This is a genomic window from Salinicola sp. LHM (assembly GCF_034479735.1).
GTDB classification, from domain to species: Bacteria; Pseudomonadota; Gammaproteobacteria; order Pseudomonadales; family Halomonadaceae; genus Salinicola; species Salinicola salarius.
This window is the reverse complement of the sequence record NZ_CP140261.1, coordinates 2,467,889-2,525,559: the sequence shown is the minus strand read 5'-3', so window position 1 is coordinate 2,525,559 and position 57,671 is coordinate 2,467,889. Positions and strand designations below refer to the sequence as shown.

General features: G+C 59.9%; 41 protein-coding genes, 4 tRNA genes and 1 pseudogene (2 of these 46 running past the window's edge). 34 read left to right on the top strand and 12 right to left on the bottom strand.

Annotation, left to right across the window (positions count from 1 at the left end; translation table 11 throughout):
* The 4 genes from R5R73_RS11605 to betI form a co-directional block, all read right to left on the bottom strand.
* Positions 1–1,065, bottom strand: partial view of an efflux RND transporter periplasmic adaptor subunit gene (locus R5R73_RS11605; RefSeq protein WP_276232670.1) — the 5' portion only. Its footprint begins 192 nt before the window's first position; the window shows 1,065 of its 1,257 coding nt (coding positions 1–1,065); the start codon lies at positions 1,063–1,065; its stop codon lies beyond the left edge, outside the window.
* Between the two features lie 382 nt (positions 1,066–1,447).
* The gene (gene betA, locus R5R73_RS11600) at positions 1,448–3,148 is read right to left on the bottom strand and encodes a choline dehydrogenase (RefSeq protein ID WP_322527585.1); all 1,701 of its coding nucleotides are present in this window, start codon (positions 3,146–3,148) and stop codon (positions 1,448–1,450) included.
* Positions 3,149–3,444: 296 nt separating this feature from the next.
* Entirely contained in the window at positions 3,445–4,914 is a 1,470-nt protein-coding gene (betB, locus tag R5R73_RS11595) for a betaine-aldehyde dehydrogenase (RefSeq protein WP_071232207.1), read from the bottom strand.
* 53 nt (positions 4,915–4,967) lie between these two features.
* On the bottom strand, positions 4,968–5,588 hold the full coding sequence (gene betI / locus R5R73_RS11590) for a transcriptional regulator BetI (protein WP_110634608.1): 621 nt from the start codon (positions 5,586–5,588) through the stop codon (positions 4,968–4,970).
* A 281-nt stretch (positions 5,589–5,869) separates the two neighbouring features.
* Here betI and R5R73_RS11585 point away from each other — a divergent pair, with 281 nt between their 5' ends.
* Entirely contained in the window at positions 5,870–6,826 is a 957-nt protein-coding gene (locus tag R5R73_RS11585; protein WP_322527584.1) for a choline ABC transporter substrate-binding protein, read from the top strand.
* A gap of 140 nt (positions 6,827–6,966) precedes the next feature.
* Positions 6,967–7,043 (top strand) — tRNA-Met (locus R5R73_RS11580).
* A gap of 117 nt (positions 7,044–7,160) precedes the next feature.
* On the opposite strand, the gene argE is transcribed toward R5R73_RS11580, so the two are convergent.
* The 3 genes from argE to R5R73_RS11565 are packed head-to-tail and all read right to left on the bottom strand — an operon-like array spanning position 7,161 to position 10,512.
* Positions 7,161–8,324 (bottom strand): acetylornithine deacetylase, encoded by a 1,164-nt coding sequence (gene argE, locus R5R73_RS11575; RefSeq protein WP_416221239.1) that lies wholly within the window; start codon positions 8,322–8,324, stop codon positions 7,161–7,163.
* A complete protein-coding gene (locus R5R73_RS11570; protein ID WP_322527583.1) occupies positions 8,324–9,106 on the bottom strand; it encodes a FadR/GntR family transcriptional regulator in 783 nt (260 codons plus the stop codon). The genes argE and R5R73_RS11570 overlap by 1 nt, the downstream gene beginning before the upstream one ends.
* Complete coding sequence (locus R5R73_RS11565; protein ID WP_322527582.1) at positions 9,103–10,512, bottom strand: YfcC family protein; 1,410 nt, start codon at positions 10,510–10,512, stop codon at positions 9,103–9,105. Before R5R73_RS11565 ends, R5R73_RS11570 begins: the two co-directional genes overlap by 4 nt.
* Positions 10,513–10,847: 335 nt before the next feature.
* Between R5R73_RS11565 and R5R73_RS11560 the strand changes: the two genes are divergently transcribed.
* The 3 genes from R5R73_RS11560 to R5R73_RS11550 all read left to right on the top strand — a co-directional run bounded on the left by R5R73_RS11560 (position 10,848) and on the right by R5R73_RS11550 (position 11,142).
* Positions 10,848–10,923, top strand: a tRNA-Asn gene (locus tag R5R73_RS11560).
* A 33-nt stretch (positions 10,924–10,956) separates the two neighbouring features.
* Positions 10,957–11,032: transfer RNA gene (locus R5R73_RS11555), tRNA-Asn, on the top strand.
* 34 nt (positions 11,033–11,066) lie between these two features.
* Positions 11,067–11,142: transfer RNA gene (locus R5R73_RS11550), tRNA-Asn, on the top strand.
* A 344-nt stretch (positions 11,143–11,486) separates the two neighbouring features.
* Here the strand turns inward: R5R73_RS11550 and R5R73_RS11545 are convergent.
* Positions 11,487–12,404 (bottom strand): LysR family transcriptional regulator, encoded by a 918-nt coding sequence (locus tag R5R73_RS11545; protein ID WP_110633621.1) that lies wholly within the window; start codon positions 12,402–12,404, stop codon positions 11,487–11,489.
* Between the two features lie 169 nt (positions 12,405–12,573).
* Here R5R73_RS11545 and R5R73_RS11540 point away from each other — a divergent pair, with 169 nt between their 5' ends.
* From R5R73_RS11540 to cysQ, 13 genes are all read left to right on the top strand, one after another.
* Positions 12,574–13,446, top strand: a complete 873-nt coding sequence (locus tag R5R73_RS11540) for an isocitrate lyase/PEP mutase family protein (protein WP_110633624.1) — start codon at positions 12,574–12,576, stop codon at positions 13,444–13,446.
* 580 nt (positions 13,447–14,026) lie between these two features.
* Positions 14,027–15,376 carry a 2-hydroxycarboxylate transporter family protein gene (locus tag R5R73_RS11535; protein WP_110633627.1) on the top strand — a complete coding sequence of 450 codons (1,350 nt, stop codon included), beginning with the start codon at positions 14,027–14,029 and terminating at the stop codon, positions 15,374–15,376.
* A gap of 621 nt (positions 15,377–15,997) precedes the next feature.
* Positions 15,998–17,482, top strand: coding sequence for an arylsulfotransferase family protein (locus tag R5R73_RS11530; RefSeq protein ID WP_322527581.1), 1,485 nt, complete (start codon positions 15,998–16,000; stop codon positions 17,480–17,482).
* A gap of 179 nt (positions 17,483–17,661) precedes the next feature.
* Positions 17,662–18,747 (top strand): biotin synthase BioB, encoded by a 1,086-nt coding sequence (gene bioB, locus R5R73_RS11525; protein WP_322529592.1) that lies wholly within the window; start codon positions 17,662–17,664, stop codon positions 18,745–18,747.
* Positions 18,744–20,057 carry an 8-amino-7-oxononanoate synthase gene (gene bioF, locus R5R73_RS11520; protein ID WP_416221190.1) on the top strand — a complete coding sequence of 438 codons (1,314 nt, stop codon included), beginning with the start codon at positions 18,744–18,746 and terminating at the stop codon, positions 20,055–20,057. The genes bioB and bioF overlap by 4 nt, the downstream gene beginning before the upstream one ends.
* Positions 20,054–20,812 (top strand): alpha/beta fold hydrolase, encoded by a 759-nt coding sequence (locus R5R73_RS11515; protein ID WP_322527580.1) that lies wholly within the window; start codon positions 20,054–20,056, stop codon positions 20,810–20,812. The genes bioF and R5R73_RS11515 overlap by 4 nt, the downstream gene beginning before the upstream one ends.
* The gene (locus R5R73_RS11510) at positions 20,809–21,675 is read left to right on the top strand and encodes a methyltransferase domain-containing protein (RefSeq protein ID WP_322527579.1); all 867 of its coding nucleotides are present in this window, start codon (positions 20,809–20,811) and stop codon (positions 21,673–21,675) included. The genes R5R73_RS11515 and R5R73_RS11510 overlap by 4 nt, the downstream gene beginning before the upstream one ends.
* A complete protein-coding gene (bioD, locus tag R5R73_RS11505; protein WP_322527578.1) occupies positions 21,672–22,361 on the top strand; it encodes a dethiobiotin synthase in 690 nt (229 codons plus the stop codon). The genes R5R73_RS11510 and bioD overlap by 4 nt, the downstream gene beginning before the upstream one ends.
* 43 nt (positions 22,362–22,404) lie before the next feature.
* Positions 22,405–23,754, top strand: coding sequence for an adenosylmethionine--8-amino-7-oxononanoate transaminase (locus R5R73_RS11500; protein ID WP_322527577.1), 1,350 nt, complete (start codon positions 22,405–22,407; stop codon positions 23,752–23,754).
* Between the two features lie 448 nt (positions 23,755–24,202).
* Positions 24,203–25,801: an isocitrate lyase gene (locus R5R73_RS11495; protein WP_322527576.1), complete on the top strand. Its 1,599-nt coding sequence runs from the start codon at positions 24,203–24,205 to the stop codon at positions 25,799–25,801.
* A gap of 329 nt (positions 25,802–26,130) precedes the next feature.
* The gene (locus tag R5R73_RS11490) at positions 26,131–27,348 is read left to right on the top strand and encodes a phosphotransferase (RefSeq protein ID WP_322527575.1); all 1,218 of its coding nucleotides are present in this window, start codon (positions 26,131–26,133) and stop codon (positions 27,346–27,348) included.
* 264 nt (positions 27,349–27,612) lie between these two features.
* Positions 27,613–29,376, top strand: a complete 1,764-nt coding sequence (locus R5R73_RS11485; RefSeq protein WP_322527574.1) for an SLC13 family permease — start codon at positions 27,613–27,615, stop codon at positions 29,374–29,376.
* Between the two features lie 33 nt (positions 29,377–29,409).
* Positions 29,410–30,252, top strand: a complete 843-nt coding sequence (cysQ, locus tag R5R73_RS11480) for a 3'(2'),5'-bisphosphate nucleotidase CysQ (RefSeq protein WP_322527573.1) — start codon at positions 29,410–29,412, stop codon at positions 30,250–30,252.
* A gap of 119 nt (positions 30,253–30,371) precedes the next feature.
* On the opposite strand, the gene R5R73_RS11475 is transcribed toward cysQ, so the two are convergent.
* Positions 30,372–31,231, bottom strand: a protein-coding gene (locus R5R73_RS11475) for an IS5 family transposase (RefSeq protein ID WP_322527572.1) whose coding sequence is annotated in 2 segments (ribosomal slippage) — positions 30,372–30,862 and positions 30,862–31,231 — 861 coding nt in all. Because the reading frame shifts where the segments join, the coding sequence is not laid out codon by codon here.
* 73 nt (positions 31,232–31,304) lie between these two features.
* Here R5R73_RS11475 and cysD point away from each other — a divergent pair.
* The 11 genes and pseudogenes from cysD to galE all read left to right on the top strand — a co-directional run bounded on the left by cysD (position 31,305) and on the right by galE (position 43,638).
* A complete protein-coding gene (gene cysD / locus R5R73_RS11470) occupies positions 31,305–32,222 on the top strand; it encodes a sulfate adenylyltransferase subunit CysD (RefSeq protein WP_322527571.1) in 918 nt (305 codons plus the stop codon).
* Between the two features lie 268 nt (positions 32,223–32,490).
* Positions 32,491–32,853, top strand: a complete 363-nt coding sequence (locus R5R73_RS11465) for a four helix bundle protein (protein ID WP_071232021.1) — start codon at positions 32,491–32,493, stop codon at positions 32,851–32,853.
* Positions 32,854–32,929: 76 nt separating this feature from the next.
* Complete coding sequence (gene cysN, locus R5R73_RS11460) at positions 32,930–34,840, top strand: sulfate adenylyltransferase subunit CysN (protein ID WP_322527570.1); 1,911 nt, start codon at positions 32,930–32,932, stop codon at positions 34,838–34,840.
* Positions 34,841–35,216: 376 nt separating this feature from the next.
* Positions 35,217–35,651 (top strand): DVU3141 family protein, encoded by a 435-nt coding sequence (locus tag R5R73_RS19290; RefSeq protein ID WP_416221189.1) that lies wholly within the window; start codon positions 35,217–35,219, stop codon positions 35,649–35,651.
* 139 nt (positions 35,652–35,790) lie between these two features.
* Positions 35,791–37,545, top strand: a complete 1,755-nt coding sequence (locus R5R73_RS11455) for a polysaccharide biosynthesis/export family protein (RefSeq protein WP_322527569.1) — start codon at positions 35,791–35,793, stop codon at positions 37,543–37,545.
* 160 nt (positions 37,546–37,705) lie between these two features.
* Positions 37,706–38,443 carry an ABC transporter permease gene (locus R5R73_RS11450; RefSeq protein WP_322527568.1) on the top strand — a complete coding sequence of 246 codons (738 nt, stop codon included), beginning with the start codon at positions 37,706–37,708 and terminating at the stop codon, positions 38,441–38,443.
* 35 nt (positions 38,444–38,478) lie between these two features.
* Positions 38,479–38,760 (top strand): annotated as a pseudogene (locus tag R5R73_RS11445) (ATP-binding cassette domain-containing protein); the annotation flags it as partial.
* A gap of 97 nt (positions 38,761–38,857) precedes the next feature.
* Positions 38,858–39,847: an IS481 family transposase gene (locus R5R73_RS11440; RefSeq protein ID WP_322527567.1), complete on the top strand. Its 990-nt coding sequence runs from the start codon at positions 38,858–38,860 to the stop codon at positions 39,845–39,847.
* Between the two features lie 95 nt (positions 39,848–39,942).
* Positions 39,943–41,475 carry a hypothetical protein gene (locus tag R5R73_RS11435; RefSeq protein ID WP_322527566.1) on the top strand — a complete coding sequence of 511 codons (1,533 nt, stop codon included), beginning with the start codon at positions 39,943–39,945 and terminating at the stop codon, positions 41,473–41,475.
* Between the two features lie 13 nt (positions 41,476–41,488).
* Entirely contained in the window at positions 41,489–42,769 is a 1,281-nt protein-coding gene (locus R5R73_RS11430) for a hypothetical protein (RefSeq protein ID WP_322527565.1), read from the top strand.
* A 14-nt stretch (positions 42,770–42,783) separates the two neighbouring features.
* Positions 42,784–43,638, top strand: coding sequence for a UDP-glucose 4-epimerase GalE (galE, locus tag R5R73_RS11425; protein ID WP_322527564.1), 855 nt, complete (start codon positions 42,784–42,786; stop codon positions 43,636–43,638).
* Here galE and R5R73_RS11420 read toward each other — a convergent pair.
* Positions 43,583–44,442, bottom strand: a protein-coding gene (locus tag R5R73_RS11420) for an IS5 family transposase (RefSeq protein WP_322527563.1) whose coding sequence is annotated in 2 segments (ribosomal slippage) — positions 43,583–44,073 and positions 44,073–44,442 — 861 coding nt in all. Because the reading frame shifts where the segments join, the coding sequence is not laid out codon by codon here. The two genes, galE and R5R73_RS11420, sit on opposite strands and share 56 nt — an antisense overlap.
* 363 nt (positions 44,443–44,805) lie before the next feature.
* Here R5R73_RS11420 and R5R73_RS11415 point away from each other — a divergent pair.
* The 5 genes from R5R73_RS11415 to R5R73_RS11395 all read left to right on the top strand — a co-directional run bounded on the left by R5R73_RS11415 (position 44,806) and on the right by R5R73_RS11395 (position 50,697).
* Positions 44,806–45,792, top strand: a complete 987-nt coding sequence (locus R5R73_RS11415) for a KpsF/GutQ family sugar-phosphate isomerase (protein ID WP_322527562.1) — start codon at positions 44,806–44,808, stop codon at positions 45,790–45,792.
* A 72-nt stretch (positions 45,793–45,864) separates the two neighbouring features.
* Entirely contained in the window at positions 45,865–46,689 is an 825-nt protein-coding gene (kdsA, locus tag R5R73_RS11410) for a 3-deoxy-8-phosphooctulonate synthase (RefSeq protein WP_322529590.1), read from the top strand.
* Between the two features lie 14 nt (positions 46,690–46,703).
* Positions 46,704–47,978 carry a 3-deoxy-manno-octulosonate cytidylyltransferase gene (gene kdsB / locus R5R73_RS11405; RefSeq protein WP_322527561.1) on the top strand — a complete coding sequence of 425 codons (1,275 nt, stop codon included), beginning with the start codon at positions 46,704–46,706 and terminating at the stop codon, positions 47,976–47,978.
* 52 nt (positions 47,979–48,030) lie between these two features.
* Positions 48,031–49,047: a phytanoyl-CoA dioxygenase family protein gene (locus tag R5R73_RS11400; RefSeq protein ID WP_322527560.1), complete on the top strand. Its 1,017-nt coding sequence runs from the start codon at positions 48,031–48,033 to the stop codon at positions 49,045–49,047.
* A 255-nt stretch (positions 49,048–49,302) separates the two neighbouring features.
* Entirely contained in the window at positions 49,303–50,697 is a 1,395-nt protein-coding gene (locus tag R5R73_RS11395; protein WP_322527559.1) for a glycosyltransferase family 2 protein, read from the top strand.
* Positions 50,698–50,826: 129 nt separating this feature from the next.
* On the opposite strand, the gene R5R73_RS11390 is transcribed toward R5R73_RS11395, so the two are convergent.
* Positions 50,827–52,149 (bottom strand): aminotransferase class I/II-fold pyridoxal phosphate-dependent enzyme, encoded by a 1,323-nt coding sequence (locus tag R5R73_RS11390; protein WP_322527558.1) that lies wholly within the window; start codon positions 52,147–52,149, stop codon positions 50,827–50,829.
* Positions 52,146–57,671, bottom strand: the 3' portion of a protein-coding gene (locus R5R73_RS11385) for an SDR family NAD(P)-dependent oxidoreductase (protein ID WP_322527557.1). 2,196 nt of this gene lie beyond the right edge of the window; 5,526 of the gene's 7,722 nt are visible here — the last part of the coding sequence; the start codon falls outside the window, past its right edge — the gene reads right to left on this strand; its stop codon occupies positions 52,146–52,148. Before R5R73_RS11385 ends, R5R73_RS11390 begins: the two co-directional genes overlap by 4 nt.

The window sequence follows — 57,671 nt, the reverse complement described above, 5'->3', positions numbered from 1 at the left end:
GTTCTGGGTCGCGACCAGCGTGACCTCGCGGCGGGTGACGGTGTCGTCATCCTTGACCACGTAGACGTAGTTGCCGTCCTGGCCGGTCTGTACCGCCGGTTCCGGCACGATGACCTGATCGCGCAGGATCTGCGAAACCAGGCTGACATCGACGTAGGCGTTGGGATAGAGACCGCCGACCGGATTGTCGAAGGTGGCGCGCAGCCGAATCGTGCCGGTGGCGCTGTTGATGTTGCTGTCGATGCTGCTCAACTGGCCCGAGTAGGTTTCGCCATCGGTGCCGGTCACGCTCACCGCTGGATGATCGCCGGCGGCCAGGCGCCCACGGACCGTGTCGACATAGCGGCTGGGCAGCGAGAAGATCACCGAGATCGGGTCGAGCTGGGTGATGGTGACGATGGGCTCGTCGTCGCCAAGCTGGATGATGTTGCCGGGGTCGACGTTGCGAATCCCCACCACGCCGGTAATCGGCGCGACGATGTCGGTATAGTCGAGCTGGACCTGGGCGCTCTGGACGCTGGCCTGATCGCTGGCGACGGTGCCCTCGTACTGACGCACCAGTTGACGCTGCTGTTCCAGTTCCTGCTGCGAAACATAGTTGGAATCGATCAGCTTTTCGTAGCGAGCCAGGTCTTCGCGGGCGGAGGCTAGCTGGGCCTGATCCTGGGCGAGCTGGCCCTTGGCCTGATCCAGTTGCGCCTGATAATCGCGCGGGTCGACCTGCGCAAGCTGCTGCCCTTTCTGGACCGTCTCGCCTTCCTCGAAATTCACCGACAGCAGCTCGCCTTCGACGCGGGGGCGCACGGCGACGCTCTGAAGCGGGCGTACCGTGCCCAGCGCGGTCAGCTCGATCGGCAGATCGCCTTGGCTGGCGGCCACGGCGGAAATGGCAGTCGTCATCGCGCCGCGCCCACCGGCTTGCCCGGCGTTGCCATCGGGTGCTTGCGAGTCTTCGCCTCGGCCGAACATGTAATAGGCAACGGCGGCCACGATGATCACCAGTAACAGCAGCCACAGCCAGCGTAGCGGTCGACGATTCTGAGGCGACGAAGAGGAAGAGGGCATAACGGGCAACGGTCCTTGTACTGGCTTTATGACGAACTCACGACAGAGGCGGGGCTAGCGTAAAGACGAACCCAGTGTAACGGAACACTGTTCGAACAATGCGCAATTAGCGCGCAAATCATCTCCGCGGGCAAAATCATCTTCACGGACGAAATCATCTTCGCGAATAAAATCATCTTCGCGACCAAGAATGTGAACGTTGCATCAGCCGTTTTCGAAGCGCAACCGCCCCGAATGGCGCCGAGACGATGCCCGGCCCAGGCAGTGCGGGGCAGGCAGAAAGCGCGGGAAGGGCATCTCAGTGCGGCAATGGCGGTCAGGCAGGTGCACGCCACGGAGCGAGCGGACGTCGATCAGGGGCGCGTCGGCGCCCCGTGATTCGTCAGGCGCTTTTGGCCGGGGTCTGGCGGGCCGGGACGCCGTTGGCCACGTAGTAGGGAGCGTCGGAGCGTGGCAGCGGCTCGCGACCCCGCACCCGGTCGGCGAGCTTCTCGGCGATCATGATGGTGGTGGCATTGAGGTTGCCGGTCACGATCTGGGGCATGATCGAGGCGTCAATGACGCGCAGGCTTTCGATGCCGTGGACACGGCCTTCATGGTCGACCACCGCATCGTCGCCGGTGCCCATGCGGCAGGTGCCACAGGGGTGGTAGGCGGTCTCGGCGTGCTCGCGCACGAAAGCGTCGAGCTGCTCGTCGGACTGCACGTCCGGTCCTGGCGAAATCTCCCGGCCGCGATAGGCATCCATCGCCGGCTGGGCGATGATCTCCCGGGTCAGGCGGATCGCGGCGCGAAACTCTTCCCAGTCGCGCTGGGTAGACATGTAGTTGAACAGGATGCTGGGTGCGCTGCGCGGATTTCTGTCCCGCAGTTGGACGCGACCGCGGCTTTCGGAGCGCATCGAGCCGACGTGGGCCTGGAAACCGTGCGCCTGGACCGCGCTCTTGCCGTTGTAGCTGATCGCGATCGGCAGGAAATGGTACTGAAGATTGGGCCACTCCTCGCTGTCGTCGGTGCGGATGAAGCCGCCGGCCTCGAACTGGTTGCTGGCGCCGACACCCTTGCCCAGAAACATCCATTCCGCGCCGATCTTCGGCTGGTTGTACCACTTGAGCGCCGGATAGAGCGATACCGGCTCCTTGCACTCGTACTGGATGTACATCTCCAGGTGATCCTGCAGATTCTCGCCGACGCCCTTGAGCGGGTGCACGACCGGAATGCCCAGCTTCTCCAGCAGCGCCGGATTGCCCACGCCCGAGCGCTGCAGAATCTGCGGCGAGGCGATCGCGCCGCCGCACAGCAGCACTTCGCGACGCGCCAGCGCCTGGCGGGGCTGGCTGTTGTTGAGATGGTCGTGCAGGTAGTTGACGCCGATGGCGCGCTGATCCTCGAACAGGATTCGATCGGTCGTGGCGTGGGTGACGATAGTCAGGTTCTCGCGCCGCTTGGCGATATCCAGGTAGCCGCGGGCGGTCGAAGAGCGCCGGCCGTTGGGCGTCGTCGACCGATCCATGGGGCCGAAGCCTTCCTGCTGATAGCCGTTGAGGTCGTCGGTACGCGGATAGCCCGCCTGCACGCCAGCCTCGATGAACGCCTGATACAGCGGATTGTTGCCGGCCTTGGGCGTCGCCACGCTCAGAGGGCCGTCGCCGCCGTGGTAGTCGTTGGGGCCGATATCGCGGGTTTCCGCCTTGCGGTAGTAGGGCAGGCAGTCGCGATAGGTCCAGTCCTCAAGCCCGGGTTGCTTGGCCCAGTTGTCCAGATCCAGCGCGTTGCCGCGGATATAGCACATGCCATTGATCAACGAGGAGCCGCCCAGCCCCTTGCCGCGCCCGCACTCCATGCGACGGTTGTCCATGTGCGGTTCCGGGTCGGTCTCGAACGCCCAGTTGTAACGCTTGCCCTGCAGCGGGTACGCCAGCGCTGCCGGCATCTGGGTGCGGAAGTCGGCGCGATAATCCGGCCCGCCGGCTTCCAGCAGCAGCACGCTGACCGCCGGATCCTCGGTCAGGCGGGTGGCGAGCACGTTACCCGCCGAACCGGCACCGATGATGATGTAATCGAATTCCTGAGCCTGTTGCATACACACGCTCCTTCTAGAAAATTAAGCTACGAGCTACGAGCTACGAGCTACGAGCTACGAGCTACGAGCTACGAGCTACGAGCTACGAGCTACGAGCTACGAGCTACGAGCTACGAGCTACGAGCTACGAGCTACGAGCTTCGACTAGCGCCGGCTTTGGGGCGCTGTACAAAGCAGCTTCGAGCGAAGGGCTTGCGAACCTCAGACGTTAGCCGATGATTTCCTTTGCGGCCCGCGCCGGTTTTCCGTTTTTGACCTTCAGCTCGCAGCTCATGGCCCGTGGCTCGTCGCTGATGTCAAAACACCGAGGCGAACGGCCCCATCTCGATCTGCACGGATTTGGTCTGGGTATAGTGCGCCAATGTCTCGATGCCGTTCTCTCGGCCGATGCCGGACTGCTTGTAGCCGCCCACCGGCATTTCGGCGGGGGAGTCGCCCCAGGTGTTGATCCAGCAGATGCCGGCTTCGATCCGGTGGATGACCCGGTGAGCACGGTTGAGCCCTTCGGTGAACAGGCCGGCGGCCAGGCCGTATTCGGTATCGTTGGCGCGGCGGATCACCTCTTCCTCGTCGTCGAAGGACAGGATCGCCATGATCGGCCCGAAGATCTCCTCGCGGACGATGCGCATCTCGTCCTGGCAGTCGGTATACACGGTCGGGGCGACCCAGGCGCCGCCGGCGAAATCGCCATCGGTCATGCGGTTACCGCCTACCAGCAAGCGGGCGCCGTCCTGCCTGGCGGTCTCCAGGTAGCCGGAGACCTTTTCCAGATGCTCGAAGCTGACCAGCGGGCCGAAGTTGGTTTCCGGATTCAGCGGGTCGCCGGCCTTGATGCGATTGACGCGCTCGACGATCTTGGCTTCGAACGCTTCCTTGACCGAGCTGTGCACGAACACGCGGGTGCCGTTGGTGCAGACCTGGCCGCTGGAGTAGAAGTTGGCCATCATGGCGCCGTCGGCGGCACGATCGAGATCGGCATCGTCGAAGACGATCAGCGGCGACTTGCCGCCGAGTTCCATGGTGACTTGCTTCAGCGTGGAACTGGCCGCGGCGGACATGACCTTCTTGCCGGTGCCCACTTCGCCGGTGAAGGTGATCTTGGCCAGGCCCGGATGCTCGGTGAGCATGGCGCCGACGCTACCGTCGCCGTGAACGACGTTGAACACGCCGTCCGGCAGGCCGGCTTCGGTAAAGATTTCCGCCAGTTTCATCGCGGTCAACGGCGTGACTTCGCTCGGCTTGAACACCACCGCGTTGCCTGCGGCCAGGGCCGGGGCGGCTTTCCAGCAGGCGATCTGGATCGGGTAGTTCCACGCGCCGATGGCGCCGATGACACCCAGCGGCTCGCGGCGGGTATAGACGAACGAGTCCTCGCGCAGCGGGATCTGCGTTCCCTCGATGGTCGGCGCCAGCCCGGCGAAGTACTCCAGTGCGTCCGCCCCGGTCACGATGTCGACGCTGGCCGTCTCGCTGATCGGCTTGCCGGTGTTCAGCGTTTCGAGCTCGGCGAGTTCGTCGTTGCGTTCACGCAGCAGGGCGACCGCCTTGTGCAGGATTCGCGCCCGCTCCATCCCGGTCATCGCCGCCCACTGGCGTTGGGCACGCTGGGCGCTGTCGATCGCCTTGTCGACATCGGCCGCCGTTGCCTGCTGGACGCTGGCAATGATCTCGCCATTCGCCGGATTGACGGCGTCGAAGGTTTCGTTGCCACTGGCCGGCGTGTGGCGACCGTCGATGTAAAGTGTCTGCGTTTCGAGTCGTGCCATGATGACTCTCCCTTCGGATGGCGAATGAAATAGCGTTGCTGAGGGGCGCCGCTTCAAGCGTAGTCGTTGGCGCGCGTCCGGGTGTTCCTCGCGGCGTCGAGCTGCACTCGAACGTAGTCGTAGGCCAGTCGGCGGGCGCGCTCCACGTTGAGCCCTTCCGGAGCCAGGGCGCCACGCAGCCACAGGCCGTCGATCAGCGCCGCCAGGCCTCGGGCGGCATCTCTCGCTTCCTGTTTGGGCAGCACGCGCCGGAACTGACAGCTCAGGTTGGAATAGAGCCGGCGATCGTTGACGCGCTGCAGCCGCTGAAGCGGGCGGTGGTGCATGCTGCTGGCCCAGAATGCCAGCCAGGTCTTCATGACCGATTGGCTGGTCTGGCTGCGATCGAAGTTGCCATCGATGATGGCGCGCAGGTGGGCTTCCGGCGGCGCATTGCCCAGCGCCGTGCGGCGCTCCAGTACCGCCGTGCCCAGGTCGTTGAGAACGTGACGCATGGTCGCTTCCAGCAATCCGTCCTTGCCGGCGAAGTAGTGGCTGATGATGCCGGTAGAGACGCCCGCGCGCTTGGCGATGCGCGCGATCGTGGCGTCGGCCAGCCCTACCTCGTCGATCGCTTCCAGCGTTGCCTGAATCAATTGTCGGCGACGAATGGGCTGCATACCCAGTTTCGGCACGGCGCTCCTCCTGAATCGGGGCTGAGGGGATGAAAGTCTGCGAGTCGCCCGCTTCAGGCGGCGTCCGAAGACGGTTCGAGCATGGCGCTGAACAACCTGGCGCCCATCCATTCCGCTTTCATTAACTTCGCTTTTATCCCCAGCGAGCCACCATTATGGGAATTTTTTATTGAACGGTCAATCAATAAAAACTACTGTATTGTGCTATCGAATGAATAATTCGGCATTCGATAAGCAGTGATTATTGACGATAACCTACAAGACGATCAGGGAGTTGAAGCATGAAATACTCGACCATTCTCTGGACCCTGGCCGGCGCCAGCCTGGCGGCAATACCGGCGGCTCAGGCTCAGGCACAGGCGCAGGAACCCGAAAGCTGCCAGAGCGTCCGTTTCGCCGAGGTGGGCTGGACCGACATTCAGGCCACCACCGCGCTGGCCAGCGTCGTGCTCGAAGGGCTCGGCTACGAAGCGACTTCCGATACCGTCTCCGTGCCGGTGGCCTACGCGGGCATGAAGAACGGCGACTTCGACGTCTTCCTGGGCAACTGGATGCCGTCGATGAAATCGATCAGCGACCCCTATATCGAGAAAGGTCAGGTCGATCGCCCCCGCCCGAATCTCGAAGGGGCCAAGTACACCCTGGCCGTGCCGCAATACATCATCGACGCTGGCGTGACTTCGGTCGCCGACCTGGACGAGCATGCGGACCAGTTCGGCCACAAACTGTTCGGCATCGAGGCGGGCAACGACGGCAACATGATCATCCAGCAGATGATCGATGACGATGCCTTCGGTCTGGGCGACTGGGAGCTGGTCGACTCCAGCGAAGCCGGCATGCTGGCCGAGGTGAAAGCGCGTACCCAGAGCAAGGACTGGATGGTGTTCCTGGGTTGGGCGCCGCATCCGATGAATACCAACTTCGATATCGGCTATCTGTCCGGCGCGGACGATTACTTCGGCCCGGATTACGGCGGGGCAACCGTCTACACCAATACCCGTGCCGGCTACATCGACGAGTGCGGCAACGTCGGCCAGTTCCTCCAGAATCTGAGCTTCACGCTGGATATGGAGAACAAGGTGATGGGCAGCATCATGGACGACGGCGAAGATGAGAAAGACGCCGCTCGCGCCTGGCTCAAGGCCCATCCCGAAACGCTGGACGGATGGCTCGAAGGCGTGAAGACGGCCGACGGCGAACCGGGCTTGCCGGCAGTCAAGCAGGCGCTGGATATCTGACGACGCCGGCGGCGCGAAAGGAGAGGTGACGCAGAAATTCGCCTCGATTTTCACTGCGGGCTTGTCCTTCGGCGAGCTCGCAGGTATAGTCCGCCCCCGTTGTCGCTCGGCAACGTCTGCAGTATGCAAGTAACATCGTTGGCTACGTAGCTCAGCTGGTTAGAGCACATCACTCATAATGATGGGGTCCCCTGTTCGAATCAGGGCGTAGCCACCACCTGCCTTCCCTGAATTCTTCTCGCTTTGCTGGCTTGCGCCAAGACCGTCTTGTCGACTGCATGTCGAGAAGCGCCATTCCGATTTTCCGTTCTGCGCTTCTCTGTCTCGAGCTGCCTCAGGCTTCCATTAGCTGGCCGAGTCGACGCATGAACTCGGCACCTTGCTCGAGCTGATTTTCGCTGATGAATTCATCCGGCTGATGGGCTTGGGCGATGCTTCCCGGTCCGCAGATGATGGCCTCGAGTCCTGCCCGCTGAAACTGACCGGCTTCGGTGGCATAAGCGACCGCTTCCGCTTCGCGTTCTCCCAGAAGCTGCGCACACAGCGCAATGGCCGTTCGGTTGTCGCTGCCGGCGAGCCCCGGCACGGTATGGGTCAGGGGCGTGGTTTCGATGGCAAAGCGGGGGTCGCGGGCCTTGAGCTCGCTTTCCAACTGCCGGCTGTAAGCCATGAAGCGCTCAAAGACTGCCTCGAAGCCCTCTTCGGGAAGGTGCCGGATTTCCCACTCGAAAGCACACTCGCGGGCCATGATGTTGATTGCGGTGCCGCCATGGATGCGTCCCACATGAAGGCTTGAATGGGCCACATTGAAGGCCGAGTTGGTTCGACCTTCGCGTACGAGTTCCGTCATGATTTCCTCGATCCGTGTCACCAGTCGTGCGGCAACATGGATCGCCGAAATACCCTGGTCCACCTGGCTCGAGTGAGACTCGACGCCATGCACGACCGTTTTCAGCGAGGTAATCCCTTTCTGCTGGGTCACCGGCTGCATCAATGTCGGCTCGCCGACCACCACGACCGCCGGGCGGGGAAGCTCGCCAGCCAGGCGCTCGATCATGCGTGGGGCGCCCAGGCAGCCGATCTCCTCGTCATAGGAGAATGCCAGCCAGATCGGTTTCTTGAGCTTCTGTTCGACCCAGTGCGGCACCTGTGCCAGTGCGCAGGCGATGAAGCCCTTCATGTCGCAGCTGCCGCGTCCATAGAGCTTGCCGTCATGGGCGGTCAGCGTGAATGGATCAGTGGTCCAGGGCTGGCCGTCGACCGGCACTACATCGGTATGGCCGGAGAGCGCCACCCCACCTTCGACCGCCGGCCCGATCCTGGCGATCAGGTTCGATTTGCTGCCGTCATCGTTCTCGACACGCCAGCTCTCGACGCCGTATTCGGCGAGATGCGCTTCGATGAATTCGATCAGTGCAAGATTGGAGTGTCGCGATACGGTATCGAAGCCGACCAGTTTGGCGAGCATATCGGCGGCGTTATGGGGCGTCATGGACATCATGAATTCTCGTTGTCATTTGTCTCGTTGTCATGGGTTCCGCTGTCGTTGTCGCCGGGCGAGCGGTTACGTCCGGCCAGCGCCGTCAGTTCGGCCATGTAGCGTTCGGCGGCCTCCATGTGGTCGAACATCAAGCGGCCGGCCCGCTCGGCATCGCATTCACGGAAGGCTTCGATCAGTTCCAGATGATAGTCATGACCGTGATAATTGATATCGACTCCAGTCAGGGCGGGATCGAGATGCTGTGCGGCAACCACCTTGAGCAGCAACCCATTCAGGAATTCGACCAGAAAGCGAAGCAACGGGTTGGGCGATGCTGCGGCGAGCAGGTTGTGGAAGTTCAACTCGTCTTTTCGTTCCGAGACACCGCGTCCATCGCGCCGGTCACTGCAGCAACGTCCGGCGGTGGCGCTTAAGCGCTCCAGAGCGGCCTCGTCGAGCAGTGGTGTCACCTCGCGTGCCAGAGCCGGTTCCAGCAGCTTGCGCAGCGCATAGATGTCCGGCACCGACAGGTCACGGCTGAAGCAGAAATTCCACAGCAACTCGTTGGCGGTGGCGGCGCTCACTTCGGTGACACTGGCACCACCGCCCGGGCCGCTTTTGACTCGGACCAGGCCTTGGGTCTCGAGCGACTTCAATGCCTCGCGCAATGTCCACTTGCTGGTCGAAAGGCGAGCGCTCAGGGCGGATTCGCTTTCCAGCCTGGCGCCGGGCGGCAGCTCGCCGGAGAGAATCCGTTCGCGTAGCCCGTCGGCGATCTGGTCCGAACGTTTACGGCTCACGCCGGCCCCCAGCCGATCGCCACCGCAAATGCCAGAATCAGCCAACTGAGCAGGAAGACCTTGACCAGCAATGGGAAGAAGAAGCGCACCCAGCGGTCATATGGCACGCGGGCAATGGCCAACATGGCCAATGTTCCACCAGAGGTCGGTACCACCATATTGGTCAGGCCGTCACCGACCTGGAACGCCAGAATCGCGGTCTGCCGAGTCATCCCGATCAAGTCGGACAGAGGAATCATGATCGGCATGGTGGCCATGGCTTGTCCGCTGCCCGAAGGAATGAAAATGTTGATGACGGAATGCACCAGCGTCATGGCAAGCGTCGACGCTAGCACCGGCAGATTGGCCAGTGGCTCAGCCAGGCCATAGACGATGGTGTCGCCGATACTGCCCTGTTCGAGCAGGACCTGCAGCGCCCGCGCCAGGCCCACCAAAAGTGCGCCGGTTGTCACCGATGCCGCGCCCTCGAAGAAGTATCGATTGATGTCGGCAGGCGAAAGCTTGGCCATGGCACCAATGGCGATGGTCATGGCCACGAATACGCCGGAAATTTCGTTGATATACCACCCGTGGGCGAAGACCCCGTAGAGCATGATGGCGAGGCCGACCACGAAGGTGCCAATGACCCGAAGATCCGACGCCGACAGTCGATAGTCGTCGATCGGCTTATCGAGAGAGGCGTCGTGCTCGTCACGCTCGAGCAGCGAGGCACTGGCATCTGCGCGCAGGCGTTTCATGTAGCGGCTGGTGTGATGTGCCAATAGTGCCAGGGCGCCGAGGCATAGCACGCTCCTCAGCCCGGCACCCGAGAACATCGGCAATTGTGCGATCTGGTCGGAGACGCCAACGGTATAGACATTGATAGGCGAGGTGGCAAAGCCGATCCCGACACCACCGAGTGCGATCGCCGTTCCGACCAGCCTGTCACCACCCATGGCGAGCCCCAGCAGGACCGCAAGCGGTATCAAGGCGATATTGTTCTCGTATCCGACTGCGATCCCCAAGGCCCCAAAGACGAACGTCATCAGCCAGATCAGGATGGAAGGGCGCTCAGCACCCAGGCGTTTCACCAGTGTGCCGACCAGGTTTTCCAGTGCACCGGTTGCTTCCATGACCCGGAACAGGCCGCCGCCGATGAATACGATAACGATAATGCTGGCAGCGCCGATCATGCCAAGGGGGATCGCATGGAAGATTTCCAGTACTGACGGCGCCGATTGATCTATCAGGTGGAACGTTCCTGGAACGACGGCGCTTCGGCCATTCACCTCCTGGCGATCATAAGTTCCTGCTGGAATGATCAGCGTCAACACCCAGACGACGCAGAGCAGGCAGAAGATCAAAATGGCAGGATGGGGAATGCGTTGATACCACGGCTTTCGGGTTGTCGCGTCTCTTGCCGTCATGGGGATCTCCTTTATCGCTATTGTTGTTCATGTGCTTGCTGGCCGTGAGCTCTTGTGGCAGGCCGCAGACAAGCTGGGTATTTATTATAATAAATAGACGCTATGCGGATCGCAGGCTGTTTGTCAACGTAGCCGCCCGTGGCTCGGTGAATACGCTCCTCGCTTTGCGAACAGTGCTGGTCATTCGATAAGAAGATTTGCCCTGGACTACTTTTTTGACTCCGCAGCGTATTGATTGCGCTGGATAATTCGTTTCCATTCTTTTGAAGATTCCTGCGTATCGGCCTTGACGCAAAAGACTCAGCGCGTATACTACGCCGCGTGCTGAAGGATGGTCCCCGATAGCTCAGTTGGTAGAGCAAATGACTGTTAATCATTGGGTCACAGGTTCGAGTCCTGTTCGGGGAGCCAACAACATCCAGATCAGCCAGCGGTGAACGACGATCCCCGATAGCTCAGTTGGTAGAGCAAATGACTGTTAATCATTGGGTCACAGGTTCGAGTCCTGTTCGGGGAGCCATCGCCGACACCGTATGACGACACTGCCGCATCGATCCCCGATAGCTCAGTTGGTAGAGCAAATGACTGTTAATCATTGGGTCACAGGTTCGAGTCCTGTTCGGGGAGCCAGCGGAAGTCATCGATAGGACCTCCCTCTAGATATGCTGCTTCTGCACTCATTCCACTTGTCAATGGAAGAGGGCAGTCATGCGTGTTTCTGCAACGTTTGTTCCGAGGTGGTGTCGGCAAGACGACCACGGCGGCCAACCTTGATGGTCTCCTGATAGATCATCACTTGTCCCATTACACGCTTCAGCTTGGCCTTCAAAACGTCGATTCTCCGGCCTAAAGTCTTCCAACGGGCTAATAGCCCACTAGAATCCAGTGCTCCGTCAGGCGTCCTTGACGAGATCTCGAATATTCGGTCGCGATCTCCCTCTATGCTTGCAAACTAGGTGGAGTCCAGACGTGCGCTATTTACTTTCGATGTCTGTATTGCAGAGATGACGAACCAAAGAACGTGCCGCTTGAGATAGTGACGCATCCTTTCGCGTGATGACCACATAGAGGCGGCGAGCCCAGGAATCAGATAAAGGTAGCAGTACGAGCTCTGCAGACCTGTTTCCCTTCATCGCCCCCCCGCCCATTGCTCCGCTATGGGGAACCACGGCAGCACCGAGTCCGGCAGCAATGAAGCGCAATGCGACATCCACGCTGGATACCTCGGCACGATGGATCAACGTACGCGATTGCAATGCTGCTTCGCGCCGTAGCATGGTATCCAGCATGCCTCCGGGAGCAATGCTGATACTCACATGATCAATGACCTGGGAAAAACATACCTCGCTTTGCTCGGCGAGCGGATGATCGTGCCGAACCGCCAGACATAAGTGATCTTTTCGGTATACCTCCACGTCGAAGCTATCACTCAGGTCATCAGGGGCCCATAAAATACCGATCTCTGCCGCACCTTCACGAACAGCACGTATCACCTCAGGGCTAGAACGCTCATCTGTTGACACCCCCACCCGAGGAGATATTTCCAGAAACTTTCCAATATCTTCTGCCAGATTCCCCGCAAGTACGGCAGGAGATGCAACGACTCTGATCTGAGACTGTATGCCTGTTGCAAAATAACTTAGCTCCGCCGTGAGACGGTCGGTTGCACGCAGGACTTCACGCGCCTGTCGAAGCATCATATCTCCAGCGGCTGTCAGCGCGATCCCCCGCCTCCCGCGCACGAACAACTCGACGCCAATATCGTCTTCTATGGCAGCAATGCGCCGGCTGACCGCTGACGCCGCGATAGCCTGCCGGGCTGCCGCGCGGGCAATACTGCCTTCCTCGCATACGGCAATAAAGACTCTTAGCGTGACAAGATCGATATGCATGTGCCATGCCCTATTGGCACGCGATGCATGCCTAAAAAGTATTTTGAGACTAGATTCGGCATGGGTAATGTACCTCAGATATCAGTACTTCAGACAGGTCAAAGATGGGGGCAGGCATCTCCTGGCCCTCCACCCATAGCCCTCTACGGTATCCAGCAAAAGGGGACTCATGAACAGTACACCGCAAAGCAAGCGTCTGGCACTCAAAGCTCGCCTAACTCAGCAGGATATCCTCTCTGCGCCCGGCATCTACGACATGATTTCCGCGAAGCTCGCAGACTCGATGTCTTTCGACTGTCTTTACATGACAGGCTTCGGCACGGTTGCCTCCTACCTCGGCCTGCCCGATGCAGGCCTGGCAACCTACACGGACATGGTCAATCGCGTTGCCGCATTTTGCTCAGGTACCCAAACGCCGCTGATTTGCGATGCCGACTCCGGCTACGGTGGGCTGCTTAATGTCGCGCATACAGTACGTGGATACGAGCAGGCCGGTGCAGCCGGTATCCAGCTTGAGGATCAGGAATTTCCCAAGAAGTGCGGGCACACGCCCGGGCGACGCGTCATTCCGACAGAAGACATGGTGCGTAAAATAAAAGTTGCCCTGGAAACTCGCAGCGATAGCAACTTTCAAATCGTTGCGCGTACCGATTCACGAACAGCTCTGGGTATCGATGAAGCCTTGCGCCGCGGTGAGGAGTATGTGAAAGCCGGGGCAGATATTCTGTTCATCGAGTCCCCCGAGAGTGTCGAAGAGCTCGAAAAGATTGGTCGCAGCTTTGATGTACCGTTGCTCGCGAATGTTGTCGAAGGTGGCAGGACACCACAATTGCCGCCTTCCGAATTGCAGAAGCTGGGTTTTTCCCTCGCAATATTTCCAGCCTCGGGCTTTCTGGCTGCCACCCAGGCACTATATGACACCTTCCAGCAAATTAAATCGCCACAAGGAACACAAGCTTCATCCATGTATCCATTTTCAGAGATGTGCGAGCTGATGGGCTTCCCTGAAGTATGGGAATTCGATCGCAAGCATGCTGAGTAATGCTCAAGGCTATACTGAATAATATTCTATGCGGTACAGGGTTTACAGTACCGCATAGAACACACAGCTTGCGCCCAGAGAATTGCTGAATAAGTTGCCGAGCAAAATGAAGCGCAAGGCGTCCGGTGCGCAGAAGGCGACCCATAATGAGGGGTTAGGCGAATCTTCGAGTACCGCGCAACGCAGCGATTCTCTCGGGTAGGCATTTATGCAGTGATCCCATAGAAGTGCAAGACCTGAAGCGGTGAAGCATTACATGACTTCAGATGGCAACGTGAGTCTCGCACAAGGAGATGTCAGCCACGCACCTAGAGCCGATACCGTACACACGCCAAAATCTTATCCGCTAGCGGATATGACGCCACTCCATGTGATTTTCCTGTATCAATAATCAAAATAGAAGATACAACGATGACTACAATGTCGAACGCCAGTGTCAAATTATTAGCAAGGAAAATCGCCAAAAAAATAGGGTTAAGCTCTTTCTCTCACTCCGACTCTCCGATGGGTTTTTAAGGTGTGTGGGAGCTAGATAGTGAGTACCCAAAACAACGCTTGCTTACAAGATTGAGGATATCAAATGAAGACAATGTCAAATAAGGGATCCGTCCCGGGAGAACAGACGCCCAAACTCAGTACGAACAGGACAGAGACATTGGGAATGTCGTTAAGGTGGTTCCTGCCCATCGCCCTGGCCATCATCGCTCTATCCTTCTGGGTCGCACCGCCACAAGGAATGATGAGTGGCTTCGCCATCACAATGGCGATCGGCGGCGTGCTCATGTTGCTGGGAAATACCATTCCCGGGCTCAACCGTATCGGCGGTGGCGTCATCCTTGCCATCCTCATGCCCGCAGTGCTTTTCAAATACGGTCTCATCCCTGAACACGTGGCAACGGTCGTCGGCGATTTCTATCGCCTTTCCTCCTTCGGCGAGTTCATCGTTGCGGCACTGATCGTGGGCAGCATCCTGGGTATGGATCGGTCACTTCTGATGGCCGCCGGATCCCGGATCATCCTGCCGATCATCGGCACCATCGTCCTGTGTTTCGCGATCTTCGGCGTCATCGGCCAGCTCACCGGCTACGGCGTCGGTCGCATGATGTTCTATGTCGTCGGTCCTGTCCTCGGCGGGGGGATCGCCGCGGGCGCGATGCCGATCTCCGAGCTGATCGCGGCCAACACCGACCAGACGGCCGAAGCCGCTCTCACTCAACTCGTGCCCGCCGTCGTCGTCGCCAACCTGGTCTGTATCGGCGCCGCCGGAACTCTCGCCTGGGTGGGCCGCAAACGCCCGAACCTGTTCCGCAATTTCAACGGTGAAGGCAATCTCACGAACGTCAAGGCCGGCTTTGCCAAGATCCCTGTGGGCCAGAAGGTCGATCCCTCGGATGCTGTGCGCAGCACCGTCATCGGACTCTTCCTCGCCGGCTTTCTGCTCATGCTCGCGAATACGCTCTCGAGCCTGATGCCAGCCGTTCACGGCTACGTCTTCCTCATCCTGATCTGCGCACTATGGAAGATCTTTCTTCCCATGCCCGAGTTCCTCGTTCAGAGTGTCGACATGTGGTTCCGCCTCGTGGCAAGTGCATTCATCCCGGCAGTCATCGTGGCAGTCAGCTTCGTGGCCATCGACATCGACCAGATCCTCACCCTGATCAACGATCCCATCTACATGATCTCGACCATTGCCGTGGTCATCGTGGCCCTTCTCGCGGCAGGATTCATCGGCTGGCTCGTGCGATTGAACTTCATCGAATCATCGATCTCCGCCGGTCTTGGGCTCGCTGATATCGGCTCCAGCGGCGACCTCGCCGTCCTTAGTGCAGCCAACCGAATCGAACTGCTGCCATTTCTCTCCATCTCATCGCGAATCGGCGGCGGCCTCGTGGTGTTGACACTATCGGCCCTGGCGCCATTCTTCCTCTAACCAGGGATGTTCACGAGACATGTCAAGAGACCTGTAATGACCCGGCGGTTTCTACACAGGTCAGGCTGCTAAAGCGCATGCGCTTGCATGAGCCTCGGGTGTCTTCATGCCCAGCGCCCGATGAGGGCGCTGGGTATTTGTAAAACTGGACACAGTCCCCGATCATGCGCATTGCATGCTGCAACGTCTCGAAGCGATGGCAATGCGCTCACTGCTCCTCCTGGATGATCTCATCACCGAGGCCGATTTCCGCTTGGCGGTCAACGCTCGATCTTGTCGTTCATCTCTATGCTCACGGGTATCTCCTTTCTGGATAATACCCTGAGCAGGAATTCACTGAGTTTACTGAGTCATTACAGCTGGCCGATGGCGGCCACCCTGGTTCGATCCCACCGTCCCCGGTGAGAGACGGGCACGACTTGACGGAGCTCTATCTCATTCCCGGCGATGATTCCCAATGTCCAGCGCGTTACGTAAACGGCGCCAATAGGCAACATTAAGACAACACACTCTGTTGAACCCCCATTCCAGAATGTCGCTCTAAGCGACATCGTGACCCGGCCGCGAGGCGGTGGGTTGCTGTCTCTTGTTTGTTCGCAAGCCGCATGGAATGGTGGAAACATGGAGCCGTCGAAGACGTCCGAGAAGCGCCCTGACCGGCAGGATGCCGATTCTGTTACCGACAAGGTCTTCAAGACGCTGTCGATACTCGCTGCTCTGGTGCTGGTGTTCGTGATCGGCGCCTTTTCGGTCGTCACCGACATCTTCCCTGGGCCGCAGATACAGCATGCCTATCAGGCCGGGCAGGCGCTCTACCATCAGGCTACCGATTACAGCGACATCTATAAGGGTGATATCTGGCGCACGCAGCGCACCGAAGCCAAGGGGGTCACCCAGTACGACCCCCAACTCGCTCGCAACGGGCTGACGCTCTACACCACCGGCACCGAGCCGGCCGCCTATCTCGTCGACATGAACGGCAAGGTGGTTCACGAATGGCGCAAGCCATACAGCGAGGCGTGGCCGGACGGAGAGGGCGTGCCCAATCCGCGTCCCGACGAATTCATTCACTTCCGCAACGCCCAGGTGCAGCCCAACGGCGACCTGATCGCGCTCTACGAAGGCAACGGCGACACGCCTTACGGCTACGGGCTGGTCAAGCTGGACAAGGATTCCAACGTGATCTGGCGCTACGCTGGCCGCGCTCACCATCAGTTTGCCGTCGCGCCGGACGGCAAGATATACGCGCTGATCCATGGCATCTTCGACGACGAGATCGAGGGGCTGGACTACCTCGAACCGCCGCGGCTCGAGGATTCGCTCGTGGTGCTGTCGCCGGAGGGCGAGGAGCTCCAACGGACCCGACTATTGCCGGCCCTGCATGACTCGCCGTTCAGCGAGCTGCTGGACAACGTGCCGGGCATCATGCTCAACGACCCCATCCACGCCAACGCGGTCGACTACCTCACCGCCGACAAGGCCCGCAACTTCCCCTTCGGTAACCAGGGCGACCTGCTGCTGTCGTTCCGCGAGACCAGCTCCATCGCGGTGTTCGACCCGCGTTCGCAGAAGATCACCTGGGCCACGCGCGGTCCATGGATTCGCCAGCACGACCCCGACGTATTGCCCAACGGCGATATCGTGATGTTCGACAATCGCGGCCATTACCACACGCCGGAGGGCGAATCCCGGGTTCTGGAATTCGACCCGCGTACCCTGCAGATCACCTGGCAATATGCCGGCACCGCGGAGCACCCGCTGGAGAGCGAGATCCGCGGCGACCAGCACCGGCTGGACAACGGCAACACCTTGATCAGCGAATCGGATGGCGGCCGCCTGGTCGAAGTGACACGCGAGGGGGAAATTGCCTGGGAGTATCTCGTACCGACGCGTGGCGGGCCTGATGGCGACATGATTCCGATCATCGGATGGTCGCAGCGGCTCGACCCCGGCCAGTTCGATGACGGTTTCAGGCAATCTCTCGATCTGGATGACACGGGTTCGTCCGGCTTGCCCGATACATCCGAGCCATCCCATTCATCCGACAGCATCGAAGACGGCAAAGACGGCGGAAGCGCTCCCCCGGTTCGAACTACCGCCCCCTAGCCGGAGGGCGTTCTGAATACTCGCTGTCTCGCAATCCGGAAGATTGAGACGTTCCCGCCGCCATGTCGTCATCGGCATGGCGGCTTTAGTTAACCTCTCTGATTGTTTGAAGTTAACAGGTTGCCGTGGCACCATTCAGTCAACTTTATTAATAGAAAAGGTTGACCACTGGCATGGCAATGACCTCCTCTCGAACCGGGAATGTCTCCCTGCGTCATGACTGGCAGCGCGAAGAGATCCAGGCGCTGCTGGAACGCCCGTTCAACGATCTGCTGTTCCAGGCGCAAGGCGTGCATCGCCAGCATTTCGATCCCAACGCGGTACAGATCTCCACGCTGCTTTCGATCAAGACCGGCGCCTGCCCGGAAGACTGCAAGTACTGTCCGCAATCCGGCCACTACAACACCGGGCTGGAGCGCGAGAAGCTGTTGCAGGTCGAAGCGGTGCTGGAAGAGGCGCGCAAGGCCAGGGCAGTCGGCGCCAGCCGTTTCTGCATGGGCGCGGCGTGGAAGCATCCGAGCGCGAAAGACATGCCGCTGGTGCTGGAAATGGTGCGCGGCGTGCGGGCGATGGGGCTCGAAACCTGCATGACGCTGGGCATGCTGAGTCGGGAGCAGGCCGAGCAACTGAAGGAAGCCGGGCTCGATTACTACAACCACAACCTGGATACCTCGCCGGAGTACTACGGCGAGATCATCACCACCCGCACCTACGCCGATCGTCTGGAGACCCTGGACCACGTCCGTCAGTCCGGCATGAAGATCTGCAGTGGCGGCATCCTCGGCATGGGCGAGAGCGTCAACGACCGGGCGGGGCTGCTGCAGCAACTGGCCAACCTGCCTGAACACCCCGAGAGCGTGCCGATCAACATGTTGATCCGGATCCAGGGCACGCCGCTCGAGCATGTCGAGGATCTCGACCCCATCGAGTTCATTCGCACCATTGCCGTGGCGCGCATCCTGATGCCGCGCTCCCACGTGCGTCTGGCCGCCGGGCGCGAGCTGATGAGCGACGAGACCCAGGCGCTGGCATTCTTCGCCGGGGCCAACTCGATCTTCTACGGCGAGCGCCTGCTGACCGCGCAGAACCCCCAGGCGACCCGTGATCAACGGCTTTTCGAGCGCCTCGGCCTGCACCCCGAGCAGCGCGAAGACGTCGATGACGCCGCCCACGAAGCGGCCATTCAGGAGCGCATGACAAGGGCTCGGCTGGATGCGATGGTCACGGATGCTAACGCCTCGTCCACGGCCCGGGTCCGCGCATGACGGCAGCGTCACAGTACGTTGAGCAGGGCGATGCACGGGACGATTCGCTGAAGCGCGTGCTGGCGGCGCGCCTGGCACGTCAGCATGCGCTCCAGCGTTATCGCCGCAGAAGCACGACGGCCGGGAAGGGGCCGCACTTCCTGCGCCAAGGACAGCGCTACCTGACGTTCTGCAGCAACGACTATCTGGGGCTGGCCGGCGATCCCCGGCTGGCGGAGGCGCTGGCCGAAGGCGCCCGGCGTTTCGGCACCGGCGGCGGGGCATCGCACCTGGTCTGCGGCCACAGCGAGGCTCATGAATCTCTGGAAGCGAGACTGGCCGCGCTGACAGGGCAGCCTCGGGCGCTGCTGTTCTCCAGCGGCTACCAGGCCAACCTGGGCGTCATCTCGACGCTGCTCGGACGGGGCGATGTGGCACTCCACGACCGGCTCAATCACGCCTCGTTGCTGGACGCGACCCGGCTGGCCGGCGCCAGTCTGGTGCGATTCGCCCATCGGGATGCCGTCGATTGCGGCGAGCGGCTGTCCTCTCTCGATACTGCGCGGCGAACTCTGGTCGTCACCGATGGCGTCTTCAGCATGGATGGCGATGTCGCCGATCTGCCCGCTCTGGCGGCTCGGTGCGAGCGCCACCGCGCCTGGTTGATGGTCGACGATGCCCACGGCCTCGGCGTGCTGGGCACGGATGGCGGCGGCACGTGGCAGGCACAGAGCCTCGAGCCGGGCAGGATTGCCGCCAGCGTCGGAACGCTGGGCAAGGCGCTCGGCACCCAGGGCGCGTTCGTCGCCGGCAGCGAGACCTTGATCGAGGCGCTGATCCAGTTCGCCCGCCCCTACATCTACACCACCAGTCTCTCCCCGGCGCTAGCGTGGGCCACGCTGACCAGTCTGGACATCGTCCGCGACGAGCCGGAGCGGCGGGCTCATCTTTCCACGTTGATCGAGCGCTTCCGTCACGAGGCGGCCGGCCTCGCCGAACTGGATCTGCATCTGGCGCCTTCCACCACGCCCATTCAGCCACTGATCGTCGGGCCGAGCTGGAGTGTGCCGGGCAGCGGCAGGCAGGGCGGCAACGAAGCCGCGGCGCTGGCGCTGGCGGCGGCACTCGACAGCGCCGGCATCTGGTGCAGCGCCATCCGCCCGCCCACCGTACCGGCCGGCACGTCGCGACTGCGCTTCACGCTCTCGGCGGCCCATACGCTCGAGGAGGTCGACCGGCTGATCGGGGTGCTGTTCGATACCGCCCGTCGGCTGTGGTCGGCAAGGGAGACAGTGACGGGGGGAATGTCGACCAGGGAGGCGTCGACATGAACGAGCAGACACTGCTATTGCTGCCGGGATGGGCGCTCGGGCCCGCACCGCTGGCGCCGTTGGCCGACGCCCTGCGTCGGCGGCTGCCCCCGTGCTACCGGGTCGAGTGCATCAACTATCCCGCATTGACCAGTCACCGGCCCGAAAGCTGGGTCGTGGCGCTCGATCATGAGCTGCCCCAGGATGCCTGGCTGGCCGGCTGGTCACTCGGCGGCATGCTCGCCACGTCGCTGGCGCAGTGGCGCGGGCGTCGCGCACGGGGGTTGATCACGCTGGGGGCCAACGCCAGTTTCGTTGCCCGTCCGGGCTGGCCGACGGCGCTGAGCGGGGGAGCCCTGAAGGACTTTCAGCGCGGGTTGCAGGCTTCCCCCACGCGTACGCTTCGGCGATTCGCGCAGTTGAGCGCGCAGGGCGGACAGGATACCCGCCGGCTGGGGCGCGAGCTGGTGGCGGCGCTGGCGTCGACGCCGCTGGATCACGCCCTGGCCGGGCTGGAAGTGTTATCCGCGCTGGATCTGCGCGACGTGCCGGGCACGCTGAAGATCCCGCAACTGCATCTCTTCGGTGACAGCGATGCCCTGGTGCCGGCGGCGGCATGCCAGGCCATCGCCGAACGGCTGCCCGAGGGCGGGCGTACGGCGTCGATCGAGCATGCCGGCCACGCCTTCCCGCTGGAGCAGGCCGAACGGACCGCCGCGCTCATGGCGGACTTCCTGCTCTCGTCCGATGACTCGCCACACGAGGTGGTGCCATGAACGGCCTGGATCGCGTCGAACGGCACGCTGCGCCAGCCGGCGTGGCCGCGGAGACACCGGCGTCGCGGTGCCGGCTGCGAAGGATCGCCGACGGATTTTCCCGTGCCGCGCACGCCTACGACGACGGCGCCGAGTTGCAGCGCGAGGTGGCCGACCGTCTGTTGGCGCGGCTGCCGGCGCTCGGGCGCTTGCGGACCGTCGTCGATATCGGTTGCGGTACGGGGTATCTGATTTCCCGCCTGGTCGGGCGTCACGCCGGGCTCGCGATCGGGCTGGATATCGCGCCCGGCATGTTGCAGGCAGCGCGCCGTCGCCACGCCGCGCGGCCAATCCAGTGGCTCGTCGGCAGCGCGGAGCGACTGCCATTGGCCGATGACAGCGCCGGCCTGCTGGTTTCCAGTCTGGCGGTGCAGTGGTGCGAGTCGCTGGAAGCATTCCTGGCCGAGGCCGGCCGCGTGCTGCGCCCCGGCGGCTGGCTCGCCTTCACCACGCTGTGCGAAGGAACGCTGGCGGAACTGCGTGCGGCGGGGCAGCGACTCGATGGCACACCCCTCGGCAACGCCTTCCTGCCCGAAGCGCGCCTGACGGAGCTCCTCGAGGCGCCTGGCTGGCAGTTGCACGAGCTGGATCTGACGACGCGCAAGACGCATCACGCCTCGCCGATCGACGCGCTGCGGGCGTTGAAGCGGATCGGCGCCAGTACGCTGACCGATCCGGCTGCCGGACATGGCGGGCTGGCGGGGCGACGCCGGATCGTCGAGCTGGGCCGAAGACTGGAAACCTGGCGGGAAGCCGAGGGCATTCCGACCCGCTATCGCGTCGCCACGGTATTGCTGCAGCGCAGCGAGAGGGAGGGGAGATGACGGCCTGTTTCGTGACCGGCACCGATACCGATGCCGGCAAGACCGTGGTTACCGCAGGGCTGATGCTCGCGGCCAGGCGCCGTGGACTGACCGTGGCGGGCGGCAAGCCGGTGGCCTCCGGCTGCGAGCGAACCCCGCTCGGGTTGCGCAACGCCGATGCGCTCGCCATTCAGGCCCAGTGCCATCCCGCGTTGCCCTACGATGCGATCAACCCGTTCGCCTTCGAGCCGGCCATCGCCCCGCACATCGCCGCTGGCGAGGCGGGCATCCCGCTGACGCTGGCATCTCTCGAGCGCTCCATGCATAGGCTGCTGGCGCGGGATGCCGATCTTACCCTGATCGAGGGGGCCGGCGGCTGGCGCGTACCGCTCAACGAGCGGGAGTCGCTGTCGGACCTCGCGATCGCGCTCGCCCTGCCCGTCGTATTGGTGGTCGGCGTGCAGCTCGGTGCCATCAATCATGCCCGGCTGACACTGGAGGCGATTCGTGGCGACGGCCTGACGGTGGCGGGGTGGGTCGCCAACGGCATCGACCCCGACCTGCCACGCCGCCGGCAGAACCTGGATGCCCTCGCCGGATGGCTGGGCGAGCAGGGCGGCGTTCCATGCCTCGGCGTCGTGCCCTGGCTGCCGTCGCCATCCGCCGAACGCGTGGCGGACTTTCTGGATATCGATCCTCTTTTGTAAACGCCAAAAGCCGTTGTAAACACCCTCCAAGGGAACCCGTCGAATGACCCGCAATAGTCAATGGATGCAGCGTGACCTGGCCAGCCTGTGGCACCCGTGTACCCAGATGAAGGACCACGAAACGCTTCCCGTCGTACCGATCCGCCGCGGCAAGGGCGTGTGGCTGGAGGATTTCGAAGGCCAGCGCTATCTCGATATCGTCAGTTCCTGGTGGGTCAACGTGTTCGGGCACGCCAACGAGCGCATCAACGCGCGCATCAAGCAGCAGCTCGACGAACTCGAGCACGTGATCCTGTCGGGATTCACCCACCAGCCGGTGATCGAGCTCTCCGAACGGCTGGGTCAACTGGCGCCCGCCGGGCTGGGGCACTGCTTCTACGCCGACAACGGCTCCTCCGCCGTCGAGATCGCGCTCAAGATGAGCTACCACTACTGGCGCAACGTCGGTCGTCCCGAAAAGCGGCGCTTCCTGACCATCACCAACGGCTACCACGGCGAGACGCTGGGCGCGCTATCGGTCGGCGACGTGGCGCTTTATACCGACACCTACCGCTCGTTGCTGCTGGACGTGATCAAGGTGCCGGCACCGGACGGCTTCGGCCTGCCGCGAGAGCATTGGGTCGAGCAGGCGAGGGGAGCCTTCGCGCACATGGAAGCGGCGCTGGCGCGTCATGCCCACGAGCTGGCGGCGGTCATCGTCGAACCGCTGATCCAGTGTGCCGGCGGCATGCGCATGTACCCGCCGGAATACCTGACCTGGCTGCGCGAGGCCTGCGATCGTCACGGCGTCCAGTTGATCTTCGACGAGATTGCCGTCGGATTCGGCCGCACCGGGACGCTGTTCGCCAGCGAGCAGGCCGGTGTGCGCCCGGATTTCCTGTGCCTCTCCAAGGCGCTGACCGGCGGCTACCTGCCGCTGTCGGTGGTGATGACCACCGACGAGGTCTACGCTGCGTTCTACGATGACTATTCGACGCTGAGAGCCTTCCTGCACTCCCACAGCTACACCGGCAATCCGCTGGCCTGCGCCGCCGCCCTGGCGACGCTGGATATCTTCGAGCAGGACGACGTGATCGCCGCCAACCGCGACAAGGCGGCGCTGATGGGGCGCCTCGCCGAGCCGCTGCGAGAGCACCCTCACGTTGGTGACGTGCGCCAGACCGGCATGGTGCTCGCGATCGAGATGGTGGCGGACAAGGCCAGCCTGACGCCCTACGACTTTCGCGAGCGTCGCGGGTTGCGCGTCTATCGGCACGCGCTGTCACGCGGGGTGATGCTGCGGCCGCTGGGCAACGTGATCTACTGGATGCCGCCTTACGTGATCACCCCGGGAGAACTGGAACGGGTCGCAACGGTGACGCGGGAAGGGCTGGAGCAGGCAACGGCCGATTAAGAATGTGAAATTCCGCTATCTTCCTGTCGACGAAAGTCGAATAGAGGAAGGGCTGCCAGTCGGCGTCCGGCCAGCCTCGCATCGATGCCAGTACCAGACTCCGTCATTCTCAAGATGATGAATTGGTAAGTGTTTTCGTGGTCCGGTCGATTGCGCTGCAGGATGACTGATTTTCCGGCGAACGATTAACGCGCGCTGGAACCGTTACCGTCATACGTCATACATGACTACAGGACGCGTCGAAAAGCACGATTCCGAGTAGAAGCCTTACCGTGCTGGCGGCTAAGTGCTGATTGTTGCCATGCCTCGATTTCTCACATAGTGGATTCGCCAAGGAGGTCATGTCTTCTCGTCGATGGCGTTAAAACGCTCGTTTTGGCCCGTGAAATCGAAACACGAGACACCGTGGCTTCCGGACATTTCTCAATCCCGACCTGTGGAGATCGTCATGTCTCTTTATCAGCGCGATATCGAATCGATAAACCGATTGTGCCTGGAGCAGAACGGCAGATGGGGCAATATCAACCCGGAGAACGTGGCCCGGATGCGAGCGCAGAATCGCTTCCGAACCGGACTCGATATCGCCCGTTACACGGCATCCATCATGCGTCGCGACATGCAGGCTTACGATGAAGACCCGTCACGCTACACCCAGTCGCTCGGCTGCTGGCATGGCTTCATCGGCCAGCAGAAGCTGATCTCGATCAAGAAGCACCACGGCACGACTCAGGGGCGATATCTGTACCTTTCCGGCTGGATGATCGCTGCCATGCGCTCCGAGTTCGGCCCGCTTCCCGATCAGTCGATGCATGAAAAGACCTCCGTTCCGGCCCTGATCGAAGAGCTCTACACCTTTCTGCGCCAGGCAGATGCCAGGGAGCTGACGACCCTGTTTCGGGAACTGGATAGCGCCAGAAAGCAGGGCAACGAAGTGATGGCACGCAGCGTGATCGACAGAATCGACAACTTCGAAACGCACATCGTGCCGATCATTGCCGACATCGATGCTGGATTCGGCAACGAAGAAGCCACCTACCTGCTGGCGAAGAAGATGATCGAGGCCGGCGCCTGTTGTATCCAGTTGGAGAACCAGGTATCGGACGCCAAGCAGTGCGGTCACCAGGATGGCAAGGTCACCGTTCCCCACGAGGATTTCGTGGCGAAGATCAACGCCGTTCGTCACGCATTCCTGGAACTCGGGGTGGACGAGGGGGTGATCGTCGCGCGTACCGATTCGCTGGGCGCCGGTCTGACGCAGAAGCTGCCGGTCAGCAAGGAGCCGGGCGATCTCGCCTCCCGGTACAACAGTTTCCTCTGTACCGTGCCGATCTGCGCGGTGAAGGACATCAACGAGGGCGACACCCTCATCAAGCTCGATGGCGACCTGCGCAAACCGCTACGGCTCGCCAACGGTCTCTACCGCTTCCGCCCGGACACCGGCGAGGACCGGGTCGTGCTGGACTGCGTCAATGCCCTGCAGAATGGCGCGGACCTGCTGTGGATCGAGACCGAGAAGCCCCACATCGGCCAGATCGCCGGCATGGTCGAGCGTATTCGCGAAGTCGTGCCGAACGCCAAGCTGGTCTACAACAACTCGCCCTCGTTCAACTGGACGCTCAACTTCCGTCAGCAGGTCTACGATCGCTGGATAGAGGAAGGGCGGGATCTCTCCGGTATCGAACGCAGCCAGTTGATGAGCGCGGCGTACGACGACTCCGAGCTGGCGCAGGAAGCAGACCGCCGGATCCAGTCATTCCAGCGCGACGCCGCCCGAGAAGCCGGGGTATTCCACCACCTGATCACCTTGCCGACCTACCACACGGCGGCGCTCTCCACCGACGAGCTCGCCGAGGGCTACTTCGGTGACGCCGGCATGCTGGCCTACGTTGCCGGCGTGCAGCGCCGCGAAATTCGGCGCGGGCTGGCCACGGTCAAGCACCAGGACATGGCCGGCTCCAACATCGGCGACGACCACAAGGAGTACTTCTCCGGCGCGGCCGCGCTCAAGGCCGGCGGCGGGCTCAACACCATGAATCAGTTCGGTTGAGCGCTATCGGCAATCGAGCGGAAACTCGAGAACCAGGGCGGGCCATTCCTCGGTAGAGGCGTGGCCCGCTTCTCGTTCAAGGCATGACCCGCTCATGAGAGGCTCCCTCGCCTTCGAAATGTTGCCGAGTCGTTTTCCTTCCGCAGTAACACGTTACGAAGCTAGTGGGGCGGTTGTCGTACCATCGTTTTGGCCAGCGTATCGTTTTGACCAGCGTATCGCCTTCGAACGGCTGCTCATGAATAGCGGCGTTCGGGCGACGGCAGGATCAGGGAGCGGCGCTGAATGACAACAAGGCCTTCGCGTCGCCACGCGGCCAAGGAGCGTGCATGCCAGGTTTCGTGGATGAAGTCAGCCAGGGTGTCGTCAGGGGATGGTATGTTGCCGATGATGGCCGGCAGTCGCGTGCTTGCCAGAGCGTCGTCATCTCCGTCAACGGCGAAGAACGGTTCTGCGCGTTGTGTCAGGATGCGCGACCCGATGTGGTCGAGGCCGGCATCACGCGTGAAGGCGGCGTTGGCTTCCTGGCGCCGCTCGCGTTGCAGATCGGGGATCTCGTTCGCGTCAGGGCGCTGGAAAGCGGCCAGCTGTTGGGAGGTGGGCTGGCCGTCGTGATGCCACCCGGCGCCGAGGATGGCTTTCTGACTGCCCGGGCCAGCGCCGAACTCCCCGCCTTTCAATCCCTTCTGCAGCCGCTACGGCCCCATCTGACCATCAACGCGTTTCGGCCCTTGTTCGGCCACCGGGGCAAGCTTTCGGCACTCTGTATCGATACGCCGGCGGGGCGTCGCGTGGTTCATGCCCAGCGCCCGGTTCGAAATGCGCTCTGGCTCGAACGCCTTCACCGCCGGGTGCTCGAACCCAACGGCATAGCCGCGCCGTCTCTGGAAGCCGTGCTCATCCACGGAGAGACCGCCAGCCTGGTCGTCGAGCATATCGAAGGCCAGACACTGGATGGCTTCACCGGTGACAACGAGCAGGCGTTTCGCGACACGCTCGCCGCGGCCCTGCGGTTGCCGTCCGTTCGCTGGGTCACCGGGATGGGAGGCGACCGGCGCGGGAGAAAGGCGTTCGGAAAACTGGTCAGCGGCGTCTGCCTGGCCGCGCTGAAACGGCAGCACTGGCGGGAGCTGCGGCTACTGCTGGGTATGGTCCGCGCCGTTTACCGGCTGCCGCGGGTATTCTCCCACGGCGACCTTCACCCCCAGAACGTACTGATCGAATCGCGGACGGGTCGGCCAGTGTTCATCGACTGGGATCACGCCGACAGGCTGCCGGTCGGATTCGACCTTTCCCGCCTGCTTATGAATGTCCCTCCGGCCCTGGCGGAGCGCTGGATCGATGAATCGCCGGAAGCCGGCATGGGCCGGGGGACTCAAGCTTCCCAAGCGTGCCGGCTAGGGTGGCTGATCCTGACCTACTTTGCCCATGCGCAACGCAGCCCCGATTTTCATGCTACCGAAGAAGCCGCCTATCTGCGCCAGCGCTTTATCGAGTTGCCCGAGCGTTCGAATCACAAGCCGGAAATGATGTCACAGAGTCGATGAAAGCCGTTGCCTATAACCGAGCGTGACGCGCATGAAAATGGCTTTTAAACCAGACTTTTTGGTTTGGTATTTCACTGCAATCGAGTTAACGATTAACGCCATCCTTACGTTTCGTAGAGAAAGGGCGCTGGTTCGCCTTACATACCCCCCATACAATGCAGTGCTGGCATGATGTCGGTACTCGACACTGACGAATTGATTCATGATCGGTATCGAGTCATCGAATCTTCACGCAGACCAATCAAGGCAAAGGTAAGAATCAATATGGGCATTGATGCCTGGTTGAGCATCGCGACGGTCGTGGCCGTATTGGGCACGCTCGTTTTTACAAGAATCGCGCCGGACGCCATTCTGGTCGGCGCGATGGCGTTTCTGATCTTTTCGGATGTGCTCTCGCCGCAAGAGGCCCTGGCCGGCTTCGCCAACACCGGTGTAATGACTATTGCGGCGCTTTACGTGGTCGCTGCCGCATTGAAGGAAACCGGCGCGATCAAGTGGATCGCCGGGCTGCTTCTCGGCCAGCCCTCCACCCTGCGCCGGGCGCAGTGGCGGGTGATGCTGCCCGCTTCGATCCTGAGCGCATTCATGAACAACACCACCGTCGTGGCGATGTTCATCCCCGCCATTCAGGATTGGTCCAATCGCCTGCGTCTGTCACCTTCCAAGCTGCTGCTGCCACTGAGCTATATCTCCATACTCGGCGGCACCTGCACCCTGATCGGCACCAGCACCAACCTGGTCGTCGACGGCCTGTTGCAGAGCCGTCAGGGGATCTCGCTGGGCATGTTCGAACTGACCTGGATCGGCCTGCCGATTCTTCTTGTGGGCGGCGGGTTCATCCTGATCTTCGGCAAGTGGCTGCTGCCCCAGCGCGATGGCACCAGCGCCCAACTGGACCAGATCCGCGAATACAGCGTCGAAGTGATCGTCGAGCCCAAGGGGCCGCTGGTGGGCAAGACCATCGCGGACGCTGGGCTGCGTAACCTGCAGTTTGGCTATCTGGCCGATATCGAGCGAGACGATCAACTGCTGACGGCCGTGCCGCCGGATACCCGATTGCAGGATGGCGATACGCTGGTCTTCATCGGCGCGCCGGAGTGCGCTCGGGAGCTGCGTGAGGTCCGCGGGCTGAGCCCCGCCAACGGTAACGTGCAGAAGCTGCCGGTGGCGCAGCATCGGCGCTGTCTGGTCGAAGCGGTGGTCAGCCCGGATTTCACCGGCATCGGCCGGTCGGTGCGTGAGTCGCGATTCCGCTCCCGGTTCCAGGCCGTCATTCTCTCGATCTCCCGCCATGGCCGGCGCCTGAACGGCAAGGTCGGGGATATCGAGCTCCAGGTTGGCGATACCCTGCTGCTGGAGACGGGGCAGGAGTTCGTCGAACAGTATCGCTACCGGAAGGACTTCCTGCTGGTCAGCCAGCTCAACGACTCGACACCGCCGAACTTTCAAAAAGCGCCGCTCTCGCTGGGCATTCTCGGCGTGATGGTCATACTCAGCGCGACCAACCTGGTCTCGATTCTGGAAGCCGCCTTTCTCGCTGCCGGGGCACTGCTGATGACCGGCTGCCTGACCATGGGCAAGGCACGGCGTTACATCGACCTTTCCGTTCTTATCGTGATTGCTGCGTCGTTTTCCCTGGGCGCGGCGATGACCCAATCCGGCGCTGCACAGACCATCGCCGAACTGGTGGTCGGGCATATCGATTCGCCCTGGCTGGCGCTGGCGTTCGTCTACCTGATGACGGTGCTGTTCACCGAGATGATCACCAACAACGCCGCGGCGGTACTGATGTTTCCCATCGGGCTGGCGGTGTCGCAGCAGCTGGGCGTGGACTTCATGCCGTTCGTGATCGCTATCACCATCGCGGCCTCCGCCAGTTTCATGACCGCACTGGGCTACCAGACCAACCTGATGGTGATGGGGCCGGGCGGCTACCAGATGCATGACTATCTCAAGCTGGGTTTTCCCGTAAGCGCCCTGGTGGGTGCCACCGCGATTCTGCTCATACCGCTGATCTGGCCTTTCTAGCCTGATCGCCTCAGGGATATCCACGGAGACACCATGAAGATCAACGAAGCCACGAGGCAAGAACTGCTGGAAGGAGTGGTCGACGCCGGTGAACGGGTGCTGGACATCTACGCCCAGGATTTCAGCGTCGAGACCAAGGCCGACGACAGTCCGCTCACCCAGGCGGACATGGCCTCCCATCGAGCGCTGACCGAGCTGCTCCAACGCTTGACGCCGGAGATCCCGATACTCTCCGAAGAGAGCGAAGAGATCACCTACGAGACGCGCCGGCAGTGGTCGAGTTATTGGCTCATCGATCCGCTGGATGGCACCAAGGAGTTCATCAAGAAAAACGGCGAGTTCACGCTCAACGTGGCCCTGGTCGAGAACGGTGTTCCCGTGCTGGGGATCGTCCATGCGCCGGTACTGGAAACGACCTGGTGGGGCGATGCCGATCTGGGGGCATTCAAGATCACCGCCGAAGGGGAGCGGCAGATCGGGGTGCGGGAACTGCCCGCTGCGGGCGACCAGCCCTGGCTGATCGTCGGCAGCCGTTCCCATGGCGCGGAATCGTTCGAAGCCTTCTGCGCCCAGTTGCCGGCTCACGAACGCGTTTCCATGGGCAGCTCGCTCAAGCTATGCCTGGTTGCCGAAGGCGCCGCCGATCTCTACCCGCGCCTGGCCCCGACCTGCGAATGGGACACCGCCGCCGCCCAGGCCGTCGTCACCGCCGCCGGAGGCGCAGTGCTGAACGCCGAAACGCTCGAGCCGCTTCGCTGTAACCAGCAGGAAAGCACCCTCAACCCGTTTTTTATCGTCTGTGGGCAGCGCGATTCTCGCTGGGAAGGGGCCCTTCGGGCCAGCTTCGAGCTACGGGCCCCGAGCCGCGAGCAGTAAGCCGCGAGCCACGAGCAGATTGCGAGCCGGAAGTATTGGGGGTCCATGCTAGCGAAGCCCGAAGCCCGAAGCCCGAAGCCCGAAGCCCGAAGCTTACCGCGACTTCTCGACAAACGAATCTACGCTCTGTCTGAAAAATAGACCCGTAAACAGCGCTCGATGCAGGCCAGCGTGACCATGGCACGGTAACTTTTTGCCAGCTTGTCGTAGCGAGTACAAAGTCGCCGCTTTTCCTTCATCCAGCCAAATAGACGCTCTATCACATTGCGACGCCGATAACGCGGGCGCTCGAACAGGCGGGGTAGTCCTGGCTTGGGGCGACGGTGCATCTGTCGGTGCCGGATCGTCGGTCGTATTCCGTACCGGTCGCAGTAGCGACGCAATCGATCACTATCGTAACCTCGGTCGGCCAGCAGATGGCGGCAGCGCTTGCGGGGACGTCCCGTATGACCTGGCAAGCGGATCTGCTCCATGACAGGAACGAGATAGCGTGAATCGGCATGCTGACCAGGCGATAGCAGGAAGCTCAGGGGAACGCCATTGGCATCGCAAACCAGGTGAATCTTGGTGGTCAGGCCGCCTCGGCTTCGTCCAAGCGCATGGCCTACCCGTTCTCCAGAGCCCCTTTTTTACTGCCACCAGCGGCAGAGCGAGTCGCTCGAATCGAGGTGGAGTCCACCATCCAGGTATCGAGATCCATGTAACCATCTTCCCGAAGCTTCAGGTGAAGGCGTGACAGGCTGCGTTCGAGTGTGCCGTCATCTCGCCACTGACGAAAGCGCTGGTAGACCGTTTTCCATGGGCCGAAGCGTTCGGGCAGATCCCGCCATTTGGCGCCGGAACAGAGGATCCAGAAGATGCCGTTGAGCATCTGCCGGTCATCGCGGCGTGGGCGTCCACGCCCAGCGGGCGTGCCAGGCGAAACGATATCTTCAATCAATGTCCAACCCCGATCGGAAATCTCGTAACGTCCTGCCATGACAATACCTCCAAGTCTGAGGGAGGAAAGGCTAGCAAGACATCATTTTTCAGACAAAGCGTAGGGACATGCCATGACCGAACTGACCCCCGAACGCCAGACGCATCTCAAGCAGCTCGAAGCCGAGTCCATCCATATCATCCGCGAGGTCGCCGCCGAGTTCGGCAACCCGGTGATGCTCTATTCGATCGGCAAGGACTCCTCGGTGATGCTGCACCTCGCACGCAAGGCGTTCTATCCCGGGCCGCCGCCGTTCCCGCTGATGCACGTCAACACCACCTGGAAGTTCAAGGAAATGATCGAGTTCCGCGACCGGATGGCCGCGGACGTCGGGATGGAGTTGATCGAGCATATCAACGAGGAAGGCCGCGCCGCCGGCATCAACCCGTTCGACCACGGCAGCGCCAAGTACACCGACATCATGAAGACCCAGTCGCTCAAGCAGGCACTGGACAAGTACGGCTTCGATGCCGCCTTCGGTGGCGCCCGTCGCGACGAGGAAGCCTCCCGCGCCAAGGAGCGCGTCTACTCCTTCCGTGACAAGCACCACCGCTGGGACCCCAAGAACCAGCGCCCCGAGCTGTGGAACCTCTACAACGGCAAGGTCAACAAGGGCGAATCGATCCGCGTATTCCCGCTCTCCAACTGGACCGAGCTGGATATCTGGCAGTACATCTATCTCGAATCGATCCCCATCGTCCCGCTGTACTACTCCGCACCGCGCCCTGTGGTCGAACGCGACGGCATGCTGGTGATGGTCGACGACGATCGCCTGCCGCTGGAACCCGGCGAAGTCCCCGAAGAGAAATGGGTCCGCTTCCGCACCCTGGGCTGCTACCCGCTCACCGGCGCGGTGGAATCGAAAGCCGCCACGCTGCCCGAGATCATCCAGGAGATGCTGCTCACCCGCACCAGTGAGCGCTCCGGCCGCGCCATCGACCGCGACCAGGTCGGCTCGATGGAAAAGAAGAAGCGGGAGGGGTACTTCTAAGCTACGAGCTACGAGCTACGAGCTACGAGCTACGAGCTACGAGCTACGAGCTACGAGCTACGAGCTACGGGCTACGGGCTACGGGCTACGAGCTACGAGCTACGAGCTACGAGCTACGAGCTACGAGCTACGAGCTACGAGCTACGAGCTACGAGCTACGAGCTACGAGCTACGAGCTACGAGCTACGAGCTACGAGCTACGAGCTACGAGCTACGAGCTACGAAAAGCGGTTGCGAATTATCTGTGAGAATTGGAAAGGGCGAAGAGATGAGGCATGAGCAGATGGAGGTCTGGCAACGTGGTAAGCGTCTCAGCGTAGACGTTTATCGGGAGCTTCATAGCCTCCGTGATTTCGGGTTCAAAGACCAGATCACGCGCTCTGCGCTCTCGATTCCCAGCAACATCGCGGAAGGGTTCGAAAGATATACCGAGCGAGAAAAGTTCCGCTTCGTGTCTATTGCAAAAGGCTCGTGTGGCGAGTTTGCGACTCAGGCCTTGATCGGTATGGAAATAGGGTACATCGCTGAGCAGAAGGGCACTCAGTGGCGCAATGAAGCTATTCAGTTATCACGGATGCTTGGCGCTTTATTGAACGCTTTGGCGTCTGGCCAAGTAAAACACAAGTCTTGATGGAGATCACAGCCTGCTCATAGCCCGAAACTCGTGGCTCGCAGCGCTCGTACTCTTCACAAATGGGGGAAAAACCGTGTCACACGCCTCACCGAAGATCTCAGAAAACATCGAAGCGTATCTGAAAGAGCACGAGCAGAAAGACCTGCTGCGCTTCATCACCTGCGGCAGCGTCGATGACGGCAAGTCGACCCTGATCGGGCGGCTGCTGCACGACTCCAAGATGATCTACGAAGATCAGTTGGCGGCGATCACTCAGGCTTCGAAGACCAGCGGGACGACCGGCGACAAGGTCGATCTGGCGCTGCTGGTCGATGGCCTGCAGTCGGAGCGGGAGCAGGGCATCACCATCGATGTCGCCTACCGGTTCTTCTCCACCGACAAGCGCAAGTTCATCATCGCCGATACGCCGGGCCACGAGCAGTACACCCGCAACATGGCTACGGGTGCGTCGACTGCGAGCCTGGCGATCATTCTGATCGATGCGCGCTACGGCATTCAGACCCAGACTCGCCGTCACAGCTATATCTGCTCGCTGCTGGGCATTCGTCACCTGATCGTCGCCGTCAACAAGATGGATCTGGTCGACTATTCCCAGGATCGCTTCGACGAGATCGTCGCCGACTACAAGGAATTCTCGAAGAATCTCAACGACGACATCAATCTGCATTTCGTGCCGATATCGGCACTGGAAGGGGACAACGTCGTCAACGACAGCGAGAACATGAGCTGGTACGCACAAGGCGGTGGCGAACCGCTGCTGCGCCTGCTGGAAGGCGTGGACGTCAAACACGACAGCAACCTTGTGGATCTGCGCTTCCCGGTACAGTACGTCAACCGGCCGAACCTCGACTTCCGGGGCTACTGCGGCACACTGGCGGCCGGCATTCTTCGCCCGGGCGACGCCATTCGCGTGCTCGGTTCCGGCAGGACATCCACCGTCGAAAGCCTCGTAACCTACGATGGCGAACTCGAGGTTGCCTATCCCGATCAGGCAATCACCGTCACGCTTGCCGACGAGATCGATATCTCCCGTGGCGACATGCTTGTCGCGGCGGACAGCAAGCTGGAGCCGACCACGGCGTTCACCGCGGACATCGTCTGGATGCACGATACGCCGCTGGAAGTGGGGCGCGAGTACGAGCTCAAGGCGGGCACCAGCGTCGTCAGCGGTCGCGTAGCGCGGATCGTCCACCAGACCGACGTCAACACGCTCGAGCGCCATCCGGCCAGAGAAATCCCGCTCAACGGCATCGCGCGCTGCCAGATCGAAGTGAAGCAGCCGCTGGGGCTCGACCCTTACACGCGCTCACCGCACTCCGGCAACTTCATCATCATCGACCGCATGACCAACGTCACCGTGGGTGCCGGCATGGTGGTGGAAACGCTCAGCGCCAGCAACATCGTCTGGCACGACATGGCCGTGACCAAGCAGCGTCGCGCCGAACGCAATCACCAGAAGCCGTGCATCATCTGGTTCACCGGGCTTTCTGGCGCAGGCAAGTCAACCTCTGCCAACGCGCTCGAGCGCCAACTGTTCGGCATGGGCTACAGCACCTACCTGCTGGACGGCGACAACGTGCGCCATGGTCTATGCGGCGATCTCGGCTTCAGCGACGATCATCGTCAGGAAAACATTCGTCGCGTAGGCGAAGTCGCCAAGCTGATGGTCGATGCCGGCATGATCACGCTGGTTTCGTTCATCTCGCCGTTCCAGCGCGACAGAGACCTGGTCCGCAACATGGTCGACAGCGACGAATTCATCGAAGTGTTCGTGAACACATCGTTGGCAGTCTGTGAAGAGCGCGACCCCAAAGGTCTCTACCAAAAGGCCCGCGCCGGAGAGATCGAAGACTTCACCGGAATCAGTTCGCCTTATGAAGCCCCCACGAATCCGGAAATCGAGATCAATACGGGCGAACTGAGCGTAGAAGATACCGTCAAGGAGCTGGTGCTGAAGCTACGGCAATATAGCGTAATTGTATAAGCGTGCTAAATATTTTTGTGTCGACTGTAATAATGCTGAGGACCGTTACAGTTGGGTAGTTATTTCTACTAAATTGTAGAGTTTTGTCTGCACTGATACGTTAAGCAACGTGAAGATGCAATATCTTTTAAGATGCAGCGTTTCTGTTGTAGGCAAGTCTGCGAAGACAACATACACTCATGAAATCAAGGCTATGGATTGGCCAACTTTTCGTTTGCTGCGCGTTGCATCCGGGATGGTGCGACAAGCAAAACGCCTGAGACCACTCTGATAATCAGCGTGTCTTTTGATAGTGGGCCAATTCTCGGCAATAGTGGCTGGGATGGCTCTATGCGCCGATTTTTCATTGTTTCGTCCATCAGGTTGAACAGACAATATGCCAAACGCTTTTTTCAACGGGGCTTTCTCTGGCTGTAGCCGAATCGGAAGATGGCTAGCGGCAGGGGCTCTAGTCGTAACCTTTTCGGGTTGCGCTTCGCAGGGTCATTATAATGGTAACAATATTGGCACCATGCAGGGCGCGGCAGTGCTCGGCCCCGAGATATCTCACTTTCTCGACAACGCCACGCCTGGCAGTCTCTCTGCTTTTCCCAGAACCCCGTGGGGTTCGAACGTCTCTGTTATTGTTCAGGAACGTTACTTCGCTGCGAGTGGTCGACTTTGCGTGCATTTAGATATCGCGAGAAACAATGCCGAAGAAGATGTGCTTCAGAATAGCCAGAATCCCCAAGTGGCTTGTCTTATAAAAGATAGTGGCTGGTATACCCAGCGTTTGGTTACTCGAACGTTGACCAATCCAAGCACTCCGTAACAAAAATCCCCTCCTTTTGAGTCAGCTTCCGCGTGTATCGTTTTCCGATCAGCTAAATCATTTTTCTTAAATCGCTAAACCGTCATTCTAACTTTAGAAGACAGACTGCGAGCCTTGTGATTACAACAGGAAGTATTGCATGAAACATGCAGCATCGTTTTTCCGGGCCGGGTGTCTGGTGGCGGTAGCGTGCCTGAACGTCGGGGTGGCCAATGCCCAATCCTTCGGTTCCAGCAGCATTATTCCGCAGGATCAGCAAGCCCAATCGGTGACTTCTCAGGGGCAAGGCGCCGACGGGCAGCAGGCCCAGCAACAGGCTCAGCAAGCTGTCGAAGATCAGCCTCGGGCCAACTGGAACAGTGCCAACTACGGTCCGGTCGATCCTGACCAGCCGCCGGTCGACCCCAATATGTTGCCGCCATTCGGCGCCAACCTGTTTACCGGTGGCTTCCGTGGCGTGATGGCCGATGGCCTTAACCCCGGCTACACCATCAAGCCTGGAGACCAGATCAATCTACGGGTCTGGGGTGGCACCGAGATGCAGAGCGTGCTGACGGTAGATTCTCAGGGCAATATCTTCTTGCCCGGCATCGGGCCGCTCAACGTGCAGGGCACGTCCAATAGTGAACTCAATTCCCGCGTGACCAGCGCGATCAAGTCGGTCTACCCGGAAAACGTCCAGGTCTACACCAATCTGCAGGGCGTGCAGCCGGTCGGCGTGTTCGTGACCGGCTATGTCAAGAATCCTGGCCGCTACTCCGGTACGCCGAGCGATTCGATGCTCTACTTCCTCGATCAGGCCGGTGGTATCGACCAGACCTTGGGCAGCTATCGCCAGATCGCGATCAAGCGCGGCGGCCGCATCGTCGACACGATCGATCTCTATGACTTCCTGATCGACGGCAACATGCCGCATCCGCAGTTCCGCGATGGCGATACCATCGTTGTCGAAGAGCGTGGCCCGGCGGTCGCCGTGGTGGGGGACGTTCAGCGCCCGTTCCGCTACGAGCTGGCAGGGGAAAGCCTGACCGGTGGCGATGTGACCAACCTGGCACGTCTGCGCTCCGGCGTGTCTCATGTGCTGTTGCGCGGAGATCGTCCGGAAGGGCCGATCGCGCGCTACCTGACGCTGGATGAGTTCCGCACGGCGGAGATCGAGCGTGGTGACGAGGTTATGTTCAGTGCCGATCAGCGTGCCGAAAGCATCGTCGTGCAGGTCGAAGGCAGCTACTACGGGCCTTCTCGTTACGTGCTGCCGCGGGATGCGCATCTGGGCGAGTTCCTGAACGCGATCAGCGTGCCCAAGAGCATGACCAGCTATCAGGACGTTTCGATTCGCCGCGAAAGCGTCGCGGAGCAGCAGGAAGAGTCGCTCAACGAGAGCCTGGACCGGCTCGAGCAGACCTACCTCGGCTACCCGGCGCGGACGACCGGAGAAGGCGAGATTCAGGTTCGCCAGGCCGAGCTGATCGAACGCTTCGTGCAGAAGGCACGCCAGACCGAACCCACCGGCCGGCTGGTCGTCGCTCGCAATGGCGATATCGCCGATATCCGCCTGCAGGATGGCGATGTGGTCACCATTCCGGAAAGCTCGGATTCCGTGCTGCTGAGCGGCGAAGTGACGATTCCCCAGGCCATGGTCTACACCCCGGGCATGAGCGCCGAGGATTATATTCGTCAAGCCGGCGGCTTCACGCCACGCGCGGATGATGATCAGGTACTCGTCGTGCATCGCAACGGCGCCGTGATCCGTGTCGGCGATACCGACGTTCGCGCCGGAGACGAGATCCTGGTGCTGCCGGCCGCGCCGACCAGCAATATCGAGCTGGCGACCAGCATCACGCAGATTCTTTATCAGGTAGCCGTGGCGACCAAGGTCGCGTTGGACCTCTAATCACTCTCATTAAGCCGCATGAGTCGAAGGCGACTCATGCGGTTTTGTCGATTCTCCCGAGCGCACTGCGCTATCAGCGGTAACGCTTATGTCTCAATCAAAGTCTCTATTGGTTGATCTCCGTGAATCCTGGGGTGTCACATGGAACGTGTGGCATGCCATGTTCATGCGAGAAATGACCGCCAGGACCATGGCAGATCGTATGTCTTGGTTCTGGATGATATTCGAGCCGATGGCTGTTGTTGGAGTCATGATAGCTATAAGAGGCGTGATCTCCGGCGGTCGTCATGTTGCGGGCGCTGACTTCATCCCTTGGGTGCTTGTAGGGATGATGGGTTTCACCTTGTTTCGGGAAAACATGATGCGTCTGCTCGGTGCCGTAGATGCGAACTCTGGGCTATTCACTTATCGCCAAGTCAAGCCGGTAGATACTGTGTTGGTTCGGGGGTTTCTCGAATTCATGCTTAAGTCTTTTATTTTTCTACTGTTTATCGCTCTAGGTAGCTTGATGAAGTTTGATCTCCTACCTCACCGGCCACTGGAAGCACTGTTAGATTGGCTTTCGCTCTGGGCCTTGGGGTTAGGAGCCGGCTTATTGGTATCTGCCGCCGCATCTTTGGTGTCTGAAATTGGCACTATTGTCAAACTGCTAAACTTGCCTCTCTTGATATTATCCGGTGTGATTTTTCCGTTGAATTATATCCCTCACGAATATCAAAAATACGTGCTTTTGAATCCCATTGTTCATGGGCTAGAGAGCTTGCGACTAAATTTCTTCCCAGGCTATTACAGTCTTGATGGTATAGACCTAACCTATTTATGGTTTTGGGCGCTGACCATGATGACATTGGGTTTGATGCTTCACCTTCGCTTCCAAGATCGACTCAAAGCACGATAAACCGGACGAGCATTTATGGCTCGCTAGTGTTGTCCATGATTGAAATTAGTAATCTATATAAGCGATATCATAACCACCACGGTAGTGACTGGGTGCTGAAAGATATCAATTTATCAATACCTAAAAATGTAAGCGTTGGCCTTGTTGGCCGTAATGGAGCGGGTAAGTCAACTTTGCTTCGGTTAATTGGAGGAATGGATTCACCTGATAAGGGAAGTATTCGTCGTCTCTGCAAGGTTTCTTGGCCCATAGGCATTGGTGGAGGATTCCAAGGTTCAATGACTGGGCGCCAGAATGTTAAGTTTGTAGCCCGGATACATAATTGTAGGGTCCCGGATGATCGGATCGCCTATAGAAGTTATCCTCTGCTAGCAGCGAGAGAGCTTCTTCAGCAATTCATCCGGGAGCAAGTTCATGGACATCAAGCTGCATAAACAAGCGACCACGACACCGAAGATCCGGGCCGAGATCCAGGCAGCGCCCTCCAGCATCACGGATAGCGAGCTGGCTCGCCAGTATGGCGTCGCCACCGCGACCATACGGCGCTGGCGCTACCGTGACGATGTCCATGATCGATCGCACACGCGTCACAACCTGCTGGCCACGCTCACGCCCGAGCAGGAGGAGGTGCTGATCGCAGCACGCGAATTCCTTCGCCTCGGCCTGGATGATCTCCTCGTCGTGGCGCGTGAGTTCCTAAACTCCCGGTTGTCTCGCTCCGGCCTGCATCGCATGCTCCAGCGGCGCGGCGTGCCGACACTGGCGGAACTGGCTCGGCAGGACATCGGAGATGACGAGAAGCCGAGGCACAAGCCCTTCAAGGACTACGAACCGGGGTATGTGCACATCGACATCAAGCACCTGCCTCGGATGCCCGACGAGCAGCAGAAACGCTACCTGTACGTCGCCATCGATCGCGCCACGCGTTGGGTGTATCTGGAGATCCGAAGCAGTCAGTCCGCGAAGGATGCTCGCGCGTTCATGAAGCAGGTGGAAGAGAAGGCGCCCTTCAAGATCCAGACGGTGCTGACTGACAACGGCAAATCCTTTACCGATCGCTTCACACGTGCAGGTGAGCGCAAGCCCAGCGGCCGGCATCCGTTTGACCAGGAGTGCCAGGCACATGACATCGAACACCGCCTGATCAAGCCGGGAAAGCCGCAAACGAACGGCATGGTGGAGCGCTTCAACGGCCGCATCAGCGACGTGCTGGCGACTCGGAGCTATGCCTCAGGCGAGGACCTGGAACAGACGCTGAAACGCTATACCTGGCTGTACAATCACCACATCCCGCAGAAGGCACTGCACCATCAATCACCTATTGCGATGATGAAAGAATGGCAGACTAAACGGCCTGACTTATTTACCAGGCGGGTGGTTAATCACACGGGACCCGACACCTAGATAGTGACCTTGAAAGAATAGCAGCTATCCTTGAGTCTACAAATTTAAAACCATTTGATTTGATTGCCGAGCCGCTCCAAGTATCTCAGGCGCATGTGGCTAATAATGCTTACCAATTAATCTTTGCTTCTCTTTTGAGTAGGCGATTCGAGTATATAATTTCCGCAGTTTATTTGAAGCCGATACAGCAAGAGGAATGGTTTTTTGAGCTGCTGAAAAAACCAACCAATACCAATGAGCAGCTGATACAGGATGCGTTAAATTCTTATGCTAGAAATAGCCTGATTGAAACATCTGGTAAAACAGTATACAACGGCATAAAGCCTAGTGTGGTAATACATTTTGGTAGCACCAAGACCGGAAGCACTTATATTCAACACTACCTTGAGAAAAATAGAGCCGAGCTTCTCAGGAATGGAATATGGTACCCTGAGGTTGGTTTGTTTTGGCAGTTAGAAAGACCTCATAAACAAGCTGGGCATGTTAGATTTACATCTGAGGCAAATTCTAAGAACAAAGAAAAGAAGTTGAGGCGGCATATTAATGCTGGGCTAACCTTGGCTGGTGGAAAGATTCATACTATCATCTTGTCAAGTGAGGCTTACTTTCTTAATCGAAAATCTGTGAACATTCCTGATTTGTTTCCGGGATCTGATATCAAGCTGATAGGTTATTTGAGACGCCAAGACGATTGGGCCAATTCACAGTACGCTGAGTTCGTAGCTGGAGGGGCTGTCGGTAAAGTCGATGTTGATATTGATTCATGGCTTGAATTACGCACTACACAAGAGAGGCTGAATTATTTCTCTTATTTGGAGCTATGGGCGAGCAAAATCGGGAGGGAGAATATAATTGCTAAAATTTATGACAGAGGTCGGTTTCTCAAAGGGGATATCGTTTACGACTTTTGTAATGCTATAGGTATCGGAGAATATGCCAATTTGCCAAGGCCAGTGAGCAAGCAATACAACGATTTTCCTTTTAATGCCGCCCATGTAAAGGGGGTCAGATATTTTAACTCTTTGCCATGGTCAACCAGTTCCAATTATTTAAGTTTCATTGAGAGAGTTTCCCAGGCTATTGATGCGCATAACAATAAAAATGGCTACAAACCCCAGAAAGTCGATCTTCTATCTAAAGAGAAGAAAAGTGAAATATTGTCTACCTGTCGAGACGATAATTTAAAGCTTGATCAGATTTATTTTGAGTGTGAGTCAGGTTTTACTGGGTTGACTGTGCCTAAGGGGCAAGTGAAGCCCGATAGACAGTTGGATGTGGCAGAGTGGGAAATTCTTTTTGAAAACTATTTCGAATTTAATCCTGGTGTAGGTGGTAAATACAAGGAAGCTCCTGCAAAGTCTAGTAATAAAAGTCGCGCGAAGAATAAAGCTTCTGAAATCAGTGTGCGTTTTAATGATCATATTGGCCTTTGCAATCAGATGAATCTCTCCGATGGTCAAATAATTTCTACTAAGACTTACCGAATCTATTGCTACTGTTCTTCTTTCTTTCTTTCTGATAGAAAGAAAAGAAAGCTTTCTAACAGACCAGTGGATTACTTTAGTGACATAAAAGGGGTGGAAGGCAAAGTCATTCGTAAGTGTATTGCATGGGAGTTGTGTTTGTAAGAGGGGATGAGACATGGTTAATGAAGGAGCTGTTTTCTATGTAAATAACGTTGAAGAAGATGAAGAGTATTTTATTAACCCTGATTATTGGAGGTCTAGACCTGAAGGGCTTTCTGCGGTTTTACGCGTAAAAGATGAAGATGAATGGTTAGAGCTTTCAGTGTTAAGCATTATAAAGTGGTGCGACGAAGTTCTAATCTGCATACAAGGCAGGCAAGCTGATAATACTGAAGAGGTTTCCCGAAGCCTAGCGAATCAATTTCCGGAAAAGATCAGGATGTTATATTTTCCTTACGACAGTCTGCCTAACGGGCCCGGGCATAACCTCCAGCTTAAAGGGTCTATTTATGAAAGGGCTTATTTTTATAATTGGTGCTTCTCGAAGAGCCGGTATTCGCATGCCATGAAGTGGGATGGGGATATGGTCGCCATGGATTGGCTGGGAGAAACACTGAGAGAGCACATTTTATCTAATAGTGATACTGATAATATAGTTGCTTTTCATGGCGTTGATATTGTTGGTCGTGAGCTAAGTAAAGTCACCGAAAAATTGAGGACAGCTTCTGAGCCTCGTTTTTTCAAGGTTACAGAAGAGACGTTCTACTATTCTGGAGAAACATGTGAACGTTTTTCAATGCACGGCCAAACATATCCTCGTATCGAGAAGGCCTCATTCATGCACCTTAAGTGGACGAAGGATATAACTTCTATATCTACGGCATGGAAGAAAGGTTGGGAAAATGAAGACCAAAGTTTCTTTAAGGGGTTTATACCTTCTCGATTTAAGTCGTATGTCGGGGAATACCCTGATAGTCTTAAGCAGTTAAAAGAAGACCGTCAAAAAAATAATGAGCTTAAAATTGAACATGATTTTTTCTCGGATGTTTGTAGCGTCCTTAGCTGCCTTAAGACTGGTCGGTGCTATATTTTAGGTTTGCCCTTTTTAGATTTTCCTTATGACAAGGCCAAAAAATGGGGGGTATGGCTAGATATCCGTACTGACAACGCAGATCGGATTTCGATGAAATTAAAAGAGGATGTTATACCTGTGTCATCTGTTAAGATATCCAGGGAAAAGGCGATTGATTCCTATGAGAACTCACTCCTTCTTCATCAAGCGAACTCTGAATACGGGGTGTTAATATTTAACGGGTTTGGTGAGGTTTCAAAGGTTTTTATGGATAATGCTAAAGTTGTCTTTGAATATGATACAACAGCTTCTATTGGTTTTGGCGATGATAGAAAGAGCGACGTGCGCCTTACGAATGTGATTGTTAGACTACTTGGCAGGTAGGTACGGATATCGGTATGGATATTTTAATAGTTGGCGGTTGTGGTTATGTCGGCTCCCACATGACTAAACAACTCTCTCAGGCTGGTCATGATGTCGTCATTCTGGATAACTTGAGCACTGGCTTTCGAGAGCCCGCCTGCTATGGTGAATTAGTGGTGGGTGATCTAGCCGATTCGATTTTTTTGGAACGACTGTTCCAAGAGAATTCGTTTGATGCTGTTATGCATTTTGCCGCAAATAGTTTGGTGGGGGAGTCGATAATTGACCCAGCTAAATATTATAAAAATAATGTTTCGAATACCTTGAGTTTGCTGAATGTTATACTGAAATTTAATGTAAAACATTTTGTTTTCTCATCCACGGCAGCGACATTTGGTGAGCCGGAATACACACCAATAGACGAGTGTCATCCACAAAAACCAATAAATCCTTACGGCGCTACCAAGCTAATGGTGGAAAGAGCATTGCAGGATTACGCCTCGGCCTATGGGGTTAACTCTGTTTCCTTGCGCTATTTCAATGCCTGTGGTGCGGACCCGGACGGAGAATTGGGAGAATACCACGATCCGGAAACTCACTTGATTCCGCTGATCCTTCAAGCTGCTTCAGGTCGGAGGGAGAATGTCACTGTTTTTGGGCGGGAATACCCAACAACAGATGGCACTTGTATTCGCGATTACATTCATGTCGAGGACTTATGTGCGGCTCATGCGCTGGCGCTGGAGAGTCTCGTGATTGGTAAGATTACTGGTGCCAACTTCTATAACTTGGGTAACGGTAATGGTTTTTCCGTGCAGGAGGTTATTGCTGCAGCTACGCTCTGTCTGAAAAATAGACCCGTAAACAGCGCTCGATGCAGGCCAGCGTGACCATGGCACGGTAACTTTTTGCCAGCTTGTCGTAGCGAGTACAAAGTCGCCGCTTTTCCTTCATCCAGCCAAATAGACGCTCTATCACATTGCGACGCCGATAACGCGGGCGCTCGAACAGGCGGGGTAGTCCTGGCTTGGGGCGACGGTGCATCTGTCGGTGCCGGATCGTCGGTCGTATTCCGTACCGGTCGCAGTAGCGACGCAATCGATCACTATCGTAACCTCGGTCGGCCAGCAGATGGCGGCAGCGCTTGCGGGGACGTCCCGTATGACCTGGCAAGCGGATCTGCTCCATGACAGGAACGAGATAGCGTGAATCGGCATGCTGACCAGGCGATAGCAGGAAGCTCAGGGGAACGCCATTGGCATCGCAAACCAGGTGAATCTTGGTGGTCAGGCCGCCTCGGCTTCGTCCAAGCGCATGGCCTACCCGTTCTCCAGAGCCCCTTTTTTACCGCCACCAGCGGCAGAGCGAGTCGCTCGAATCGAGGTGGAGTCCACCATCCAGGTATCGAGATCCATGTAACCATCTTCCCGAAGCTTCAGGTGAAGGCGTGACAGGCTGCGTTCGAGTGTGCCGTCATCTCGCCACTGACGAAAGCGCTGGTAGACCGTTTTCCATGGGCCGAAGCGTTCGGGCAGATCCCGCCATTTGGCGCCGGAACAGAGGATCCAGAAGATGCCGTTGAGCATCTGCCGGTCATCGCGCCGTGGGCGTCCACGCCCAGCGGGGGTGCCAGGCGAAACGATATCTTCAATCAATGCCCAACCCTGATCGGAAATCTCGTAACGTCCTGCCATGACAACACCTCCAAGCCTGATGGAGGAAGGCTAGCAAGACATTATTTTTCAGACAAAGCCTAAGGACCTGCTCGCTGGGGAAGGACGGACCATCCTTGTCAAAGAGGGAGAGCGTCGGGCTGGCGATCCGGCTGTGTTGGTTGCTGATGCCACTAAAGCCAAGGATGACTTAGGGTGGTTTCCAAAATATATTGATCTCCATGCGATTCTTAAGCACGCTTGGGAATGGGAGAAGCGGTTAGCTAAAATATCGTGAGCGCCCATAGCTCTTCACATATGTCTAATAAAGGGGGGAGGTCCGATGGGTTTTTCAATTTAATTCAGAAGTTTCTCTGTTATGGAGATCTTCGATTAAGGTGGGTTATGGATTCTTTTGTTGATTCAAATAATCAGGAGTTGTCTTTTGCGTCGATAACTTCGCAGTCCCTTGAGCGGGCACGGGATGTATTCGAAAATCAATCCCGTGCACTGAGCGATATCGGTCGCTCCCTCAATGGCGAATTTCTGGAGGCCGTTGAGCTGATCTACGCTTGCACGGGTAAGGTGATCGTCTCGGGTATGGGAAAATCTGGCATCATCGGCCGTAAAATTGCCGCGACGCTGGCTTCGACCGGTACGCCAAGTTTCTTCGTTCATCCTGGAGAGGCCTATCACGGTGACCTGGGGATGATTGGCAGCGACGATCTTGTGATCTTGATTTCCTACAGCGGTGAGACCGATGAGGTGATCAAGCTACTACTTTATCTTCGTCATATAGAGGCTCGTAGCGTCGCTATCACGGGAAATGAGAGTTCGACTTTGGGCACCAGTGCCGATGTCCATCTCAACGTTTCTGTCGAGCGGGAATCCTGCCCCAACAATCTGGCCCCCACGACGTCGACTACTGCGACCCTGGTAATGGGGGATGCATTGGCAGTGGCGTTGATGAATAGACGCGCCTTCATGCCACTCGACTTCGCCCGTTTTCATCCAGGCGGTTCTTTGGGGCGAAAACTTCTTACGTTGGCAAAAGACGTCATGCATCGGGTTCCTTCGCTGTCGCGGGAAGCTTCATTCGCACAGGTCGTGCATGAAATCAGCGAGGGCCATAGAGGGATCGTCTGTGTGGTCGATGACGCTGGACAGATGGTCGGTGTTGTCACCGATGGCGATCTGCGTCGTGCGATAGAGAAGCAAGGCCAAACCGAGCATCTGACCGCCAATGACATCATGGGGAGAATGCCGGTCACGATCTCTCCCGATGCCAATCTGTACGACTGCGAACAGTTGATGCGGGAACGAAAGCTGACATCGCTGATTGTCGCCGAAGGGCAAGAGCCGCTGGGCGTGGTGAAAAGCTTCGACGCATAGATCGATCGTGGTTCGAGCCGGCGATGGCGTAATTCTTCATTTTAGAAATCTCCAGTGAGTAATATTTTCGACATGAAAGGGTTGAACAACCATTCCCCCTTCACCCTGTTCGGCGGCATCAACGTTCTCGAATCCCGCGATATGGCGCTGAAGGCCTGTGAGCATTACGTCGAGGTCACCAACAAGCTCTCCATCCCCTATGTGTTCAAGGCGAGCTTCGACAAGGCCAATCGCTCTTCCATTCATTCCTATCGTGGTCCGGGGATGGAAGAGGGGCTGAAGATATTCGAAGCCATCAAGTCCGAATTCGGCGTTCCCGTCATTACAGATGTCCATGAAACCTGGCAGGCGGCGCCAGTGGCCGAAGTGGCGGATATCATCCAGTTGCCCGCCTTCCTGGCGCGACAGACGGATCTGGTCGTCGCCATGGCCAAGACCGGCAAGCCGGTCAATATCAAGAAGCCGCAGTTCCTGAGCCCGGCACAGATGCTGAACATCGTCGAGAAGTTCAACGAGGCGGGCAACTCGCAGCTGATGCTGTGCGACCGGGGGACATGCTTCGGTTACGACAACCTCGTGGTCGATATGCTGGGCTTCGGTGTCATGAAGAAGGTTTCCGGCGATCTGCCGATCATCTTCGACGTGACCCACGCGCTGCAACAGCGCGATCCGGGCGGCGCCGCATCCGGCGGTCGTCGGCAGCAGGTCGTCGAGTTGGCCAGCGCTGGCATGGCAACAGGGTTGGCCGGCCTGTTCCTGGAAGCGCACCCCGATCCCGATAACGCCAAGTGTGATGGGCCGAGCGCGCTGCCGCTGCATCTGCTCGAGCCGTTCCTCACCCATATCAAGACGATAGACGATGCGGTGAAGTCACTGCCCAAACTCCAGATCGACTGAACCGGTTGTCCTTCATGAAAACAGTCATTGTGATTCCCGCTCATTACGGTTCCAGCCGTCTGCCGGGCAAGCCTCTCGCCGATATCGTCGGCAAGCCGATGATCCAACATGTCTACGAGCGCGCCAGCGCCGTGGGCAATGTGGACGCGGTATGGGTGGCTACCGACGATCAGCGGGTGATGGACTGCGTTGCCGGCTTCGGCGGGAATGCGGTCATGACCTCTCCCGACCATGTTTCCGGCACCGACCGCCTGGTCGAGGTGATGCAGCAGGTCGAGGCCGATCTCTACATCAACGTGCAGGGCGACGAGCCCCTGATTCGCTCCGGCGATCTCGAGCGGTTGGCTGCGACCATGCAGGACGTCGGGCCGGACGTTCATGTCGGCACGCTCTGCCATCCGATCTCCCATGAAGAGGCGCAGAGTCCCAACAGTGTCAAGGTGATGCTCAAGGAGAACGGCGATGCGCTCTATTTCAGCCGCTCGCCGATTCCGTTTCCGCGAGAGCCGGCCGAGGCGAGTTTCCTGAAGCACGTCGGCGTCTACGCCTATCGTCGCGATGTCCTGGAGCGCTACGGTCGTCTGGCCTCACCGATGCTGGAGCGATCCGAAGTGCTGGAACAGTTGCGGCTGTTGTACGCGGGCATGACGATCCGTGCCGTCGAGGTCGAGCCGACGGGGCCCGGCGTCGATACGCCTGAGTGTCTCGAACGGGTCCGTGCGCGTTTCCTTGGGCAGGAATACGCCCCCGCTGATCCGCTAGCCAACGTCAAGCTGGTCATTGCTGACGTGGATGGCATTTTGACTGATGGTCGCTTGCACTACACCGAAGCGGGGGAAACGACGAAGACGTTCCATGTTCGCGATGGTCTGGGTATCAAGATGCTGATGGCGTGTGGTGTGCAGGTGGCCCTGCTGTCGGGACGTGATTCGCCGTCCTTGAGAAAGCGGGCTGCGGACCTGGGTATTCGACACGTTCTCTATGGCGTGAAAGACAAGGCGGAAGCTTGCCGTCTCCTTCAGGAACAGGCGGCGGTTACCAAGGAACAGACTGTGTGCCTGGGGGACGACTCGATAGATCTTCCCGCTTTTGGCGCTTGCGGGCTGAGCTTTACGGTGAATGATGCACCCGAGTATATCGCCAGTGCGGCTACCGGCGTGCTGCCTGTATCGGGTGGGGCGGGCGCGCTGCGCTATCTCAGCGACAAGATCCTCGAAGCTCAGGGGAAGGCTGATGTGTTCCAGTCGGTGGAAGGCTATAGTCGTGTCATGCATTCGATGGCGCAATGAAGGCCTGAGCGATGGCGGGCGGGGATAGTGAGATGAACCGGAGGGAACCGTTATGAAACGGGTTTTTCAATATCCGATCTGGCTGGGTGAGCTATTCACCGGCGCCAAATCTTTCAAGGCCAACCCTCTCATAGGGAACGATCATCTCAATCGCTACGGTCTTCACGTGGGGCGTGTCTGGTTGGCGTACTGGATGTCTCGTCTGCGCATGGCGATGCTGGCGCCGGGCGTGCCCAGGGCGGATCGCGAGCAGTTCCAGCAGTACGGTTACGTGCTCAAGGAAAGCTACCTGCCCGAGTCGCAGTTCCTGGCATTGGTGAAGGCGGTGCAGGAATACGAGGGTGAAATCCGCGAGTGTTGCCAGGGCGATACCAATACCCACCGGATTTTGCTGGCGCCGGAAGTGCTGGAGCAGCTGCCTCAGGTCAAGGCGGTCCTGGGAGACTCCGCGCTGAAGCGGCTGTTTCGCTATTGTGCCGGGCATGCCCGTTTGCCGATCTGCCATACCGAGAACGTGCATAACGGCAGCCAGAAAAATGGCACCGTGCGGGACCCGCAGAAGAATCTGCATGTCGATACCTTCCAGCCGACCATGAAGTTCTGGCTCTATCTGGAAGACGTGACGGACGAGAACGGCCCGTTCGTGTTCGTGCCTGGCTCCAATCGTCCGCATCGAGAGCGGCTCAAATGGGAATACCAGATGAGCCTGCGAGCCAGGGAGCACGCGGATCGATACACGGCCCGCGGCTCGTTCCGGGTGAGCCAGGAGGAGGCTGAGAGGTTGGGTGAGGGCGGCCCGCGGCCGTTCCGAGTCAAGGCCAATACGCTGCTGATCGCCAATACCTTCGGCGTCCATGCTCGCGGCAGCGCGGTACCGGGCAGTTCCCGTCTGGCGCTATGGGGGATGAGTCGGACCAACCCCTTCCTGCCATTGCCGGGGCTGGGATTCGAATACTTCAACCGCTTGCAGTATCGTGTGCTCCAGCGCATGCGTCGGCAGGAGGACGCCAGATCCGCTGCCAAGGGTAAGCAATCATCCTGGCATGTGATCGAGCAAAAACGCCTCTAGGCTTCTCACCGCATCACTCTTCGTTTCAGTGAAAAGCAACCTTCGGGTTGCTTTTTTCGTTTTGGGCTCCTCAGACGTTGCGAATATCCTGACTCCGCCTCACCAATTGCGCCTATGCCAACTGCCGCTTGACGAACGGTATTTAACTGTAAGGCACGCCGACTGAAGTCATGAGTGTGAGATAAACCATCTTGTCCATTATCTGGTGTTGCCCGATGCTGCACGGGCTGTGTCGACAGCGCCAGACCGCAGGGTTTGCATGGCTATTCACTGTTCCCAATAACAACCATGCCCCATGGCGTTCCAAGGAGTCCAGGTATGAAGCCGTTATTCAAAGTCTGTGCCGTGGCCAAGGACGAAGGGCCGTATCTGGCCGAGTGGGTCTTTCACCATCTGCACTTTGGGTTCGATCTCATTCACGTCTATATCAACCGCACTTCGGACGCCTCGGCCGCCGTGCTGGAACGAATAGGCCAATCTTACCCTCAGGTCACCTTCGAGTTTATCGACTGGATCGACCTTTGCGATCCGGGCGTCAGCGCCAAGCTGCAGACGGTCGCCTATGCCAAGGAGCTCGAGCAGTCTCGCCAGCAGGGCGTGAATTGGCTCTTGTTTCTGGATATCGATGAATTCTGGACGCCCAATGACTTTGCCACCTCCGTTGACCGCTTCGTGGCCCGAACCTGCGTTGACGGCCGGCCTCAGCCTATCTGTCATTTATGGCATTGCGAGCTGGGCCAGCATGCCCCGTTCACGCCATTGCAGCGTGGCGCCGGTTATGAACTCTCTTCCCATTTGAAGACCCTGTTTCCGCTCGATGGTATCGATATCAGACACGTGCGAGTCCATCACCCCATCTTCGGGGCGGAGGTGACGCCGCTGGATGCCGATGGCGCGCCGATGACGTTCGATGAGCAGCAGTCGGAGTTGGCATCTCGCAGCGCCATGAAGCCGAAAAGCGCTTACATCATTCATCGGATGTACCGCTCGGAACAGGAGTACATGGCGTTGTCACTTCGCGGTCGGCCTTCCCAGCGCCGCCGGTTGAAGATGAATCGCCCTGGCTACCGGTCCCACCGGAATGTATCGATACGCTATCGCTTCTTCTGGCCGGAAGAGGAGTATCGCGATTACGCGCTTCAGCGAGAGCGCTTCTTGGCAGCGCTCGATATCGAAAGCCTCATCACCCAGGATAAGGCCGATATTCTCGCAAGAGCTCGCCGCGCAGTGCGAATGGTAAAAGAGAGGCTCGAGACACCGGAGCGCACCCAGGCGATAGCGTTCTTGAGAGGAACGCGCCATGCCGTTGTCGAAGCCGAGACGGCGTCGGCCCCCTCGGTCAAGTCGCCAGTCGAGCCAATGCTCGATACGCCGGTTCCTGCCCAGGCAACGGCACCCTCGAGCGGAACGAATCATGACGTAGGGGGAGCCGAGAAGCCGCCGGTTCCTTCGGTCGAGTCGCCAGTTGCCGCCGAGCCAATCCAGACCCCGGTCGACCCACGTGTCGGGGAGCCGGAAACGAATCTTCCGTCGACTCAGCCGGCAAGGCCCCATTCGTGGTTCATGGTGATGCTCGGTTGGCTCGGGTTTTCCCCCGGGGATGCCTCTCAAAGGGCCACCGGTTCGGCTAGTGAGTACGATCGCCGCTGAAAGTACGCGGTCTCGAATCCTGTCGATTATCGTTCGTACGAAAGTATCTCGAAGGCCTGCCAGCACGGCAGGCCTTCGTCGTTTCATCGTCGCTTAGAGATGGCGATCGGTACGCAGTTCGTTGCGGTCCTAGGCGGTACGCGCTTTCCACTCTATCTTGAGCATGTCGAGAGTCCGATCGATCTGTTCGCGAGTGTGGTCGCAGTTGAGGAAGAAGCGCAGGCGCGCACTTTTCTCGGGCACGGCCGGGTGCAGGATCGGCTGCACGTTGATATCGTCCTTGAGCAGGGCGTCCGATAGCCCGGCGGCCAGCACGGAGCTGCCGACGATCACCGGCACGACGGCGACCCCGATGCTTTCGCCGATATCGAATCCCTTGAGCCGTGCCTGCTGCAGGAAGTAGCGCGAGATATCGTGCAGGCGCTTCAGGCGCTCGGGCTCTTCCTTCATCACCTGCAAGGCAGCCAGCGACGGCCCGGCCACCTGGGCGGGCATGCCCACGCTGTAGAGGAACCCCGGTGCGAAGTAGCGCAGCATTTCCACCAGTTCACGACAGCCGGCGATATAGCCGCCGCAGCCGGAGAGCGTCTTGGAGAGCGTGCCCATCCAGATATCGACATCGCCGGCCGGCACGCCGCAGTATTCCCGCAGCCCCAGCCCCCGGTCGCCCATCACGGCGAAGGAGTGGGCCTCGTCCACCATCAGCCACGCCTGGTGGCGCTGCTTGATCTCGACGAAGCGCTTCAGGTCCGGAGCGTCTCCATCCATGCTGTAGAGCCCTTCGATCACGACCACCACGCGCTCGAACTGGCGGCGATGGCGCGTCAGCAGCGTCTCGAGCGCAGCCGGATCGTTGTGCGCGAAGCTCATGCGGCGCGCGCCGGAGAGCTGCGCGCCGACCACGGTGCTGTTGTGGATGTACTCGTCGTGAAGGATCAGGTCCTTGGGGCCGAGCAGGTAGCCCAGCGTCGAAACGTTGGTGGCGTGGCCGCTGACGAACGCCACGGCGTCTTCGACTTCATACGTCTCGGCGATCGCCCGTTCCAGTTCGTGGTGGATCGGCCGTTCGCCGGAGACCGGGCGGCTGGCCGAGACCGAGCTGCCGTAGCGATTCAGCGCATCGATACCGGCCTGGATCACCTTGGGGTGATGCGCCAGGCCCAGATAGTTGTAGCTGGCGAAGTTGATGCACTCGCGCCCGCCGATCACGGTGGTCGCTCCGGCAGTGCTCTCGTGGACCTTGAAGAACGGGTCGGGAATACCCAGGCGCTTGCCGCCTTCGCGCATCATCTTGAGCTGTTGATAGCCCGGATGACGATCGAAGCGGGTGAAGCGCTCGTCGACGCTGGTCGCGGCCGGCCTGGGGGCGGTATCGCCTTCCGGCCGTTGCTGGCGGCGCTGGCGGGCTTCCTGCAGCAGGCGCTGCTTCAGCACGTCGCGGGACTGGCTCATGATTTGGCCTCCCCGGCGTCGCCCTGTGATCCACCGCCATTCTGCAGCACCTCGACGCCGTGCTGGGCGGCCAGACCGCTGAGGGCGTCTTCATCGCTGTCTGACGGGGCTTCGTCGCCACGCAGCTTGAGCATCAGGTAGTCGCACAGCTTGGCCAGCGTGCCGGCTTCGCTGAGCACCATGACCGGGACCTGGACGCCCAGGCGGGCTTCCAGCGCGGTCACCAGCTCGACACCCATCAGCGAGTCGAAGCCCATGTCGTAGACGGATTTGTGAATATCGATCTTCTCCTCGTCGATCAGTAGGATCTTGGCGAGTTCCTTGCTGAGGACGTCGATCAGAGTGGTGTAGAGCGCTTCCGGCGCTAAGCTGGCCAGCAGCTTCTGCAGGTCATCGTCGCCTTCCTGGCTGCCGTCGTCCTCGGCGGTGCGAGCGATTTCCCGGTAGCGCGGCGCTTCCGCCGTGGGCAGGAAGCGCGCCAGGGCACGCCAGTCGAGTTCGAGCACGCCGAGCGAGGCGACATCGGCCACCAGCATGCGCTCGAGCACCGCCAGGGCATCGGCGGAGGTCAGCGCTTGGCCGCCGAGACGTTCCTGCAGGCTGTCGCGGGTCTGGGTGTTGCGGGCCAGGAAGCCCACGTCCTCGATCGCGCCCCAGCGCACCACCGTGGCCGGGCGCCCGTTGGCGCGCCGGTGGGCGGTGAAGGCTTCCAGCCAGTGGTTGGCGGCCACATAGCTCGCCTGGCCGGGGTTGCCGAACAGGGTGGTCGCCGAGGAGTAGACCACGAAGAATTCGAGCGCGTCGTCGGCCGTTAGCGAATCCAGATGGCGCGCGCCTTCGAGCTTCGGCGCCATGGCGTGGCGGATGCGCGATTCGTCGAGATTGCGGATCAGGCCGTCGTCGATGACGGTCGCTGCGTGGACGATGCCGCGAATCGGCCCCAGCGATTGACGCGCTTCGTCCAGCACGCGTTCGAGCGCCTCGGCATCGGTCACGTCACAGGCACGGGCCGCCACAGTGACGCCGAGCGCTTCCAGCCGTGCGATGCCGGCTTCGGCTTCCTCGGTGGTGGGGCCGCGACGGCTCAGCAGCAACAGCTGGCGCGCGCCCTTGGCGGCCAGCCATTCGGCGGTGGCCAGGCCGAAGCCGCCGAGGCCGCCGGTCACGACGTAGGTGCCGGCAGCGTCCAGCGTCAACGGAATGTCCTTCGCGGGGACTGGTGCCATCTGGGGCGGACGTTCGTAGGTAACGACGACCTTGCCGATCTGGCGGGCCTGCTGCATGTAGCGGAACGCCTCGACCACGCGGTCGCTGCCGAAGGCGATGTACGGCAGCGGTGACAGCGTGCCGTCGGCGAACAGCGCCATCATCTCCGTGAACAGCTCGCCGGTGAGTTCCGGCAGCTCGCTCATCAGCTGGTCGGAGTCGACGCCGAAGTAACTCAGGTTGTTGCGGAACGGGCGCAGGCCGACCTTGGTGTTCTCGTAGAAGTCGCGCTTGCCGAGTTCGATGAAGCGGCCGAATGGCTTGAGTACGCGAAGGTTCTGGTTGATCGCTTCACCGGCCAGGGAGTTCAGCACCACGTCGACGCCATCGGCGCCGACACGCTGGCCGTTGCCGTCGCCTTCCCGGGTCTGACGCTCCAGGAAGTTGTCGTGAAGAATCTCTTCGGCAAAGGTCAGGCTGCGCGAATCGTAGATACGATCGACCCCCATCAGCCGCAGGAAGTCCTGCTTCTCCGGCGAGCCGACGGTGGCATAGATCTCGGCACCCAGCCAGCGGCCGACCTGGATCGCGGCGAGGCCGACGCCGCCGGCCGCGCCGTGGATCAGCAGCCGTTCGCCGGGCTGCACGCGAGCCAGATGCTTGAGCGAGTAGTAGACGGTGAAGAAGGTCGTCGGGATCGTCGCCGCGGCGGCGTAGCCGATCTCGGCAGGAATCCTGGCCACTGCGTTGACGTCGGCGATCAGCCGGTCGCTGAAGCTGGCGGGGCCGAAGCCGACCACCGCGTCACCCGGGCGCAGCGAGCCGTTGGGATCGCCGACGCTGATCACTTCACCGGCGAACTCCAGGCCCAGCGTGGGGCCGGCGAAGCCGTTCTCGATCGCTTCGTCGGAGAGCAGGCCGAGCGCGTACATCACGTCGCGGAAGTTGAGTCCGGTGGCCTTGACCGCGATCTCGACCTGGCCGGCTTGCGGTGCGGGCAGATCATGCGGCTGCCAGCGCAGATGGCGCAGCTGACCCGGCAGCTCGAAGCCCAGGCTGACGGCGCGATCGCTGGCGGAGGCTTCCTCGCCGTCGACTTGCGTGCCGGGCGCCGGTGCCAGACCCAGCCTCGGCACCCAGCGCTGGCCGTCGGCGTCCAGCACGATTTCGGTTTCCGCATCCGGCACGCTGAGTTCGAACAGCAGCGCATCCAGCAGCTCGTTGGACAGCGTGTCCCGGCTCGACAGCGGCAGATCCAGCAGCCGCACCGGGCGGCTCCCGGCCTCGTTCTGCAGCGAGCGGCCGAAGCCCCAAAGCGCTGCGTCTTCGGGCAGCGTGGACCGCGTAGAAAGTTCGGATAGTTGACTTACAGCATCATCGGACCGCATCGAGCCGAACGGCGCTTTTGCTGCGTCTTCGGGCAGCTTGGAATAGTGCGCACCCACGCCCAGCGTCAGCCACCAGAGCGCGGCAGGGTTCTCGTGAGCCTCCAGTGTCTGCAACCACTGGGCGGCCAGCACGCAGCGGTCTTCGGCGGCGCTTGCCATGCCGCGCAGGTCGACGATCTGGCTCGGATTGAAGGACTCGAGCGCCAGCGGGAGCAGGTCCTGGGGCGCCAGCTCGCTGCCGACCAGATGATGCGCGGTCTGGCCCAGCGTCTCGAAGCGCGTGACGAGTTTCGCGGCCAGCCATTGAGAGTGGTCGTCGCTGATGATAAGCCACTGCTCGGCGGGATGGGCCGCATCGCCTCGAAGGCGCTCGGATTCGGTTTCCGTCGAGCGCGCCGTCATCGGCGCCTGGGCGGTCAACAGCTGCAGGCCGCCTTGCTCGCTTTCCAGCGCGTGGCGTTCGATCTGACGATATCCCAGCGCTTCCAGTTGCTGCAGCGTGGTCTGGAGGTCGGCAGGGCGGGTGTCCGGGTCCATCGCCATCGACAGGAACGACTGCCAGTCGGTGTCGCCCAGTACCAAAAACGCGATCTGGGCGTCGTCCGCCAACTGCGCCGGCAGCCAGCGCAGCAGCTTGTCGATTTCGTTCTGAGTGCCATCCAGCGTCACCAGCGCGACATTGGCGCCGATCGCGGGGGCGGCGGCATCGAGCGTCAGCAGATCCACCCTGGCGTCGTGTTCCGCCAGGGATTGTGCTTCGCTAGACGCGCTGTCTCTCAGGGCGGCGAAGCGATACTGGGCGCGATCGCCGGTCAGGCCGCTCATCAGCCGTTCGCCGAGCTGCGGACGCAGCGCCGAGGCTTCGAGCATCACCAGCCGCTGGTGGGGCGGCAGCAGCTCCAGCGACATGGCGTATTGCGAAAGCCAGGTATCTGCCAGCGCGTACCAGCCGCGTTCGCTGACGGCAGCCTGTACCAGCCGCGTCAGGCGCGGAGCATCCAGGCCCAGCGTGGCCCGGCTATCAAGATGATCGTCGAGACGCCCTTCGAGCCAGTCCGTCAGGTGCAGGCCGAAACGGCCGATACTGTGGGTCAGTGCGGCGTAGTCCGGATAGTCCCGAATCAGCAGGTTCCATATCGTTGCCGCGTCGATCTCCGGCGCTTCCTGCAACTGCCAGCCAGTCGGCGTTTCCGCCGCGATGCCGATGGCAAGAGCGAGTTCGATCACCGCCTGGCGACGCTGGCGGGCCTCGGTCGTGCCGGCGTCGAAATGCCCGGCGAGCAGTGGGTCGGCGAACAGTTGGTCGGTGAAGAGCTGGCCGTCGCTGTCGGCATAGCTGCGCAGCGCCTCGTCGAGAAACGCGGAGACCAGTGTCTCGAGCAGCGGTTCGACTTCGTCGCCGTAGCGGCCATCGGTCACGCTACGATAGTTCTCGATCAGCTGACCCAGCGCCAGCTCGGCGGTGGTGTCATCCAGCGGCAGGGCGGCGGCTTCACGCGGCGCCGGCACCAGGCGATGGTCGAGATAGCTGAGCCGGTGCTGTACGGCGTGGCGCAGGCGGGCGGCCTTGAAACGCGCGCCTTCGACCACCGCCACGGCGTTGCCGGCGGCATCGAACAGCGCGACGTCGGCGCACAGCGAGTGCGGTGCGCGACTGGTCAGGCGCACTTCCATCGACGCCGGCGGGGCGGCATCGACCTGGAGCTGGAGTCGCTCCAGGCGCACCGGGACGAAGGCCAGGCCACCGGCCTTGGCGAGTTCGTCTGCCAGCAGCGGGATGAACAGCTGGAAGGCGCTGTCGAGAATCCCCGGTGCCAGCAGGCAGTCGCGCTGATCCTCGGCGATCGCGGCGGGCAATTCGACGCGACCCACGGCACGGTCGCCCTCGATCCAGATTTCGCTGATCGCCTGGAAGCCGGGGCCATACTCCAGCCCCACGTGCTCGGCCATCGCCAGATGCTGCTCGCGGGTGACATCCGCCGGCCGGTCCGGCAGCGGCGTGCCACGACGCGTCAGCAGCAGGCCACGCGTCTGCGCCGCGATGCGGGCGCGGGCATTGAGCGTCCAGGCATCCTCGCTGGCCGGCTCGCGGGTCTTCATGGTCAGGGTGCCGTCGGCATCCTGGATCTCCAGTTGCAACTTCTTGCCGTGGGCGGCGTCGAGCAGCAGCGGGCTGAGAATTTCCAGCGCTTCGATATCCAGCACCGGCGATGCCTTGGCAGCCGCGGCGGCGGCGAGCGCCAGTTCCGCGAAACCGGCGCCGGGGAATACCGTGGCATCACCGACGCGGTGGTCGGCCAGCCAGGGGAGGCGGCGGGTATCGAGCTGGCTTTCCCACGCCATGCCCTGGCGCGCCAGGCGGTAGCCCAGCAGCGGGTGTTCGTAGTGGCGTCCCATCAGGCCCTGGGAGTCACCGGTCGTCTTGATCCAGTAGCGCTCGCGCTGCCAGGGGTAGTGCGGCAGGTCGACGAAACGCCCGGCAACCGGGAACCACGCCTCGGGGGAAACGGCACCACTGACCAGCAGCGCGGCGAGGCTGGCTTCCATGGCGCTGGCGCCGTCATGATCGCGGCTCAGCGTGCCGATGGCGCTGCCGGTGACCGACCGGGCGGTGAAGGCATCGGTCAGGTAGCGACGCAGGATCGGCTGGGCGCCGATCTCGATGAACGCGCGGGCACCGGATTCGATCAGCGAATCGACCGCCGGCCCGAACTGCACCGGCTCGCGGATGTTGAGCCACCAGTATTCGGCGCCCAGTTCGCTGCCTTCCAGCACCTTGCCGGCAACGGTGGAGATGAACGGCACGCGACCGGCGCGAGGCGTGATGTGTCTCAGGGCGTCGATCACGTCCTGGCGGATCGGGTCCATGGCCGGGCTATGGAAGGCGTAATCCAGCGCCAGGCGTTTGGCGAAGACCCGCTCGGCGGA

Coding starts and splice junctions, on each gene's coding strand:
- R5R73_RS11455 (WP_322527569.1), top strand. CDS start 35,791: ATGAAACATGCAGCATCGTTTTTCCGGGCCGGGTGTCTGGTGGCGGTA.
- bioF (WP_416221190.1), top strand. CDS start 18,744: ATGACGGCAGCGTCACAGTACGTTGAGCAGGGCGATGCACGGGACGAT.
- R5R73_RS11465 (WP_071232021.1), top strand. CDS start 32,491: ATGAGGCATGAGCAGATGGAGGTCTGGCAACGTGGTAAGCGTCTCAGC.
- R5R73_RS11485 (WP_322527574.1), top strand. CDS start 27,613: ATGGGCATTGATGCCTGGTTGAGCATCGCGACGGTCGTGGCCGTATTG.
- R5R73_RS11390 (WP_322527558.1), bottom strand. CDS start 52,149: ATGAGCCAGTCCCGCGACGTGCTGAAGCAGCGCCTGCTGCAGGAAGCC.
- R5R73_RS11515 (WP_322527580.1), top strand. CDS start 20,054: ATGAACGAGCAGACACTGCTATTGCTGCCGGGATGGGCGCTCGGGCCC.
- R5R73_RS11490 (WP_322527575.1), top strand. CDS start 26,131: ATGCCAGGTTTCGTGGATGAAGTCAGCCAGGGTGTCGTCAGGGGATGG.
- bioD (WP_322527578.1), top strand. CDS start 21,672: ATGACGGCCTGTTTCGTGACCGGCACCGATACCGATGCCGGCAAGACC.
- cysQ (WP_322527573.1), top strand. CDS start 29,410: ATGAAGATCAACGAAGCCACGAGGCAAGAACTGCTGGAAGGAGTGGTC.
- argE (WP_416221239.1), bottom strand. CDS start 8,324: ATGTCCATGACGCCCCATAACGCCGCCGATATGCTCGCCAAACTGGTC.
- betB (WP_071232207.1), bottom strand. CDS start 4,914: ATGGCACGACTCGAAACGCAGACACTTTACATCGACGGTCGCCACACG.
- R5R73_RS11450 (WP_322527568.1), top strand. CDS start 37,706: ATGTTCATGCGAGAAATGACCGCCAGGACCATGGCAGATCGTATGTCT.
- R5R73_RS11400 (WP_322527560.1), top strand. CDS start 48,031: ATGAAACGGGTTTTTCAATATCCGATCTGGCTGGGTGAGCTATTCACC.
- R5R73_RS11565 (WP_322527582.1), bottom strand. CDS start 10,512: ATGACGGCAAGAGACGCGACAACCCGAAAGCCGTGGTATCAACGCATT.
- R5R73_RS11510 (WP_322527579.1), top strand. CDS start 20,809: ATGAACGGCCTGGATCGCGTCGAACGGCACGCTGCGCCAGCCGGCGTG.
- kdsB (WP_322527561.1), top strand. CDS start 46,704: ATGAAAACAGTCATTGTGATTCCCGCTCATTACGGTTCCAGCCGTCTG.
- R5R73_RS11540 (WP_110633624.1), top strand. CDS start 12,574: ATGAACAGTACACCGCAAAGCAAGCGTCTGGCACTCAAAGCTCGCCTA.
- R5R73_RS11545 (WP_110633621.1), bottom strand. CDS start 12,404: ATGCATATCGATCTTGTCACGCTAAGAGTCTTTATTGCCGTATGCGAG.
- R5R73_RS11430 (WP_322527565.1), top strand. CDS start 41,489: ATGGTTAATGAAGGAGCTGTTTTCTATGTAAATAACGTTGAAGAAGAT.
- bioB (WP_322529592.1), top strand. CDS start 17,662: ATGACCTCCTCTCGAACCGGGAATGTCTCCCTGCGTCATGACTGGCAG.
- R5R73_RS11585 (WP_322527584.1), top strand. CDS start 5,870: ATGAAATACTCGACCATTCTCTGGACCCTGGCCGGCGCCAGCCTGGCG.
- galE (WP_322527564.1), top strand. CDS start 42,784: ATGGATATTTTAATAGTTGGCGGTTGTGGTTATGTCGGCTCCCACATG.
- R5R73_RS11440 (WP_322527567.1), top strand. CDS start 38,858: ATGGACATCAAGCTGCATAAACAAGCGACCACGACACCGAAGATCCGG.
- R5R73_RS11500 (WP_322527577.1), top strand. CDS start 22,405: ATGACCCGCAATAGTCAATGGATGCAGCGTGACCTGGCCAGCCTGTGG.
- R5R73_RS19290 (WP_416221189.1), top strand. CDS start 35,217: ATGCCAAACGCTTTTTTCAACGGGGCTTTCTCTGGCTGTAGCCGAATC.
- R5R73_RS11495 (WP_322527576.1), top strand. CDS start 24,203: ATGTCTCTTTATCAGCGCGATATCGAATCGATAAACCGATTGTGCCTG.
- R5R73_RS11530 (WP_322527581.1), top strand. CDS start 15,998: ATGGAGCCGTCGAAGACGTCCGAGAAGCGCCCTGACCGGCAGGATGCC.
- R5R73_RS11535 (WP_110633627.1), top strand. CDS start 14,027: ATGAAGACAATGTCAAATAAGGGATCCGTCCCGGGAGAACAGACGCCC.
- betA (WP_322527585.1), bottom strand. CDS start 3,148: ATGCAACAGGCTCAGGAATTCGATTACATCATCATCGGTGCCGGTTCG.
- R5R73_RS11415 (WP_322527562.1), top strand. CDS start 44,806: ATGGATTCTTTTGTTGATTCAAATAATCAGGAGTTGTCTTTTGCGTCG.
- cysD (WP_322527571.1), top strand. CDS start 31,305: ATGACCGAACTGACCCCCGAACGCCAGACGCATCTCAAGCAGCTCGAA.
- kdsA (WP_322529590.1), top strand. CDS start 45,865: ATGAAAGGGTTGAACAACCATTCCCCCTTCACCCTGTTCGGCGGCATC.